This window comes from Brevibacterium sp. (assembly GCF_052105255.1).
Lineage (GTDB): Bacteria > Actinomycetota > Actinomycetes > Actinomycetales > Brevibacteriaceae > Brevibacterium > Brevibacterium linens_B.
Genome location: NZ_JBQDYQ010000011.1, coordinates 1 through 56,583, shown reverse-complemented (window position 1 = coordinate 56,583; position 56,583 = coordinate 1). Strand labels below are relative to the sequence as shown.

52 protein-coding genes and 2 pseudogenes (1 of these 54 only partly in view) are annotated in these 56,583 nt (G+C 66.1%); 15 read left to right on the top strand and 39 right to left on the bottom strand.

All coding sequences use genetic code 11. From position 1 onward, the window contains the following. The 11 genes and pseudogenes from ACTIIH_RS05430 to ACTIIH_RS05380 all read right to left on the bottom strand — a co-directional run. On the bottom strand, positions 1-297 hold the 5' portion of the coding sequence (locus ACTIIH_RS05430) for a chaperone modulator CbpM (protein WP_069600178.1). Its footprint begins 15 nt before the window's first position; only the first 297 of its 312 coding nucleotides appear in the window; the start codon lies at positions 295-297; the stop codon falls past the left edge of the window. After that, positions 294-1,181, bottom strand: coding sequence for a DnaJ C-terminal domain-containing protein (locus tag ACTIIH_RS05425; RefSeq protein ID WP_441092322.1), 888 nt, complete (start codon positions 1,179-1,181; stop codon positions 294-296). The genes ACTIIH_RS05430 and ACTIIH_RS05425 overlap by 4 nt, the downstream gene beginning before the upstream one ends. A 3-nt stretch (positions 1,182-1,184) precedes the next feature. Then, positions 1,185-1,724: a nucleotide exchange factor GrpE gene (locus tag ACTIIH_RS05420; protein WP_441450967.1), complete on the bottom strand. Its 540-nt coding sequence runs from the start codon at positions 1,722-1,724 to the stop codon at positions 1,185-1,187. A gap of 18 nt (positions 1,725-1,742) precedes the next feature. Continuing rightward, positions 1,743-3,608: a molecular chaperone DnaK gene (dnaK, locus tag ACTIIH_RS05415; protein ID WP_441092320.1), complete on the bottom strand. Its 1,866-nt coding sequence runs from the start codon at positions 3,606-3,608 to the stop codon at positions 1,743-1,745. A gap of 35 nt (positions 3,609-3,643) precedes the next feature. Further along, entirely contained in the window at positions 3,644-4,024 is a 381-nt protein-coding gene (locus ACTIIH_RS05410; protein ID WP_441450981.1) for an Hsp20 family protein, read from the bottom strand. A gap of 474 nt (positions 4,025-4,498) precedes the next feature. Continuing rightward, positions 4,499-4,783 (bottom strand): hypothetical protein, encoded by a 285-nt coding sequence (locus tag ACTIIH_RS05405; RefSeq protein WP_295689643.1) that lies wholly within the window; start codon positions 4,781-4,783, stop codon positions 4,499-4,501. 209 nt (positions 4,784-4,992) lie between these two features. Beyond that, positions 4,993-6,024, bottom strand: a pseudogene (locus tag ACTIIH_RS05400) (LssY C-terminal domain-containing protein); the annotation flags it as partial. A gap of 160 nt (positions 6,025-6,184) precedes the next feature. Further along, a complete protein-coding gene (locus tag ACTIIH_RS05395; protein ID WP_441450965.1) occupies positions 6,185-6,898 on the bottom strand; it encodes a HEAT repeat domain-containing protein in 714 nt (237 codons plus the stop codon). A gap of 36 nt (positions 6,899-6,934) precedes the next feature. Next, positions 6,935-7,078: a hypothetical protein gene (locus ACTIIH_RS05390; protein WP_441450963.1), complete on the bottom strand. Its 144-nt coding sequence runs from the start codon at positions 7,076-7,078 to the stop codon at positions 6,935-6,937. A gap of 207 nt (positions 7,079-7,285) precedes the next feature. Continuing rightward, positions 7,286-8,014 carry a HEAT repeat domain-containing protein gene (locus tag ACTIIH_RS05385; protein ID WP_441450961.1) on the bottom strand — a complete coding sequence of 243 codons (729 nt, stop codon included), beginning with the start codon at positions 8,012-8,014 and terminating at the stop codon, positions 7,286-7,288. A 94-nt stretch (positions 8,015-8,108) separates the two neighbouring features. Next, positions 8,109-8,375 carry a hypothetical protein gene (locus ACTIIH_RS05380; RefSeq protein WP_441450959.1) on the bottom strand — a complete coding sequence of 89 codons (267 nt, stop codon included), beginning with the start codon at positions 8,373-8,375 and terminating at the stop codon, positions 8,109-8,111. A gap of 151 nt (positions 8,376-8,526) precedes the next feature. Between ACTIIH_RS05380 and ACTIIH_RS05375 the strand changes: the two genes are divergently transcribed. Further along, complete coding sequence (locus tag ACTIIH_RS05375; protein ID WP_441450957.1) at positions 8,527-9,114, top strand: peptidoglycan-binding protein; 588 nt, start codon at positions 8,527-8,529, stop codon at positions 9,112-9,114. A gap of 101 nt (positions 9,115-9,215) precedes the next feature. Further along, a complete protein-coding gene (locus tag ACTIIH_RS05370) occupies positions 9,216-9,575 on the top strand; it encodes an ArsR/SmtB family transcription factor (RefSeq protein ID WP_139909298.1) in 360 nt (119 codons plus the stop codon). 54 nt (positions 9,576-9,629) lie between these two features. Here the strand turns inward: ACTIIH_RS05370 and ACTIIH_RS05365 are convergent, their stop codons facing one another. The 3 genes from ACTIIH_RS05365 to ACTIIH_RS05355 form a co-directional block, all read right to left on the bottom strand. Beyond that, the gene (locus ACTIIH_RS05365; RefSeq protein ID WP_441450955.1) at positions 9,630-10,565 is read right to left on the bottom strand and encodes a DMT family transporter; all 936 of its coding nucleotides are present in this window, start codon (positions 10,563-10,565) and stop codon (positions 9,630-9,632) included. A gap of 40 nt (positions 10,566-10,605) precedes the next feature. Then, positions 10,606-11,739, bottom strand: a complete 1,134-nt coding sequence (locus ACTIIH_RS05360) for a pyridoxal phosphate-dependent aminotransferase (RefSeq protein WP_441450979.1) — start codon at positions 11,737-11,739, stop codon at positions 10,606-10,608. A gap of 133 nt (positions 11,740-11,872) precedes the next feature. After that, positions 11,873-12,445 (bottom strand): peroxidase-related enzyme, encoded by a 573-nt coding sequence (locus ACTIIH_RS05355; protein WP_441450953.1) that lies wholly within the window; start codon positions 12,443-12,445, stop codon positions 11,873-11,875. Between the two features lie 173 nt (positions 12,446-12,618). On the opposite strand from ACTIIH_RS05355, the gene ACTIIH_RS05350 reads away from it, so the two are divergent. Then, complete coding sequence (locus ACTIIH_RS05350; protein WP_441450951.1) at positions 12,619-12,924, top strand: cupin; 306 nt, start codon at positions 12,619-12,621, stop codon at positions 12,922-12,924. Between the two features lie 36 nt (positions 12,925-12,960). Here ACTIIH_RS05350 and ACTIIH_RS05345 read toward each other — a convergent pair whose 3' ends face one another. Beyond that, positions 12,961-14,442, bottom strand: a complete 1,482-nt coding sequence (locus tag ACTIIH_RS05345; RefSeq protein ID WP_441450949.1) for a glutamate--cysteine ligase — start codon at positions 14,440-14,442, stop codon at positions 12,961-12,963. Positions 14,443-14,589: 147 nt separating this feature from the next. Here ACTIIH_RS05345 and ACTIIH_RS05340 point away from each other — a divergent pair, with 147 nt between their 5' ends. Further along, positions 14,590-15,762, top strand: a complete 1,173-nt coding sequence (locus tag ACTIIH_RS05340) for a M20 family metallopeptidase (protein WP_441450947.1) — start codon at positions 14,590-14,592, stop codon at positions 15,760-15,762. A 176-nt stretch (positions 15,763-15,938) separates the two neighbouring features. Here ACTIIH_RS05340 and ACTIIH_RS05335 read toward each other — a convergent pair whose 3' ends face one another. After that, positions 15,939-16,949, bottom strand: coding sequence for an FkbM family methyltransferase (locus ACTIIH_RS05335; RefSeq protein WP_441450945.1), 1,011 nt, complete (start codon positions 16,947-16,949; stop codon positions 15,939-15,941). Positions 16,950-17,158: 209 nt separating this feature from the next. On the opposite strand from ACTIIH_RS05335, the gene menC reads away from it, so the two are divergent. After that, a complete protein-coding gene (menC, locus tag ACTIIH_RS05330) occupies positions 17,159-18,283 on the top strand; it encodes an o-succinylbenzoate synthase (RefSeq protein ID WP_441450943.1) in 1,125 nt (374 codons plus the stop codon). Positions 18,284-18,344: 61 nt separating this feature from the next. Here the strand turns inward: menC and ACTIIH_RS05325 are convergent, their stop codons facing one another. From ACTIIH_RS05325 to ACTIIH_RS05310, 4 genes are all read right to left on the bottom strand, one after another. Continuing rightward, positions 18,345-19,253, bottom strand: coding sequence for a cation diffusion facilitator family transporter (locus tag ACTIIH_RS05325; RefSeq protein ID WP_441450941.1), 909 nt, complete (start codon positions 19,251-19,253; stop codon positions 18,345-18,347). A 214-nt stretch (positions 19,254-19,467) separates the two neighbouring features. Further along, the gene (locus ACTIIH_RS05320; protein WP_441450939.1) at positions 19,468-21,273 is read right to left on the bottom strand and encodes a flotillin family protein; all 1,806 of its coding nucleotides are present in this window, start codon (positions 21,271-21,273) and stop codon (positions 19,468-19,470) included. A 204-nt stretch (positions 21,274-21,477) separates the two neighbouring features. Continuing rightward, positions 21,478-21,939, bottom strand: a complete 462-nt coding sequence (locus ACTIIH_RS05315) for a DUF3817 domain-containing protein (protein WP_441450937.1) — start codon at positions 21,937-21,939, stop codon at positions 21,478-21,480. A gap of 243 nt (positions 21,940-22,182) precedes the next feature. Continuing rightward, positions 22,183-24,303: a M28 family peptidase gene (locus ACTIIH_RS05310; protein WP_441450935.1), complete on the bottom strand. Its 2,121-nt coding sequence runs from the start codon at positions 24,301-24,303 to the stop codon at positions 22,183-22,185. A gap of 520 nt (positions 24,304-24,823) precedes the next feature. Here ACTIIH_RS05310 and ACTIIH_RS05305 point away from each other — a divergent pair. Further along, the gene (locus tag ACTIIH_RS05305) at positions 24,824-25,927 is read left to right on the top strand and encodes a VIT1/CCC1 transporter family protein (protein ID WP_101595325.1); all 1,104 of its coding nucleotides are present in this window, start codon (positions 24,824-24,826) and stop codon (positions 25,925-25,927) included. After that, complete coding sequence (locus ACTIIH_RS05300; protein WP_101554388.1) at positions 25,924-26,811, top strand: aminotransferase class IV; 888 nt, start codon at positions 25,924-25,926, stop codon at positions 26,809-26,811. The genes ACTIIH_RS05305 and ACTIIH_RS05300 overlap by 4 nt, the downstream gene beginning before the upstream one ends. 110 nt (positions 26,812-26,921) lie before the next feature. Here ACTIIH_RS05300 and ACTIIH_RS05295 read toward each other — a convergent pair whose 3' ends face one another. Continuing rightward, positions 26,922-27,122 carry a hypothetical protein gene (locus ACTIIH_RS05295; protein WP_025777086.1) on the bottom strand — a complete coding sequence of 67 codons (201 nt, stop codon included), beginning with the start codon at positions 27,120-27,122 and terminating at the stop codon, positions 26,922-26,924. Between the two features lie 248 nt (positions 27,123-27,370). Here ACTIIH_RS05295 and ACTIIH_RS05290 point away from each other — a divergent pair, with 248 nt between their 5' ends. Continuing rightward, positions 27,371-27,670: a DUF4235 domain-containing protein gene (locus ACTIIH_RS05290; protein WP_025777085.1), complete on the top strand. Its 300-nt coding sequence runs from the start codon at positions 27,371-27,373 to the stop codon at positions 27,668-27,670. A 175-nt stretch (positions 27,671-27,845) separates the two neighbouring features. On the opposite strand, the gene ACTIIH_RS05285 is transcribed toward ACTIIH_RS05290, so the two are convergent. Further along, a complete protein-coding gene (locus ACTIIH_RS05285) occupies positions 27,846-28,763 on the bottom strand; it encodes a type I 3-dehydroquinate dehydratase (RefSeq protein WP_441450932.1) in 918 nt (305 codons plus the stop codon). Between the two features lie 57 nt (positions 28,764-28,820). Between ACTIIH_RS05285 and ACTIIH_RS05280 the strand changes: the two genes are divergently transcribed. The 5 genes from ACTIIH_RS05280 to ACTIIH_RS05260 all read left to right on the top strand — a co-directional run bounded on the left by ACTIIH_RS05280 (position 28,821) and on the right by ACTIIH_RS05260 (position 33,932). Next, the gene (locus tag ACTIIH_RS05280) at positions 28,821-29,621 is read left to right on the top strand and encodes an alpha/beta fold hydrolase (protein ID WP_441450977.1); all 801 of its coding nucleotides are present in this window, start codon (positions 28,821-28,823) and stop codon (positions 29,619-29,621) included. A 336-nt stretch (positions 29,622-29,957) separates the two neighbouring features. After that, complete coding sequence (locus ACTIIH_RS05275; protein ID WP_127365072.1) at positions 29,958-31,268, top strand: quaternary amine ABC transporter ATP-binding protein; 1,311 nt, start codon at positions 29,958-29,960, stop codon at positions 31,266-31,268. Further along, complete coding sequence (locus tag ACTIIH_RS05270) at positions 31,268-32,167, top strand: ABC transporter permease (protein WP_127365073.1); 900 nt, start codon at positions 31,268-31,270, stop codon at positions 32,165-32,167. Before ACTIIH_RS05275 ends, ACTIIH_RS05270 begins: the two co-directional genes overlap by 1 nt. Positions 32,168-32,220: 53 nt before the next feature. Beyond that, entirely contained in the window at positions 32,221-33,141 is a 921-nt protein-coding gene (locus tag ACTIIH_RS05265) for a glycine betaine ABC transporter substrate-binding protein (protein WP_127365074.1), read from the top strand. 203 nt (positions 33,142-33,344) lie between these two features. After that, complete coding sequence (locus ACTIIH_RS05260; protein ID WP_101595312.1) at positions 33,345-33,932, top strand: methylated-DNA--[protein]-cysteine S-methyltransferase; 588 nt, start codon at positions 33,345-33,347, stop codon at positions 33,930-33,932. Positions 33,933-33,990: 58 nt separating this feature from the next. On the opposite strand, the gene ACTIIH_RS05255 is transcribed toward ACTIIH_RS05260, so the two are convergent. From ACTIIH_RS05255 to ACTIIH_RS05240, 4 genes are all read right to left on the bottom strand, one after another. Beyond that, entirely contained in the window at positions 33,991-35,337 is a 1,347-nt protein-coding gene (locus tag ACTIIH_RS05255; protein ID WP_441450930.1) for a Dyp-type peroxidase, read from the bottom strand. Further along, complete coding sequence (locus ACTIIH_RS05250; protein WP_441450928.1) at positions 35,291-35,929, bottom strand: copper chaperone PCu(A)C; 639 nt, start codon at positions 35,927-35,929, stop codon at positions 35,291-35,293. Before ACTIIH_RS05250 ends, ACTIIH_RS05255 begins: the two co-directional genes overlap by 47 nt. Positions 35,930-36,155: 226 nt before the next feature. Further along, positions 36,156-36,851, bottom strand: coding sequence for a hypothetical protein (locus ACTIIH_RS05245; RefSeq protein WP_441450927.1), 696 nt, complete (start codon positions 36,849-36,851; stop codon positions 36,156-36,158). 67 nt (positions 36,852-36,918) lie between these two features. After that, positions 36,919-37,512, bottom strand: a complete 594-nt coding sequence (locus ACTIIH_RS05240) for a hypothetical protein (protein ID WP_441450925.1) — start codon at positions 37,510-37,512, stop codon at positions 36,919-36,921. Positions 37,513-37,774: 262 nt separating this feature from the next. Between ACTIIH_RS05240 and ACTIIH_RS05235 the strand changes: the two genes are divergently transcribed. Further along, on the top strand, positions 37,775-39,445 hold the full coding sequence (locus ACTIIH_RS05235; RefSeq protein ID WP_441450923.1) for a DUF222 domain-containing protein: 1,671 nt from the start codon (positions 37,775-37,777) through the stop codon (positions 39,443-39,445). 215 nt (positions 39,446-39,660) lie between these two features. On the opposite strand, the gene ACTIIH_RS05230 is transcribed toward ACTIIH_RS05235, so the two are convergent. The 13 genes from ACTIIH_RS05230 to dcd all read right to left on the bottom strand — a co-directional run bounded on the left by ACTIIH_RS05230 (position 39,661) and on the right by dcd (position 55,106). Next, positions 39,661-40,893, bottom strand: a complete 1,233-nt coding sequence (locus tag ACTIIH_RS05230) for an N-acetylglucosamine-6-phosphate deacetylase (RefSeq protein ID WP_441450922.1) — start codon at positions 40,891-40,893, stop codon at positions 39,661-39,663. A 268-nt stretch (positions 40,894-41,161) separates the two neighbouring features. Beyond that, positions 41,162-43,177, bottom strand: a complete 2,016-nt coding sequence (locus ACTIIH_RS05225) for a S9 family peptidase (protein WP_441450920.1) — start codon at positions 43,175-43,177, stop codon at positions 41,162-41,164. Positions 43,178-43,383: 206 nt separating this feature from the next. After that, on the bottom strand, positions 43,384-44,097 hold the full coding sequence (locus ACTIIH_RS05220) for a hypothetical protein (RefSeq protein ID WP_441450918.1): 714 nt from the start codon (positions 44,095-44,097) through the stop codon (positions 43,384-43,386). A gap of 83 nt (positions 44,098-44,180) precedes the next feature. Further along, a complete protein-coding gene (locus ACTIIH_RS05215; protein WP_441450916.1) occupies positions 44,181-45,608 on the bottom strand; it encodes a sensor histidine kinase in 1,428 nt (475 codons plus the stop codon). After that, positions 45,605-46,357 (bottom strand): response regulator transcription factor, encoded by a 753-nt coding sequence (locus ACTIIH_RS05210; RefSeq protein ID WP_441450914.1) that lies wholly within the window; start codon positions 46,355-46,357, stop codon positions 45,605-45,607. The genes ACTIIH_RS05215 and ACTIIH_RS05210 overlap by 4 nt, the downstream gene beginning before the upstream one ends. Then, positions 46,347-46,742 (bottom strand): monovalent cation/H(+) antiporter subunit G, encoded by a 396-nt coding sequence (mnhG, locus tag ACTIIH_RS05205; RefSeq protein WP_025780490.1) that lies wholly within the window; start codon positions 46,740-46,742, stop codon positions 46,347-46,349. Before mnhG ends, ACTIIH_RS05210 begins: the two co-directional genes overlap by 11 nt. After that, a complete protein-coding gene (locus ACTIIH_RS05200) occupies positions 46,732-47,289 on the bottom strand; it encodes a monovalent cation/H+ antiporter complex subunit F (RefSeq protein WP_101595299.1) in 558 nt (185 codons plus the stop codon). The genes mnhG and ACTIIH_RS05200 overlap by 11 nt, the downstream gene beginning before the upstream one ends. Next, complete coding sequence (locus ACTIIH_RS05195; RefSeq protein WP_025780487.1) at positions 47,289-48,020, bottom strand: Na+/H+ antiporter subunit E; 732 nt, start codon at positions 48,018-48,020, stop codon at positions 47,289-47,291. The genes ACTIIH_RS05200 and ACTIIH_RS05195 overlap by 1 nt, the downstream gene beginning before the upstream one ends. Next, complete coding sequence (locus ACTIIH_RS05190; RefSeq protein ID WP_441450911.1) at positions 48,020-49,600, bottom strand: Na+/H+ antiporter subunit D; 1,581 nt, start codon at positions 49,598-49,600, stop codon at positions 48,020-48,022. Before ACTIIH_RS05190 ends, ACTIIH_RS05195 begins: the two co-directional genes overlap by 1 nt. Beyond that, positions 49,597-50,229 carry a Na(+)/H(+) antiporter subunit C gene (locus ACTIIH_RS05185; RefSeq protein WP_025780485.1) on the bottom strand — a complete coding sequence of 211 codons (633 nt, stop codon included), beginning with the start codon at positions 50,227-50,229 and terminating at the stop codon, positions 49,597-49,599. Before ACTIIH_RS05185 ends, ACTIIH_RS05190 begins: the two co-directional genes overlap by 4 nt. Beyond that, complete coding sequence (locus ACTIIH_RS05180) at positions 50,226-53,279, bottom strand: Na+/H+ antiporter subunit A (protein WP_441450975.1); 3,054 nt, start codon at positions 53,277-53,279, stop codon at positions 50,226-50,228. Before ACTIIH_RS05180 ends, ACTIIH_RS05185 begins: the two co-directional genes overlap by 4 nt. Positions 53,280-53,409: 130 nt before the next feature. Further along, the gene (locus ACTIIH_RS05175) at positions 53,410-54,531 is read right to left on the bottom strand and encodes a hypothetical protein (RefSeq protein ID WP_441450909.1); all 1,122 of its coding nucleotides are present in this window, start codon (positions 54,529-54,531) and stop codon (positions 53,410-53,412) included. Then, positions 54,528-55,106, bottom strand: coding sequence for a dCTP deaminase (gene dcd / locus ACTIIH_RS05170; protein ID WP_101595386.1), 579 nt, complete (start codon positions 55,104-55,106; stop codon positions 54,528-54,530). Before dcd ends, ACTIIH_RS05175 begins: the two co-directional genes overlap by 4 nt. A 363-nt stretch (positions 55,107-55,469) precedes the next feature. Here dcd and ACTIIH_RS05165 point away from each other — a divergent pair. Further along, a pseudogene (locus ACTIIH_RS05165) lies at positions 55,470-56,583 on the top strand (hypothetical protein); the annotation flags it as partial.

Sequence of the window (56,583 nt, the reverse complement as noted above, 5' to 3'; positions counted from 1 at the left end):
GTCTCCTTCAAGTCGGATGGTCCGGTGCTGCTCGAGCTGCTCGATGCGGGCGAGCAGGTCGAGCACGAGTGCGATGCCGGCGTAGTTCACGGCAAGGTCGGAGTGCAGACGCACGATGGTGTGCACGCGGGCGGGGACGGTACGGGCGAACCACAGCCGGCCGCTGGTGTCGACGTGGGCGGTGACCAGCCCCAGCTCGACGAACTTCCGCAGCGTATCCGGGTGGATACCTGCGGCCACCGCGGTCGCCGCTAGGTCGGCCCGGGCGACACGGACGGGCAGGTGATGTGAGGTCATGATTCTCTCCTGGCATCAAACGACGATTCGTCGCGGAGCTGTTCGAACAGCTTCTTCTCCTTCTTGCTGAGAGTGCGGGGAACGACGACCTTCACCCGCGCATACAGGTCTCCCGGCTGTCCTCTGCGGGGCATCCCCTGCCCGCGCAGGCGGAGCCGCCTGCCAGTGGACGAGCCGGGCGGAACGTGCACGGTGACCGGGCCGCCGGGGGTGGGCATGCTGACATCCGCGCCCAGCGCCGCCTCCCACGGTGAGATGGGAAGGTCCGTTTCGATGTCCGCGCCGCTGAGCCGGTACCGCTTACTGTCTTTCACGCGCAGCGTGACCAGCAGGTCGCCGTCCTGTCCGTCGGCGCCCGCTCCGCCTGCGCCCGCGATCCGCAGCCGCTGCCCGTCGACAGCGCCCGCTGGGATGTCGATGGTGTATTCCTGCGCGCCGCCGTACGGGGACGCGACCTGCACGGTGCGTCGCCCGCCCCGGTAGGCCTCCTCGACGGTGATCTCCAGCTCCGCGGTGTGGTCGGCGCCGTGACCAAAACCACCGAAGCCGCCCCCGAAGAGGTCCTCCCAGTTCACGCTCTGCGCGCCGCCCCCGCTCCACGTGTATCGGGTGCCGCCGCTGCGGCGCGGCTGCTCGGAGGAGCGAGCCGCGTCCGCGGCGGCGTACTGCCGGAAGTTCTCACCGAACCGGTCGTACTGTGAGCGGGTTTCCGGGTCCGACAGCACATCGTGGGCTTCACTGATCCGTTTGAAGGTCTCCTCCGCCCCCGGGGTCTTGTTGACGTCCGGGTGGAATTTGCGGGCCTTCTCCCGGTAGGCGCGGCGGATCTCCTTCTGATCCGCCGACCGGGAGACCCCCAGCACGCTGTAAAGATCCTCCGCCATCGCCTACTCCTCCTCCGGCCTGCGGGTGACCACGACCGCAGCCGGTCGCAGCATCCGCTCAGGCGTTCCGAACCCGGGGCGAGTGACGGCGAGGATGCTGCGCGGCGGGACGCTGGCATCCTCGACGACCGAGACCGCCTCGTGCAGCTGCGGGTCGAACTGGGCACCGTCGATGACAATCTCGGGGTACCCGAGTGCGCGCAACGCATCAGCGGCCTGCGCCCGGATTGCCTGCATGCCACCCCGAACGCCCTCGTCAAGGTCCGCCCCGAAGCTGAGCGCCCGGTCCAGCCCGTCGACGACGGGCAAGAAGGCACTGGCGGTGTGCCGCCGCTCCTGCTCGCGGACGGTCTGGATCTCGCCCGCCGTCCGTTTGCGGAGGTTGTCGTAGTCCGCCGCCGCCCGGCGCCACCGGTCCTCGGCCGTCTCCAACTGGGCGGCGACCGCTGCTTGCGCGGCGCGGATCTCCTCCGGGGACACGTCGGTGAGGTCGTCGTTCAGCAGGTCCACGGCCAGCGTGTCCTCGTTCTGCTCCTCGACCATCGCGATCCTCCCTCCGTGCTACTTGTCGAATTCGGCGTCGACGACGTCGTCTTCGTCGTCCTGAGCGGGCTGCTCAGCGTGGCTGTCGTTCGCGCGGGCCGCAGCAAGGGACTGCGCAACCTGCAGCAGCTCGCCGGTGCGCTCCTTCGCTTCCTGCTCGCCGACGTTGTTCTGCACTGCCTCGCGGGCCTGCGTGATGAGCAGCTCCGCGCGGGCACGCTCGTGCTCCGGTGCAGCGTCGCCGAGCTCACGCAGTACCCGCTCGACCTGGTAGGCGGCGGAGTCCAGCTCGTTGCGGGCGTCCACGGCCTGGCGCAGCGCCTGGTCGTCAGCATGGTGCTGCTCGGCTTCCTTGATCATCCGGTCGATCTCGCCCTGGTCCAGATTCGAGGTGTCGCTGATGGTGATGCCCTGCTCGGTGCCGGTGTCCTTGTCCTTCGCCGTCACGTGCAGGATGCCGTTCGCGTCGATGTCGAAGGTGACCTCGACCTGCGGTTCACCGCGAGGAGCGGGGCGGATGCCGGTGAGCTGGAACCGGCCCAGCACCCGGTTGTCTGCGGCGTTCTCCCGCTCGCCCTGCAGGACGACGATCTCCACCGAGTCCTGGTTGTCTACGGCCGTGGAGAACACCTCGCTGCGTCGGGCGGGGATGGTGGTGTTGCGTTCGATGATCTTCGTCATCACGCCACCGCGGGTCTCCACACCCAGCGACAGCGGGGTGACATCCAGCAGCAGCACGTCGTCGACGTCGCCCTTGAGGACGACCGCCTGGATGGCGGCGCCCACAGCGACCACCTCATCGGGGTTCACCGTCATGTTCGGCTCCTTGCCGCCGGTGAGCCGCTTGACGAGCGCTTGAACAGCGGGGATGCGGGTGGAACCGCCCACGAGGATGACCTCGTCGATGTCGTTCTCGCTGACCTTCGCGTCGGTCATCGCCTGACGCACCGGACCGAGGCACCGCTCAACGAGGTCAGCGGTGAGGTCTTCGAACTTGGACCGCTTGACGGTCATGGTGAGGTGCTTGGGTCCGCTGGCGTCGGCGGTGATGAAGGGCAGGCTGACCTGGGTCTGGGACACCGAGCTGAGCTCGACCTTCGCCTTCTCGGCCGCCTCGAACAGTCGCTGCAGGGCCTGCGGGTCGTTGCGCAGGTCGATGCCGTTCTCGTTCTTGAACTCGTCGGCAAAGTAGTCCACCAGCCGGCGGTCGAAGTCGTCGCCGCCCAGGTGCGTGTCACCGGCGGTGGACCGCACTTCGACGACCCCGTCGCCCACGTCGAGGAGGCTGACATCGAACGTGCCGCCACCGAGGTCGAACACCAGGATGGTCTCCTGGTTCTTCTTGTCCATTCCGTACGCCAGTGCGGCGGCGGTGGGCTCGTTGATGATGCGCAGCACCTCGAGCCCGGCGATGCGTCCGGCGTCCTTGGTCGCGGTGCGTTGGGCGTCGTTGAAGTAGGCGGGAACGGTGATGACGGCCTCGGTCACCTTCTCACCGAGGAACTTGCTGGCGTCGTCGACGAGCTTGCGCAGCACCTGGGCGCTGATCTCCTCCGGGGCGTACTGCTTACCGCGGATGCTGAACCGTGCTTCGCCGTTGGGGCCTTCCACGACGTCGAAGCCGACGGCGTTGGCTTCCTCCTTGATCTCGTCGAAGGACCGGCCGATGAACCGCTTGGCGGACGAGATGGTGCCCTTCGGGTTGAGGATGCTCTGCCGGCGGGCAAGCTGCCCCACCAGCCGTTCACCGTCCTCGGTGAAAGCGACCACCGACGGGGTAGTGCGGGCTCCCTCCACGTTCGGGATGACCTTCTCCTCGCCGTTCTCCCAGACGGCGATAACGGAGTTCGTGGTTCCCAGATCGATTCCTACTGCCTTGGCCATGATGGTTGTTCCTTTCTTGTCACGTGAGACACGTTTCAGGGGTCGTCAGAGAGCGCGCCAGGATCGGCGCAGGCGCAGGGCTGAGTGCCCAGAGTCAGGAAGCAGGCTGCTTCAGGGGGATCTTTCCGGACGGCGGGCTGCTCGATGGGCATCGCCACCCGCAGCACGCCCAGGTCGCAGCTGGCGGTGATGCTGTCGCTGTCGATGCCGGGCGACACTCCCACCAGCCGCATGAATTGCCCGTGGGGGCCGTCCGGCGGTGAACCACTTCGCGCCGGCGGTCGCGGACTGGGCCGCTGACCGCGCGGACGGTGAGCGGCTGGCCGCCCACCCAGCTCGATGGACTCCGAGTCGATGCCTGGCAGGTTCGCCTCAGGAACGTACTCGTCGCCCTCTCGGGACGGATCGACCGACATCGAGCGCGGATCCATCTGCTGAGCGATGCGCAGGTCCGCACATGAGGTCACCATCTCACTCCCCCCATTTAAGCTGAGTCGCTATAACTCCACTGCCGATGTTTGTTCGACGCGCGAACGCGCGGTAGAGCTACGTCGTTCTGGTACCAGACTGGACCCCACGTAGGCATTTTGCAAGTGATTCGCCTGACGAACGGAGCCTGAACCGCTTTCCAGACCGGCGCGTCCACAGGGCTCAGCCCCACCACCGCGCCGTCGCGCTCAGCGAGCCAAAGCGTCTCGACTGCTCCGAGCCTGGACAAGATGCGTCCTGTCACCGGGTCATTGGGTTCGATGAGCATGGACAGCACCAACGTCGCGGTGCGCTCGTCATTCGCGACCTCACTAAAGCTGGTCATCATCGGTTCCTCTCGGCGCTCGTTACCGACGAGGTGCGCCGAGCGCTACCGACGGATCAGCAACTTGGAACCGCAGCTACGAGTCATCGCTCGCCTCGTCCACGATGAGTCCAGCCTCGACCAGTGCAGCCCGCACGGCCTTACGGTCCACGCCCATCCGGCGACCGATGGCCCGCATCGAGACGCCCGCTCGGGTGAGCCGCACGGCCTCGGCCTTCTCGTCGATCCCCAGCCTTGGTCGGCGGCTCGGCACGTTGCGGCGACGCAGATGGGAGAACACGGTGGCGCGGTGAATGCCGTACCTCTCAGCGAGCGCCTTGACTCTCATCCCGGCCAGGTAGTCGCCGACGAGGGCGTCCACCTCGGAGTCGGTCAGAAAAGTTTGAGCCGTCTCGATAGTGCTCGCAACAGGGCCACGACCATCCTTCGGAGCGGTATCCTGGGGACGTCGAGAGACCTCGTAGACCCCACGGTCTAGGCGGTTGACCAGGGTTTTTGTCTTGGGGGCGGAGTTGCCGAACGTACTACTCAGGCACTGATCACATCCCACGCTTGGAAGAGCAGCAGGACAAGCACGAGGGCAGCCCCGACGACGGTCTGCAGCGGGCGCTGTCGCCACAGCGTCTTCGTCACTTCGGACACGCTGCGTGAATCGGAGTAGATGCGGGTGGCGTCGAGCGCCAGCTCCAGGCGTTCGGGGTGATCGGCCTCGTCGGCGACCACCTCGGTGACGTCGACGATCGGCAGGTGCCCGTCGGTGATGATCGCATCGCCGCCGCCGTTGCGGGAATGGTATCCGGTGGAGAAGTCCTTGATCCGATCGACCGCGATCACTTCATTGGCACGGGTGACTGTGTCGACGATGTGGTCTCGTTCGACGTCGGTGTTCTCTTCGATCTTGTGGGTGAGCTGGAGGGTGAACAGGAAGATGCCGACGGCTTTGTCATAGGTACCGGCGGCCAGCCAATCGGCCTGATGTCCGCCGGGCAGCAGCCATCCGCGCGGGCATTTCCAGAACCGCACATGGTGGCGCTGGCCCGGATCTCCGTCGACTTCCTGCTGGTAGGCGAAGTCCTGACGGCGGCCGAACAGCAGCAGCGGGGACACCGGAGCCTGCGGGTAGCTGCGCTTCGTCACCGTCGACCGGATGATCTCCCACGTCGATGCGGGAGTGATGCTGTCGGCGAGGATCCATCCGGCTTCGCGCATCGCATGGTGGATCTGCGCTTCCTCACCGCGCCAGGCGAGATTGACCGGATCGCCGAGCAGACCGTCAGAGGTGCGAGTGCGGCCGATGAAGTAGTTCGGCACATAGATCTGGGACAGGATGCGGTGCAGCCGGGGCAGAGCCAGGTACGACACGACTCCCCAGAATACGAGCAGCGTGAGCACCTGCCACCAGCCGAGGCTGAATCCCTTGAGCAGGATGAGCAGCGCCAGCCAAGTCGAGGCAGCGCCGGCGAACAGGAAGAACAGGTAGTCGAGCACCCCGGTGGGCGTGAAGTGGTGTCGCCGATAGACGAACGGCTGCCTCAGCCGCCGCTTCTGCCCGACCGCCGCACGGGCCGCATCCGTTCCGTCCGTCGTCCCGCCCGTTGTCATGAGGGCCAGTTTAATGATCAGTGCTCAGCCACCGGAATGAGGAAGACCCGACATCCCTTCGCCGAGGCGGTCGGAACGCGGATTCCCACCGCCCCTCACAGAGGCGGCCGGAACGCGGATTCCCGTCTTCCCCTCACCGAGGCGGCCCGACCGAAATCGGTCAGGTTCGTCCCTTGCTCGATGTCTGCTCCCGTCGGCGGCGACCGAGTGCGGCGAGAGCGGTGGCTGCGAGCTCCGGGCTGTCGTCGTCGCTGAGCTCGGCAATGAGGTCACTGCTGCGGTCGCCGGACATTTCGAGGAGGACTTGGAGCACCCGGAACCGTATCTGGGGATCGTGTGAGTCCGCTTGTCGATGCAGTTCGGTGAGTACCCATTCGCCGATGTCGGCAGTCGGTCCGGTCGCGTCGACGATGAAGCCGAGTGTCTCGGCCGCCTCGATGTCCTTCGGTCCATTCATTGCCATGTCGAGCAGCACGGGCACGGCTTTCTCATCACCTGAGCGGCCGAGGGTGAGTGCGGCGATGCTGCGGGTATCAGGGTCGAGATCGTCGAGTCCCTTGTCCAGCGCCTGTTGGATCATCGAAATCGAGCGTGAGTCGAGTTTCTCATCAAGTGTGGTCCTGCGGATCTCGTCGAGGGCCAGCAGTGCATTGCGACGCACTTGGGCAGATGCGTCGTCCATTCCGACCACCACATGAGGCACGGCCTCGGCACTGGCCTGGGCGAGCGCCCACCGCATGGCCCCGGCCGCGTTGAGCACGGTCTCCTGCAGGACTGCCTGCGACAGGGCCTCGATCGGCATTCCGCCGTCGACTCCGCTGCCGAGTGCGGCCTTGCGCCGTTGGATGACACCGACGGATTCGAGGGAGCACATGAGATCGATGGTGTACAGGAGAGACTCGCCGTCGGCTCAACCGAGCCGAGCGACGGACTGGAGGTGGTCGAGCAGACGCCGCTCGGCCGCGATCCGCTCACGTGCCTGGGCGATGAGGTCCCCGAGCACTGTGCCGGGGTCGACGATGAGCATTGCCACCTCTTCTCTGCTGTCAGCCACTCTATGCCGCAATAGTGGCCCTCCGGGTGCATTGTTCCGAAGTTCTTCGATGCCTGGGACCTTTCGGACGTCGCTCAGCGGCCGCAGGCGGACTTCGCGCAGGTGCTGGAACACGCACTGAAGGAAGGGATCCGAGACCCCGGCCGTGTGCCGACGGGCTTGCCCCACCCGTCGGCACACGCACGATCAGACCTTCCCTGTGCCGATCTAGACCGTGGCCTCGGACCCCAGTGCGACCACCCGCTTGGCTGCGTCCAAGGCGTGGGCGAAGCCGGCATCCGGGTCATCGAACATGTCCCGGGTCGCCATGGCGTGAGCCCGCACTGTGTCGTCCTCTGCATGAAGCCTCTCATCGACCACTGACACGAGGTCCTCGCCGAGGGCCACAAGCGCTCGGCTGAGGCTCTTCTGCATCTCGAGATCCCCGCGCCCCAACTGTGTCACCAGGGCGGATGCCAGTTCTTCACGATTGTCACCGGGCACAAGGGCAACGGCGGCTCTCCACGCGCTGCGGGCCACCTCGGTGTCGGTATGGGCGATGAGGGCGGTGCCGATCCGGGCCGGGTCCATGGCCGGCCAGGCGCGGACGTCACCGATCTTCGACAGGGTGTGCAGGGATTGGCTGATCGCCTGCGGCAGCGGCGAGTCGAGTTCGGCGACGAGGCGGGCAACGGTGTCGTCGGCGGGCAGCCGAGTGAGCGCCCAGGTGAGCATGTCGCGGACGAAGAAGTCCGGTTCGATGCGGCACCGGGCGATGAGCACGTCGAGGTCACGGGGCTCGGCCCGGGTGCCGATGGCCATCGCCGCTTGCAGGCGCTGCTGCGGGGTCGACGCACTCAGCGCGTCGATCATGGGGTCGCCGGTGTCGTTCCGAGGGCCGATACCAGTCGAAATCTCCGGTTCGGAAACCTGGTGGTGTTTGAGTGGATGTGTCATGGTCTCCACCTCCTTGTCACCCAGTGAAGACCCTGACATCGTGTCAAGGTCAAGGAGGATGGACTCGCTTCCCTCTCGTCCTCAGCGCGGAGCCTCAGCCTCCGCTCGACCAGCCTCCGCTGACCGGAGCAGTGGTGCTCGGACCGGGGCCGCCGTCCGAGTCGGAATCGGAGGATGAGGATCCGATCGACGAGGAGTCCGAGGTCGGCGATGAACCTGTCGACGACGATTCCGAGGACAGAAAGAGGACGGCAACGAGGATGCCGGCAACGGTCAGGATGCCGACAGCGACGAAAGAGAAGACCACTATGAGGCAGGTCATCAGAGGTGGGCGGTTGCTGCGCCGAACGATTCTCACCATGGTTCAAGCCTAAGCTGTGCGGGGTCATCCGAAACCGGCCCGCACTCGGCTCCGCTCGACCCCTCACCGCCACTCGGCCGAGACCTTCCTGTGATAAAAACCTCGGCGTTGCCCCATGCGCTCTTAAGTTTGTTGCACTATCGTTATATTCATGCCTCGTCTGACATCATCTCGCAAGGGCCGCCGGTCCGTGCTCACTGGTGCCCTCATCGGGCTCGGGGCTGCAGTGATGGCACTGGTCGTGGGCGCCGTCATCATCCTCAATTCCCCCATTTCGTTCGGTTCCACGAAGATCAGGCAGATGCAGATGGCTTCGGTCAACCAGCTCAGTCAGCAGCAGATCGACAATGCTCGGCTCATCATCGGCGTCGGCCGCGGCGGTGACTTCGTTGACCACGCGATCCGCATCGCCCTCATGACTGCCTTGCAGGAGTCCTCGCTGCGCAATCTGGATTCCGGCGACCGCGATTCGGTCGGCCTGTTCCAGCAGCGCCCCTCCCAGGGATGGGGCGAACCCCATCAGCTCACCGATCCCATCTACGCGACGAAAGCCTTCTACGGGATCAACCCCGAGGTCGAGAACCCCGGTCTCAATCAGATCGACGGTTGGGATGCGATGCAACCGACCGAAGCGGCACAGTCCGTGCAGCGCTCAGCTCTCCCCGACGCCTACGGGCAGTGGGAATCCTTGGCCGATGACCTCCTCGGCACTCAGGCCGACGTCGAAGCCCTCGACTGAGACGCTGGCAGCCCCGACAGCCCGAACCCCGCGACAACCGCAACTACCCCACGATGCCTGATATCGCATGACCACGCCCGGTTGTCCGGTAATCTGCACTCATGGCCTCCATTCCCGATTCCGTTCCCGTCAATGACGACGTCGAGCAGCTCCTGCTCAATCCCGAGGACCATCTCGAAGCCATCACCGAGACCGCCGACCTCTTCAAGGCCCTCGCCACACCCTCCCGACTGAAGATGCTGCTCGTCCTCACCCACGGCGAGGCCACGGTCACGCACATCGTCGAGGCGACCGGACTGTCCCAGCCGCTGGTGTCCCAGCACCTGAAGTTCCTCCGCGGGCTCCACCTCGTCGGCGTCAACCGGATCGGCCGCGAAGCCTACTATTCGCTCAAGGACGACCACGTCGCCCACATCATCGTCGACGCCATCGCCCACACGATCGAGGCCCACGAACACTGAGTTCTGCCCGGGGCGCTGCTTCCGCAGCGATTCCTTCGCCGAGGCGGCCCACCCCTACCGACGTCGACGACGTGTCAGAGCCTCAGGTCCCCCGCCGACGATCCATACGATGAGGGCCACGAGCACGGCGCCGATCCACTGTCCCGCCTGCAGCCGTTCCCCGGCGATGAGGGATCCGAGCACCACCGCTGACAGCGGCTGCAGCAGCATGAGCGCAGCGGTCATCGACACCGGCACCAGCGGGCTGGAGATGCTCAGCAGCACCCACGACAGCGCCTGACCGCAGACGGCCAGGGCGATCATCCAACCCCAACCGGCCCAGCCGAGGTCGAAGTCGAGTCCGCCGAGGGTCAGCCCGGCCACGGCGGTCATCACACCGGCGGCGATCGTGCCCACCTGGACCGGGGCGACGACGAAGTCTCCGGCGACCTTCCGACTGTGGTGGATGCCGAAGATGTACACGCCGTAGAGCACACCGGACAGCACCCCGAAGATCGCTCCCCGCGTCGGATTCGCCGCCGTCTCATCAGCACCGAACACTCCTCCGGTCAGCAGCATGCCGACGATCATGATGGGCACGCAGCCGATGAACAGCCAGCCCGGCCGGGAACCGCCGAACGCCCACACCAGTGCCGGGAACACGATGACTTGGACGCTGATGAGGACCGTGGACACACCCAGACCGGCGTCGAGCACGCTCTGGGCCCACAGCACATAGTCGATGCCGAGCGCGGCACCGGAGACCGCGGCGATGAGGATCGCCTTCGGTGGAAACCGCCCGTGCCGACGCAGCTCGAGCACCGCCAACGGAGCGAGCACAACGACCGCGATCCAACACCGCAGGAAAGCGGCAGTGGGGGCGGTCGCCTCGGCGAGGATGACGAAGAGCCCGGCCGACCCGAGCAGAACGGCCGCGAGAATGACGCCGATCACCGGCAGGGCCTTCGGTGGCGGAGGCGGCCCGCCCGCTCGCACATCCTCGGCGCTCATCGAATCCCCTCGGAAGGGCTCATCTCACGACGTTCAGGGCTCATCCCTTGAAGTCGAGGATGCGGTCGATGGCTTCGGCCGTCCGGTCCGCTCCGACGGCCAGCGACAGGCGCACCGACCTGGATCCGTCGACGGAGTCGAAATCGTCACCGGGGGCGAGCGCAACGCCGGTGGCCTCGAGCACCTGCTCACACCATTGGCCGGAGGTCGCCAAGCCCGCGCGGTCGAGGATGTCATCGACGCGGGCGTACATGTAGAAGGCGCCGTCGGGTGGGGCCATCTCGCCGAAGCCGAGGTCGGCAGCGGCGTTCAGCACATGCTCGCGGGCCCCGGCGAATGAGGCCACGGCCGCTTCGCATTCGGCATAGGACTCATCGGCGAAGGCCGCGACCGCCGCGTACTGCGCCGGAACCGGGGCGCACAGGGAAAGATTTCCCGTGACGTTCTGGGCCGGGGCGACGAGCGCTTCGGGCAGGATCGCCCAGCCGAGGCGCCACCCGGTCATGCCCCAGTATTTGGAGAACGAGGAGATGACGATGGCAGTGTCGTCGTGGGCGAGTGCGCATTCTCCGCGGGTGCCGATATAGCTGATGCCGTGGTAGATCTCATCGGAGATCACCTGCACCCCGTTGTCTCGGCACCAGTCGACGATCTGCCCGAGTGCCTCGGGGCCGATCATCGTGCCCGTGGGGTTCGCGGGTGAGGCGAGCATGAGCCCCTTGAGCGGGGCCTTCGCATGGGCGGCGGCCAAGAGGTCGACGGTGGGCTGGAACCCTTCGTCGGCACCGCAGTCGAGTTCGACGACCTCGCAGCCGAGTGCCGCGAGGATGTTCTTGTACGCGCCGTATCCGGGCCGGGCCAGAGCCACCCGATCACCGACGTCGAAGCAGGTGAGAAACGTCGTCTGGAAGGCGCCGGAGGATCCGGTCGTCACGGCGATGCGGTCGGGTGCGATGTCGAGTCCGTACCAGTCGCGGTAGTGGGAGGCGATGACTTCGCGAAGTTCGGGGATGCCGAAGATCGGCGAGTATCCGAGTCCCGTACCGTCGTTCATGACTTCGGCGGCGCGGGTGAGCACTGGGCTGGGCGCGCCCTGGGTCGGTTCGCCCAGGCACATGGCGATGGTGTCGCGACCAGCGCGCTGCATCTGCCCGACGGTGGCGACGATGCCCATCGCTGCGAAGGGCTTGACCAGCCCGGAACGGGCGGAGGCGGCCGGACCGGAACCGGCGGAGGCTGCCGGACCGGAAACGGCGGAGCCCCGGGTGGTGGGGTCGGCCTCTGCGAGGGTGGATGAGGTCATCGGTTCACTTCTTCTCACGCGGGAGGCGGCCGAGGGTGTAGAACTCCGGGTTCGGGAGCATTCCGGAGATGTGGGCCATGCGGTTGGACAGCCCGAAGAAGCCGGTGATCGCGGCGATGTCCCAGGCGTCTTCGGCGTCGAATCCGTGGTCGGCAAGCCTCTGGTGGTCGGCGTCTCCTACGGCCCACGGTTCGTCGCAGACCTTCACGGCGAAGTCGAGCATAGCCATCTGACGTGGGCTGATATCAGCCTGGCGGTAGTTCGTGGCGACGACATCGGCGATGAGCGCGTCTTTCTGGAAGATCCGCAGCATCGCCCCGTGCGCGACGACGCAGTAGAGGCAGTGATTGATCGCCGAGGTGGCCACGACGATCATCTCCCGATCGGCTTTGGTCAGGTTCCCCGTCTCCTTCTCCATGAGCGCGTCATAGTAGGCGAAGAAGGCGCGGAATTCGTCCGGTCGGCGGGCCAGGGCGAGGAAGACGTTGGGCACGAAGCCCGACTTCTCGGCGACTTCGAGGATCTGGGCGCGGATGTCATCGTCGACGTCGTCGATGTCAGCAAGTGGGTATCGCATATCCCTTATGCTAGCCCGGGTGGATCGGTTTAAGTCGAGCCCGCTCGCTGTGAGGGCAGGTGGCGGTGTGCGCCCGTGAGATGCCCAGACGGAGCGGTGCGAGCGATACAGTGAAGGCGTCAGGTCCGTCCCGGCTTCCGCCGCAGGCCGTTCGCGCATCGAAGGAGATCACCATGACCGCAGACAATGCAGCAGACACCGGCTCGACCGGCGAGGTCCAGCTCGACAACGGCGTATTCCGGGTGACCAAGTGGACGATCCGGCCCGACGGCGTCATCCCGATGCACAAACATGAGTATGAGTACGTCGTGGTGCCGATGGTCACGGACACGATGCTCGTGCACAATTCGGATGGCACCGAGATCCGTGCCGAGCTCGAGGCCGGAGTCTCCTACACACGCCCGGCAGGGTCCGAGCACGAGGTCTCGAATCCCGGAGGCAGCGCCGACGTCGTCTTCGTCGAGGTCGAACGCCTCTGAGTCCGCGGGCGGGCACTCCGTAAGGAGAAGTCAGCCTCAGCGGGTGGGGATCTCCCAAGTGTGGACGGGCTTGCCGGTCGCCTGGTTCGCCAGGTAGGCGTCCATCATCGCCGTGATGCCCTCGACGCGTTCGGGTGAGTCCTGTCGGCTTCCGGGCGCGAGGCTCTCGAGGGCTTTCAGCTGCCAGGTCGCACCGTTGATGCGGCGGTCGGCGCGGCCCTCGATGATCGACATGTATTCGTCGATGACGTCCTTGTCGATGTTCAGTCGTGCCAGTCCGCGCCTGGCCTGGGGGGCGAGCACATCGGTGACGAGGTCGGCCACGCCGATGCGCCCGATCTTCGGCCACGTCACGCGCGCCTCGATCCCGTCCTTGGCACAGGCGTTGAAGTTCTCCTCCGCCTCGGCGAACGACATCCGCGACCACACGGGACGGTTCTCACCGACGAGAAACTCGGCCAGTCCGTAGTAGAAGGCCGCATCGGCGACCATGTCGACCGGGGTCGGGCCGGCCGGCAGCAGCCGGTTCTCGACACGGATATGGGCGCCGCCGTCATCGGAGTTGTAGATGGGACGGTTCCACCGCCACACGGTGCCGTTGTGCAGATTGAGTTCGAAGAGCTTCGGAGCGTCGGCGGCACGGAATTCGACGAAGTCCTTGATCTCCGGCAGCAGCGGCGGGAAGTAGCGGACGTTCTCCTCGAAGAGGTCGAAGACGCTGGTGATCCATCGTTCGCCGAACCACACTCGGGGACGCACACCCTGGTTGACCAATTCGGGCGTGCGGGTGTCGATGGACTGCGCGAAGATCGGGATCCGGGATTCGTGCCACAGCTTGCGGCCGACGAACAGCGGCGAGTTCGCTGCCATCGCGACCTGCGCCCCGGCGATCGCCTGCGAGGCGTTCCACGCATCGGCGAACCGGTTCGGCGCCACCTGCAGGTGCAGCTGCATCGACGTGCAGGAGGACTCCGGAGCGATATCGGAGAACTCCGCCTTGCACCGCTCTTCGCGGCCGAGCTCGATGCGGACGTACTCGCCGCGGGCGTCGATGACCGAGTTGCTCAGCGCCTCGTACCGGTTCTCCTCGGTCATCCACTTCTCGTCGGTGAGGAACTCGGTGGTCAGGGTCGGCAGGGTACCGATCGACACCGCCTTGAGTCCGTCCTCCTCGGCGGCCTTCTGCGCTTTCTCCAGGCGGTGGGCGACACCGGCTTCAAGTGTTTTGAGCCCACGGCCCGCGACCTGAAGCACCGGGTGGTTGAGTTCGAGGTTGAACGCGCCGATCTCGGATTGGTACTCGTCATCGAGTCGGGCGAGCACTTCCTTGTTCCGCAGGCTCGGCTGATTGCCGTCGCCGACGAGGTTGAGCTCGAGTTCGAGCCCGATCGTGCCCGCCGATTTGAAATCCGCATGGCGAAGGTAGGTATCGAAGAGCTCGAGATTCTCTGCGAGCTTCTCTCGATACAGTGTGCGTTCTTCCGGCGTGTACCGCTTCGAGCTGACTGCCTCACCCATAGGACAAGCAAACCACAGACGGCTGGGTTTGCGCGGTGATCTCCGTCCCGCATCCAGGCACACATCTGGTGCCGTCACTGGTCATGCATCGATCGCACCATCCGGACACCGCGGGAGACGGCAACCGGCCTTCCGTAGACTCGCACCATGACTTCCACCACATCGCCGTCGCCCCAGCCCGCTGACTTCGTCGAACAGGCGAAGCGACGCCTGCCCGACATGCTCGCCGACATCGAACGGGTCATCTCCCTCGAGACCCCCTCCCACGACAAGGCGGCCGTGGCCGCGGGTGCTCGGGACTTCGCCGCGCTCCTGGACGACCGCCTCGGCGCCGAGGCGGAGCTGCTCGACGTCGACGGCACCACCCACGTGCGCCTGCGCTTCGGCACCGGGCCTGCCCGCGTCGTCCTGCTCAACCACCAGGACACGGTGTGGCCACACGGCACGCTCGAACGTCTCCCGTTCTCCACCGAAGACGGGATCCTCCGCGGTCCCGGCAGCTTCGACATGCTCACCGGAGCGATCATGAGCGTGCACGCGACCGCGATGGTGGCCGACCACCTCGGCGCGGGCGGGTTGGACGGTCTGTCGATCCTCGTCACCGGTGATGAGGAGATCGGCTCCCTGTCCTCCTCGGATCTCATTCGCGCCGAGGCGGCCGAGGCGAAGGCCGTGTTCGTCATGGAGGCGAGCGCCGACGGCGCGCTCAAACTCGAGCGCAAGGGCACGAGCAACTACGTGCTGAAGTTCACCGGCAGGGCCTCGCACGCCGGCCTCGAACCGGAGAAGGGCATCAACGCGGGCATGGCCCTGGCCCTGACCCTGCCGTTGGTGGCAGGGCTCGCCGACGCTTCAGCGGGGACGACGGTGGTGCCGACCGTGATCAGCGCGGGGACGACGTCGAACACTGTGCCGGCCGAAGCCCGGGTGGACATCGATGTGCGCGCCCGGACGGCGGCCGAGCTCGAACGCGTGGATGCGCAGATCCGTGAGTTGGCTGAGAAACCTCAGGTGGAGGGCTCGACGACGGAGGTCCTCGGCGGGATCAACCGGCCTCCGTTCGAACGGGAGCAGTCGGCTGCGCTCTTCGACCGGGCGACGGCCCTTGCGGGTGAACTCGGGCTGCCCGCGCCGCAGGGAGTGTCGGTGGGCGGAGCCTCGGATGGGAACTTCACTGCCGGTGACGGCATCTCCACCCTCGACGGTCTGGGCGCCGTCGGTGATGGGGCGCATGCCGAACACGAACACGCCGTCGTCGACGAGATCGCCCCGCGCACCGCTCTGTTGGCCGCCCTCATCGCCGATCAGCTGCAGGGCTGAGGCGGATCGGACGGCTGCACGGCTGAGCGAACTCGGCGGGCTGCCGCCACCCAGTCCCGCTGCCAGCGCGCCAGGGACTCCCCTACGCAGTTAAGTGTGCGCAGATTGCCAGTTTCGAGCCGAGAATGTGCAATCTGCGCACAGTTACCTGTCGGTAACCGCGGTCAGCTCGGCGGCTAATCGACTGGGTAACCTGCCGCGCGCATCTGCTCCGGTGACTTCAGCGTGAACAGCCAGTCGCGAAGCCGCGGATCCGGCTGAATCGCCCTCCGCGCCTTTAGCCGATCCTCACCGACGAGGTAAAAGTGGTAGCCGTGCTCGCCGAGGTGGCCCATGAGCTCCCACGATTTCGCGCGGTCATCGAGGACCTCGCACAGAATGTCCGGGTGCACCGCGGCGAGGAAGTCCCGCCCGTGGGCGAGGACGTCGTTCTCCCCGCCTTCGACGTCGATCTTCACCGTCACACGCGGCGTCTCGCCCCGCCACGAACCGTCGGGAAGGCCCTCCCCCGGCTGCGACTGCGTGTCTCGGTCCGGCACTTCGGCCAGCACCTCGGGCAGGAGGGCGTCGAGGGAGGTGAAGCGCACCTCGGCGTCAGAGTCGAAGTGCATGTCCGAGGAGTAGAACGACGGCAGCGCCGATCCCCCGTCCCCGATGGGCACCTTCATCCAGGTGTCGGGACTGCCGACTCCGGTCGGGTGGACGGTCACGCGGGTGTTGAAGCCGTTGCGGTCGATGTTCTTCTCCGCGCCGGCGACGACAGCCGGGATGATCTCGAAGAGGTGGGCGCGCACATTCTCGTTCGCCGCGAGGACGGCCATGGTGAACACTCCGGTGTAGGCTCCGATGTCGAGGAAGACGTCCGCGTCCGCACTGAGCGCGACCATGAGATCGAGGGCGAACGCGTCTTCGGGTTCGGTGCGGCGGCCTTTGCCCCAGTAGAACTCCTTGGCGATTTCGCAGCGGAAGGGCTCGACGAGGACGAAGTCCGCTCCTCCCGCTCGTCCGCGCACCTCGGTGAGTTCGATGGGGGCGGGGAGGCGACCGATTTTCAGCCCTCTGATCCAGGGCGCGATCGTTCGCAGCAGCGGGTGGAACGCCGGTTGAGCGAGGGCGGTTTTGACCGGCAGCTTGAGGCCGAACCAGGACTGTCTGCGTGCGGTGAAAGTGCGCAGGTCGTCGTTCACGACGGTGGCCCCCTTGCTGACAGGAAGACTTCTGTTCACACTATCAATCCCCGGACCGCCGCTCCAGGGTTTCTTTTCCGGAGGTATTGCGATGAGGCTCCAGAGTCCTTCCCGACCTGAATCGCGATACTCGCCTCCTCATTGCGGACCGTTGGCATAAGGTGGAAGCGAAGACCCATCCGCCCCGTTGCGAAGCAGGAGCCCGGCATATGAAGCTCAAGTCAGTCACCCTCCACCAAGTCTCGATTCCTCTCGTCACCCCGTTCGAGACCTCGTTCATGCGGGAGACGGAGAAGGACTGCTACCTCGTCGAGGCGGTGTTCGACACTCCGAAGGGCGAGATCACCGGGTGGGGTGAGTCCGTCGCGATGATCTCCCCGCTCTACTCCTCCGAGTACGTGGCCGCCGGCATCGACGTCACTCGCCGCTGGCTGGCACCGCTGCTCTTCGACGTCGAGGACCTCACCGCGGAGACCGTCGGGTGGCATCTCCGCCACGTCATCGGCCACCCGATGGCGAAGTCCGCACTCGAGATGGCCGTCATCGAAGCTCAGCTGAAGCTCAACGACCAGTCGTTCAAGGACTACCTGGGCGGAGTCGTCGATACGGTTCCCTCGGGCGTATCGGTGGGCATCCAGGATTCCGTCGAGGAGACCGTCAAGGTCATCGGCGACTACCTTGACGAGGGGTACGCCCGGATCAAGCTGAAGATCAAACCCGGCAAGGACATCGCCCCCGTGGCCGCCGTGCGCAAGGCCTTCGGCGACGACTTCGGCTTCCAGGTCGATGCCAACGCCGCCTACACCCTCGTCGACGCTGCTCATCTGCGGCGCCTCGACGAATACGGATTGCTCCTCATCGAACAGCCCCTCGGCGAAGCCGATATCCGCCAACATGCGGAGCTCGCGAAGCTCATGGACACCCCGATGTGCCTTGATGAGTCGATCGTCTCCGCCGAGGCGGCCGCGGACGCGATCATGTTGGGAGCCACCTCCGTGATCAACATCAAACCCGGACGGGTCGGCGGGTTCATCGAGGCGAAGAAGATCCACGATCTCGCCGCCGCCCACGGCGTCGCCGTCTGGCACGGCGGAATGGTCGAAACCGGACTGGGGAGGGCTGCGAATGCGGCTCTGGCCTCGCTGCCGGGCTTCACCCTGCCCGGCGACATCTCCGGCTCGAACCGCTTCTTCCATGAGGACATCACCGAGGAGATCGTCATGTACGACGGCAAGGTCGACGTGCCCACCGGCATCGGCTTCGGCGTCTCCATCGACCTGGCCAAGCTCGAACGCTTCCGCACGGATTCGCTGGAGATCCTGCCCGGACAGTGAGCCGAACCCCCGCCGAGGCGGCCCACCCTCATCGGTCATCGGCCGGTGGAGGTGGGCCGCCTCAGTCGTGGGTATGAGTCTCCTCGGCGGCGTCCTTCGCCCGATCGAACTGGAACGTCGAGTGTTCGATCGCGATCTTGTGGTGCTCCGTCAGGCATTCCTGCAGAGCCTTGAGAATGCGCGGAGCATGCCCGTCATAGAAGCATTCGTCCGCGAGTACCACATGAGCGGTGAGCACCGGCAGATTCGAGTCGATTCGGGTGATGTGGAGGTCGTGGATTTCCCGCACATGCTCGACGGCTTCGAGGTGCTCGCGGACCTTGTCGAGGTCGAGTTCCTTCGGCGCCGCTTCGAGCAGGATCGATCCGGTCTCACGCAGGATGGCGAACGCTCTGGGGACGATGAGCGCCGCGATAACCAGAGCAGCGACCGCATCGGCGCGCTCCCACCCGAAGAGCCAGATCGCCAGAGCGGCGAAGATCACGGCCACCGAGCCGAGTGCATCGGCAATGACCTCGAGGAACGCGGCCTTGAGGTTGAGGGAGTCTTCCTTCGATGAGCTGAGGATGACGATGGAGACGAGATTGCCCACGAGGCCGATGGCACCGAAGAGCAGCAGGCCCGGGCCGGGCACCTCCGGCGGGACGAAGAATCTCCGGATGCCTTCGATGAGGCTGTAGACGCCGAGCCCCAGCAGCAGAGTCGCCTGGGCACCGGCGGCGAGCACTTCCGCCCGGCGGAACCCCCAGGTCTTCTGTCCGCCCGTCGGTTTGCTGACCAGACTCGCCGCGAAGAGTGCGATCCCGATGCCGATGAGATCGACGGCATTGTGGCCGGTGTCGATGAGCAGCGCCAGGCTGCCCGTGACGACGGACCCGATGAGCTGGAAGACGAAGATCGTCGCGACGATGCCGAAGACGATCCTCAGCTGCCGCCGTGAACCTGAACCATGCGCATGATCATGAGCCATAGATACCTCCTCGACTCAACACATTAACATATGCACATTTATTTATGCATCTGGTCGGCCTCGACGAAGAATCGGAGCCACCCGAGCCCGGCTGCAGGACACATCACCGCCCGGCCGGTCGGCACCTCGGCGCGCTCCGTGCACGAAACGGCCGCCCAAGAGGTCCTCAGCGGCCGCTGCCGACGCGATGCGCGCGCCCCGGCATCCGCTGCTGTCAGCTCTGAGTGTCCTGACCGTCGTCGTCCTGACCGCGGGTGCCCCTTCCGTCGGTGCCCTGATCGTCGCCGGGCTCATCGCCACCGGGCGCGGCTTCGCCCGAGCCGACCCCGGCCTGACCGGTCCCCGCCGCGCCTGCTCCGCTTTCGTCGAGGCGGCGCTTCGCCTCGTCGATATAGGCCTGGACATCGAAGCCGGTGGCCTTCTTCACCTCGTCGCCGATCCGGTCGAGATCGACCCCGCTGTCGTCGAGGAAGGCCTTCGGGTCGAAGCCGGAGCGGTTCGATCGTGGACCGGCGGCCGCGCCGTCTGCCACGACCCCGTCGACGACCTTGCCTGTACTCCCATCCGCGGCAGAGGCTCCGTCCGGTCCCCCGCTGTCGGATCCGCCGGACCCACCAGGCCCTCCCGGCTTTCCGGACCCGTCCGGCCCATCACCACTCGAACCAGCCTCGCCGGAGCCCTTCGCCTTGGCCACGAGGTCGGTGAGGTCGACTCCGGTCGTTCCGCGCACGACTTCGAGGACCTGCGAGAGGTTGTTCGATACGGAGTTCGCGAGCTTCGATTCGCCATCGGTGGACACGATCGAGAGATCCTTGATGTTCGCGTACGGTGCGACGAGCTCGCCTGCTACGCTCGGCAGCACTTCGAGCACCTTCGACAGCACGGCCGCATCGTTGAACTGCTTGTAGGCCTCGGCCTGGGCCCGCAGCGCCTCGGCTTCCGCCTCACCGCGCGCCCTGATCGCATCGGCTTCAGCTTCACCCTCGAGCCGGATCGCCTCGGCGTCCTTCGACCGACGGTGCAGTTCGGCGGCTGCCTCGGCCCGACCCTGCGCCTCGATCTCATACGCCCGCGCATCGGCGGAGGCCTGCTGCCGGTAGCGTTCGGCGTCGGCGGGTCGGCGCACCTCGGCATCGAGCTGTTCGGCACGCAGTTCCGCGGCTTCCTTCGCCACGATCCGGTCTTTTTCGAGCAGCTTCTGCTTCTCGGCTGCCGCCGCCAGCGGGCCCGCATTGTCGGCCGTCGCCTGACGCTGATCGGCCTCTTCCTTCAGCGCGGCCCGGCGCAGAGCCAGCTGCTGCTGCTGTTCGGCGATAGCCTGGTCGGTCAGCGCCTGCTGCTTCTGGGTCTCCTCGTTCTGCTGCGCCTGCTCGACGGCCGATGCGCGACCGGCGTTCGCCTCGGCGATGGCGGCGTTCTTCGCCACCTCGGCGGCCTGCGGACGGCCCCAGTCGCGCAGGTAGCTGCCTTCGTCCTCGACCGCCGAGATCTGGAACGTGTCGATGATGAGGCCCTGATTGTTCATCGAGTGCGCGGACTCCTCCTGCACCTGCGCGGCGAAGGAAGCGCGATCCTGGATGATCTGCTCGACGGTGAGCGTGCCGACCACGGCGCGCAGGGTGCCCGAGAGGATCTCCTTCGAGTAGTGGTCGATCTGGTCCTGCTGGTCGAGGAAGCGCTGCGCGGCCTTGCGCACATCATCCTCGGTGCCGCCGACCTTGACCTGGGCGACTCCGCGCAGACGCAGGGCGATGCCGTTGATGGAGATGCCGTCGATCTCGACGGAGATCTGCCGCGAGGACAGCGACAGGATGAACGCCTTCTGCACGATCGGATAGACGACAGAACGACCGCCGATGACGATGCGACCGGTGCCGGACGATCCCGAAGCGTTGCGTCCGGTGATGATGAGCGCTTCGGACGGTGAGGCGATCTTGTAGGACCTGAGGATCACGAGCAGGGCAATGAGAATGATGACGACGAGGATGCCGATTCCTCCGACGCCGAAGAGCAGGTCCATCAGTGGGCCTTTCATCGCGGTTGGGCGGCCGTTCTCCGGGCCGTCCCATTCATCCTATGCGAGGCCACGGACACAGGACAGGGAGGATGTCCGCCGAGGCGGCCCTTCACGCCCGCCGTCCGTCCATATCCGCACCTGCCGCCCCTCGCCGAGGCGGTCGGGCAGAGCCGTCCGCGCTGCGGGCTCGCGGTGTCGATCAGTCGATCATCTGCCCCAGTCGCCGGGAGGGCCCGCCAACAGCAGCCCGGAGAAGACGAGGACGACGAAGATGATCCCGAGGCCGACCGCCAGCCACGGCGACCGGATGCACCAGGAGGTGAGCTTCTCGAACCAGGTCTGCGGGGTGCGGCCGTTGCGGCCCAGCCCCCAGTCGCCTTCAAGAGATCCGGTCTTCTCCACCGAGCGCTCGAAGGGAATCGTGGCATAGGGGATGAACGCCGACCCGAGGCCGGTGGCGATCCGACGCTTGCTCCACTGCTGCGAGGTGCCGACGCCGATGACGGCGATGACGAAGCAGATGAAGACGAAGCCGTGGATGCCTCCGCCGATCCGCACGCCCACCTCGGTGGTGTGGGTGATGTACTTGAGGAACATGCCGATCAGCAGCAGAGTCCAGGTCACGGTCTCGGCGATGGCGAAGAAGTTGAAGAAGCGTTTGGGAGTCACGGAAGACCATTGTGCCCGGACAAGGTGAACGACCCCTGAGGAGCGCCGGCAGATGAGTCCATCGGTCTCAGATCCGAATCAGGGCAGGCTCAGCTGCGTCATCCTCGCTGCGGCGTCGGATTCTCACCATGGTCATGGCCGTCTTCACAGATGAGAACGGCCCGACGCGGGCGGCGACCGTCTCCAGTCACCGACCACGTCGGGCCGTCCGTGCCGATCAGGGCACGCCGTCTCGGCTGCCGCTCAGCTGCGGCGGCGACGCGAACCCAGCGTCATCACCAGACCGAGCGCGATGAGCGCTCCGGCCGAGAGAATCAGCGGCAGGGCTTCGTTACCGGTCCGCGGCAGGTCTCCTCCACCGCCGCCGTTGCCGCCGTCACCGGCTCCAGGTCCATCACCCTCGGCGACGACCTCGAAGGATCCGGTCAGCGGGTCTCCGCCTTCGCAGTCGACGGTGACGTCATAGGTGCCGATGTAGCTGTCGACCACCGAGTCGTCGAGTCCGCGGACTCCGAATCGGGCAGTGCCGTCGCCTCCGACCTCGGCGGGCTGTTCGAACGTCTCGATCTTCCCGTTGTTCGGGGTCACCGTCATCGTCGCCGTGGTGTCGGCGGCGCAGCCGGTGGCCGCGACCTGGACGCCCTTCTCACTGACGAAGTCCGGCGCTTCGATCGTCTTCGGATCGATGCTCAGTGTTCGTTCGTCAGGGGCCTCGGTCGGCGTCTCCGTGGGCGGATCGGTGGGATCCGTGGGTGGAGTCGTCGGATCGGTCGGCGGATCCGTCGGCGCGTCGGCCAGCTCATAGGCCAGCGTGTGGACGGCGAAGCCGATGGCGGGAGCGAAGATGTCGATGGACTCCTTGCTCACGTTCTCGATGGTGTCCGTGGGCTGGTGGTAGTTCGTGTCGTGCTTCTCGCCGACGGTGCCGCCGAACATCTCAGCCTCTTCAGCCGTCTTCGTGCCGTCTGCTCCGGAGAACAGGCCGCTGGCCGGGATACCGTTGTCGATGAACGCCTGGTAGTCCGAACGTCCGGAGAAGTCGGTGCCGACGTTGGGCTGGTCGATGTCGGCGAAGTAGTCGGTGAAGATCTTCTCGAGCTCGGCCGAACCTTCGGGGACGTTGACGCCGTCGGGGATCGGCACATCGGAGCCGTCGGAGTCGAGCGTGCCGACGATGTAGTTGTCAGAGCCGATCATGTCGAAGTTCATGTAGGACTTGATCTTGCCCAGCTCGGCATCGTCAAGGCTCGCGACGTACTTCGTCGAACCGACGAGTCCGACCTCTTCCGCGCCCCACCAGCCGAAGCGGATGGCGTTGTCGACTGCGGTCGGCTGCTCGGCAAGCGCTTCGGCCGAAGCGAGGAGCGCCGCGGTCCCCGAACCGTTGTCGTTGACGCCGGGGCCTTCTTCGACCCCGTCGAGGTGGGCGCCGAACATCTGGACGTTGTCATGGTCGCCGGCCTTGGTCTCGGCGATGACGTTCCAGGTCGTCTCGGTGACGAACTCGGTCTCGAGCGTGAAGTCGGCGGTCAGGGCCGCGGCTTCGGCCGCCGCATCGTCGGCGGCGGCTTCCTCCGTCTCGTCGGCACCCTGCCCGAGACCCGCCTCGGCGTCAGTCTGGCTGCCCGCTTCTGCGCCGGCCTCGGCACCTGCGGCTTCGACCTTCTCGAGGAGGTCGGTGCCGACGTTGTAGGTGACCGTCACCGTCGGGGCACTGCCTTCCATCCGCTCACCCAGGGTGGCGTTGAGCTCCTCGTCCGGGTTGTCCTTGTCGTTGTTGTAGATGATGACCGCTGCGGCACCGGCCTCGGTGGCGGCCTTGGTCTTCTCACCGAAGGCGCATTCGCCGCGGGACACGAGCACAAGCGCACCTTCGGCGCTGGAGTCGAAGTCACTGGCCTGACAGCCGAGCTGTCCGCCGGCCAGGTCGCTGTTGTCGTCATCGACCGGCAGCACCACCGGCAGATCGGTCAGCGGCTCAGTGGTTCCCTCTGTGTATGAGGCGGTCGCAACCTTGACCGCTTCCCCGTCGACCTTGACGTCGACGGTGCCGAAGTTCTGGCCCTCGACATCGAAGGCCTGACGTTTCACATCGAAGGCTCCGGTCGCCTCGAGGGTGGATTCGACGTATTCCACGGCTTCTTCGTAGCCGGGGGTTCCCAGCGCACGGTGACCTTCATCCGCGTGCGAGGTGGAGATGTCGGAGATCTTCTGCAGATGCTCCATCACGGCGTCGCCGTTGACGCCCATATCGGTGTGTTCGGTCGGTCCCGCGGTGCCCGCTGCCAGCGCCGGGCTCACCCCGCCGAGGACCAGTCCGGCTGTGGCGGTGACTGCCAGCCAGCTCTTCGTTCGCAACTTCATGGAGTTCCTTTCGCTCCTTTGTCTGTGTCCAGAGGAATCGCACATGACGGCGCACCGGAAATGACCGCCACGGCATGACTGCTCGTCCATACCGGTGTCGGCCTCTTTACAGCTGCGCTTGCGGGGAAGCTCGATTCTGACGCTTCGCTATGACTCGTCATTGGTAACGAATCACATGCTTCTATAACGAAACGGTGACACAACTCACATTGGTCATTAATCTAACGCACCACAGCCGGCTTTAAGGTTACGAATTGATAACAACCGGTCACTGATCGATTTCGCACACGCGGACGGCCTGCGGTCGCGATGCGGATTCTCTGCGGTCATTGCCTCCGCGCCGACGATCGCTCCCGCGGCACCCCAGCCGCACCGGAACCGCGCCCACACGCGCCAGACCGAGCAGCACCAGACCGAGCAGCGCCGGCCCAGCGTCACGGTCACTCGACCGAACCCGCCCGGCCGCTCAACGCCGCCCACCCAGTGCCGGGAATCAGAGCGCACGACTAGACTCGGACCAGTGACGACCGATGACTCCGCAGGAGCGACTCCGCCTGCGTCCCCCGACAGACGAACCGTTCGCCGCTGGCAGCGCTACCTCGCCAACGAACGGCTCGAGGAACGGGTTTACCGCAACCTCGCCGAACGCCGCAGCGGAGAGGATCGTGAGATCCTGCTCAGCCTGGCCGCCGCGGAATCCCGGCACCAGGAGCATTGGATCACGCTGCTCGGCGAGCATGCCGAGAAGCGCCGTTCCGCCGATCTCCTCACCCGCTGCCTGGCCTTCCTCGGCGGTCTGTTCGGCTCCGTGTTCGTCCTCGCTCTTGCTCAGCAGTCGGAGACGAGCTCGCCGTACGACGAAGACGAAGCCGCCTCGGCCGAGATGGCCGCCGACGAACGCATCCACGCCGAGGTGGTCCGCGCTCTGGCTGCCCGTTCCCGCGCCCGCCTGTCGGGAAACTTCCGTGCCGCCGTCTTCGGCGCCAACGACGGACTGGTCTCGAACCTCGCACTCGTCCTCGGCGTCGGCGCGGCGGGAGTCTCGAACACCGTCATCCTGCTCACCGGCGTCTCTGGGCTGCTGGCCGGCGCCTTGTCGATGGGAGCCGGCGAGTACATCTCGGTGCGCTCCCAGCGCGAACTCCTCGACGCCTCCACCCCGGACCCCGAGTCCCGGCACGCCCTGGCCGACCTCAACATCGACGCCAACGAGCTCGCCCTCGTCTTCCGCGCCCGCGGCATGGAGACCCACGAGGCCGAGGCTCGCGCCAACCGCACGATCGCGGCGGCGAAGAACAGACAGGCGCCGCGCCTGCCGAACCTCGACTCCGAGGTCGACCGTGACGAACTCGGCACCGGCATCGGCGCTGCCCTGTCAAGCTTCTGCTTCTTCTCCTCCGGCGCGCTCATCCCGATCCTGCCCTACATCTTCGGCCTGTCCGGACTGCCCGCCGTGTTCCTCTCCGCCGGCCTCGTCGGCATCGCGCTGCTGTTCACAGGCGGCATCGTCGGCCTGCTCTCGGGCAAATCACCCGGCCCCCGCGCCCTGCGCCAACTCGGCATCGGCTTCGGTGCCGCCGCCGTGACCTACGTCCTCGGCCTGCTCTTCGGAGGTACCGCATGACCGATCCGCTCATCCTCGTCGACCCCACCGCGGCTGAGTTCGAGCTCACCGATCTCGGTGCCGCTCAGCTGCCTGTCACGGATCTCTCCGCTCATCGCGGGGACGGCATCTTCGAAACCGTGCTGGTCAGCGTGGGGACGCACGGTGCCACCGTGGTGTCGCGGGAACGGCACTTCACCCGCTTCCGCGCATCCGCCTCGGCGCTGGATCTGTCCGATCCGGACCAAGGACTGTGGGATCGGGTCATCGATTCCCTCATCGCCGAGGTGGCCGCCGCCGATCCCCAGAACGTCGAGTTCGGGATCCGCTATGCCCTCTCGCGCGGGGAGCAGGACGCGAACGGTCGGTTCCGGGGCCGCGGATGGGCCTTCCCCGTGCCCGTGGACGACCATATCCTCACAGCCCGGGAGCAGGGTGTCACCGCCGTCAGCCTCGACCGCGGATTCGACGCCTATATCGGCAGCAAGGCCCCGTGGCTGCTCATCGGCGCGAAGACGCTGTCCTATGCGGTCAATCAGGCGGCCGGCCGCTATGCCGCGGCGAACGACGCCGACGAGGCGCTGTTCGTCTCCCACGACGGAATCGTGCTGGAAGGCCCGACCGCAAACCTCATCATCCGCCGAGGCAACCGCCTCCTCACACCGAATCCGGAGGCTGGTCTGCTGTCGGGAACGACGCAGCGCCTGATCTTCGATCATGCGCAGGGCCTGGGGCTGCGCGCCGAATACGCCGACCTCGGACTCGACGACGTCAAGGACGCGGACGGGGCCTGGTTCGTCTCGTCGATGCGCACGGCCGCCGCTCTGCGCGAACTCGACGGCAACGCGATCGCTGTAGATCAGAATCTCACGGACCGATTCCAGGCGATCGTCCGCGGCCGCTGACACCCCGGTGAGTCTGTGGGGATGACCTTCCCTCGGCCGTCCGGTCTCTGGGTGCTGTCGGGATGCGCTGTCGGGATGCGTGCTGTCGGGGATGCGCTGCCCCGAGCTCTTCAGGCTCGGGGCAGAGCGTCGGCGGGTTTCGCCGAGGGGAGAGTGAAGGCGAGAACGAGCCCGAGGATGCAGGCGGCGCAGCTGATCAGCCACACCGGCCAGAAGACGCCGGAGAGTCCCGGCAGCAGCGCAAGCAGGAATCCGAGGGCGCCACAGACGAACAGTCCGGTGACGACGCGCGTCTTCCACTTCCTCAGCATCGTGTGCCTTTCTCTTCACGTTTCGGTTCAGACCTTCCCTTTGCCCGACCGAAGCGTGCTCTCACGCTATCCCCGCCGATCTGCCCGGCACATCCCCCAAAAGTATGAAATGAGGGAACTTTCTCGACCTCGTTCGAACGGGGGTGGCCCCGGGCGCATCGTCCTGCGTTAGTGTTGTCTTCGACGGAATACGTTCCCGCGACTCCCCAGAGGCACGGGATCCAAGGTTCAAAGGAAAGGACACGAGCATGGGAAAGCTCGCTTGGCAGATCATCGGCGTGGGAGCGCCTATCGCAGCTGCATTCGTCGCTCGCAAGACCCTGACCTTCGCGTGGGAGAAGTCGACGAAGCGCCCGGCGCCGTCGAACCCTGTCGATGACGAGATCTCGATGTCCGAGGCTCTGGCCTGGACGATCGTCTCCGGCGTCGGCGTGGCTGTGGCTCAGCTCGTGGTTCAGCGCATCGCCGCGAACACCGTGCGCAACAACTTCGGCGATGAGGCCCTGCCGAAGAAGTTCCGCAAGCAGATCGAAGAGACCACCGACTGATCCTTCGCTGACCTCCACCAGCGAAACGGCCCGCGAAGCACATGCTTCGCGGGCCGTCTGCTTCCCCGACGGACTCTGCCGGTTGAGCCAGGCCCGTCAGCAAACCCCTCGGCAAACGCGGGTCAGAAATTCATACGCCCTGATCAAGATCACCGCGTATGAACTTTGAGGCCGCTCATACACACCTACCTCCGACGCGGTCGAGGATCTCGGCGAGGACCGATGCCTCGATCTGCCCCGGGGCCGAGGCCCGACCGATCTGCGCGAATGTGGCGCAGCTGCCGAAGTCGGCGCCCATGATCCGGCTCGTCCGGCCCAAGAGTCCCATCGCGATTCCGAGCACGGGAACCGGCAACGAGGCATCCGCCGCGGCCGTCGCCTCCAGGAGACGCAGAACATCGGCCGGCGCCTGCGGCATCATCGCCACCTTGGCCACATCTGCACCGGCCTCGCTCATCGCAGCGAACGTCTTCAGCAGGCGTTCGGCGGAGTCCGTGGACTCGAAATTGTGGTGTGAAGCGACGACGGGCACGCTCGCCTCCCGCGCCGAGGCGATGAGGGAGCCCGACTCGGCCCGATCGATCTCGACGTCGATGGCCACGGGAACGCCCCATGATGCGCTGCCGGGAACTCCCGAGGCGGCGGTGCCGGTTCCACCGGTGCCGCTGGGACCGGCGCCGGCAGCGGTTCCGGCGTTCGCCTCGACATCAGCGACCCCGGCGATGAGTTCCCGCACCACCTCGGCGTAGTCGTCCTCCGTGATCGCCACCTGCCCGCCTTCGAAACCGGTGCGCACGGTCAGGAGGATCGGCAGCCCGGCTGTGAGCGCATGCGGAAGCAGACGAAGGGCCGCCTCGGCGAGGCCGTGCACACCACTGTGCGCCCCACCTTGTGCGGAACCGGAAGCGGCGGCGAGCAGCGGATCGATGCGCCATTCGACGGCGTCGACGATCCCGGTCGCGGCGGCTGCAGCGCATTCGGCAGCAAGACCCTCGGCATCGAGCGCCAGCGTGGGCACGATGATGGCCGGTCGGTCGGGATTGCGCACTGCGGGCGATCCTACGGCAGGATTGAGGAACGGCAATGATTTCATCTCTCAAGCGTAGGCGGTGATCAGGCACGCGCAGGCGGGAGGACACGGGTGGAGACGATGCAGATGGACAGGATCAGCGCACGCGATGGCTTCCCGCTCGAAGCCCAGGTCAGCGGGCCGGAGGACGCCCCAGCGCTGCTCCTGCTGCAGGGACAGTCGAATTCGCACGAGTGGTGGGACGATCTGCGCGGGGACTTCGAAGCGGACTTCCGCACGATTACGTTCGACTATCGCGGGACGGGCGGCAGCCGGGGCGAGCTCGGCGAGCTGTCGACGGCGAGCTTCGCCGACGACGCCGCGGACGTGCTCGACCGCTTCGGCGTGGATCGGGCCGCGGTGTACGGCACGTCCATGGGCGGGCGCATCGCGCAGATGCTGGCGCTCAACCACCCGGGTCGAGTGAGCGCGCTCGTACTCGGATGCACCTCCCCCGGCGGTCCGCACGGGGTCAAGCGTCCGCGCGAGGTCGGCCAGGCATTGGCGCGGCTGCGCGGAGATGAGCACACTCAGTACCTCTTCGACCTCTTCTACACCCCCGAGTGGACGGTGTCGGCGAAGTCCAGCAAGATGCTCGGCGACGACACGATGACGGCCGCCGAGTCATCCGCCCATCTGCGCATCAGCGCCAATCACGACGCGTGGGATCGACTGCCGGAGATCACCGCTCCGACGCTGATCATGCACGGCGACGCCGACAGGATGAACCCGGTCGGAAATGCCCGCATCCTCCACGAACGCATCCCCGGTTCTCAGCTGCGCATTCTGCCGGAGGGCCGCCACGGATTCTTCGAAGAGTTCGCCGAGGTGGTCACTCCGGCCGTGATCCACTTCCTCTCGGAATCGCTGCGGACGCCCTGAAGACAAGGCCGCCTACTGCATCAAAACCTCATATCCGGTAACAAATCCATAAACGGTACATCTACATGCTCCAATCGATGATTATAACAATCAAGTAACGCACGAGCAGTTGTTTCCCCAGGTCAGAGCGCCAGTCAAGAAGGGCGCGCCGCATAATCCCGATGAGATCTCTGCCGAAGACCCTGAATAAAACTACAATGGTGGATCAGATATCCGTGTGCGGTGAGGCGCGTGCGCAATTGAGCTATTCGGATCTGTTCTGCGAGCACCGAACCGTGCAAACGGGGGTGAAGCCTCTCGTTCTTGCGGACTGCCAAGAATGCAAGGAGGAAGCACGTGAGCGTTGTCAAAGCGTCACACGTCTACAAAGTTTTCGGAAAGCGCCAAGGCGAAGTCGTCAAGCGACTCGAAGAAGGCGCGGACCGCGATGATCTGACCAAACTCGGAACGGCCGCCGTCATCGACGCGAGTTTCGACGTCCAGGAGGGCGAGATCTTCGTCGTCATGGGCCTGTCGGGCTCGGGCAAGTCGACCCTGATCCGCACGCTCAACGGGCTCTGGGCACCCACTGCCGGGTCCGTCGAGGTGCTGGGCACCGATATCGCAAAGGTCGACGCCGCGACACTGCGCAAGGTCCGCAGCGAACACATCTCGATGGTGTTCCAGCACTTCGCACTGCTCCCGCACCGCACTGTCCGGGACAACGCCGCCTATGCGCTCGAGATCCGCGGAGTCGCGAAGGCGGAACGGGACAAGGCCGCCGACCGCTGGCTCAAGGCCGTCGGCCTCGATGGCTGGGGCGACAAATTCCCCGAACAGCTCTCGGGCGGTATGCAGCAGCGCGTCGGTCTGGCCCGCGCGCTTGCGGCCGAGACCGACATCCTCCTCATGGACGAAGCCTTCTCCGCCCTCGACCCGCTGATCCGCCGCGAAATGCAGGAACAGCTCGTCGAACTGCAACGGGAGCTGAAGAAGACGATCATCTTCATCACCCACGACCTCAATGAGGCGATGTTCCTCGGTGACCGGATTGCGGTGATGCGCAATGGACGCATCGTCCAGGTCGGCACCCCGGAGGACATCCTCACCGACCCTGCCAACGACTATGTCGCGCAGTTCGTCCACGACGTCGATCGAGCACGGGTCCTCACCGCGAACAACGTCATGGAGAAGGCACGTCAGACCGTGACCAATCAGAACGGCCCCCGCGTCGCGCTGCGCACCATGCGTGAGAACAACGCCTCGGGCGTGTATGTCACGGACAAGGACCGGAAGTTCCTCGGACTCGTCAGCGACCGCGCCTGCGTCGAGCACATCCGGACAGGCGCCACGACTCTCGACGAGATCATCAAGCCGGTCGCCCACCCTGCGTCCCCGGACGACCTGCTCATCGACCTCTTCCTCCCGACCGCGGAGATGCCTCTGCCGGTGCCGGTCACCGACTCCGACGGCGAACTCGTCGGTGTCGTGCCGCGGGCAACCCTGCTCGCCGCGCTCGGCAACCAAAACGGCAACGACGAGCAGGCGACGGACGCCTCAGTCGAAGGCTGGCCCGAGCCAGTCGACACCGGGATCATCGACCAGGTACTGGCCGAAGGCGATGATGCCGCCGCACCGCAGGTCGCCGGCGAAAGGGGTGAGCGCTGATGGAGAACATCCGAATTCCGATCGGAGCCTGGGTCGACACAGCATTCGACTGGCTCAAAGAGAACGTCGCGTGGTTCTTCGACGCCGTCACCTGGCTGTTCAACCTCCTCATCGACGTCCTCACCGACGTGCTCGTCGACCTCCATCCGCTCGTCATCATCATCCTGCTGGCGCTCATCGGCTGGGTCTTCCGCTCGTGGCAGATGGCCGTGGGCACCCTCATCACCCTGTTCTTCATCATGACGATGGACCAATGGGTGGCCGCGATGCAGACCCTGGCGCTGATCATCATCGCCGCTGTCATCGCCGTCATCATCGCCATTCCGGTCGGCATTCTGGCCGCACGCAGCGACAAAGCCTCAGCGGTCATCAAACCGATCCTCGACTTCATGCAGACGATGCCGGCATTCGTCTACCTCATCCCTGCTGTCACCTTCTTCGGCATCGGCGTCGTCCCCGGCCTCGTGGCAACGGTGATCTTCGCTCTGCCTCCGGGCGTGCGGTTCACCGAGCTCGGCATCCGCGGCGTCGATTCGGAGACGGTCGAAGCCGGACAGTCCTTCGGTGCGACTCCAGGCCAGATCCTCCGCGGAGTCCAGCTGCCCTTGGCCACGCCCACGATCATGGCCGGCATCAACCAGGTCATCATGCTCGCACTGGCCATGGCCGTCATCGCCGGCATGGTCGGCGCCGACGGGCTCGGAAAGAACGTCGTCGAAGCGATCGCCACGCAGAACCTGCCGCTCGGTGTCGAAGCCGGACTCGGCGTGGTGATCATCGCGGTCTACCTCGATCGCGTCACCGCAGCCTTGGGCAATGCCAAGGACTACCCGCGCTCGCTCGTGGCAGGGATGCGCCGTCGCCGCACGAAGAACAAGGCAACTGCCGCAGCAGCCTGAATCGATGGACCACACAGTCTGAAATGTCGAACACTAGAGAAAAGGAACACATAATGAAGAGAAGATTTCTCACCCCGTTCGTCGCTGCAGTCGCAGCCCTCGGCCTCGCTCTGACCGGTTGCTCGCAGGAAGCGTCGAGCGACGATGGCAGCGGTGGCGGCGACAAGGGCGACATCAAGCTCGGCTACGTCACCGGCTGGACCGACGGAGAGAGCATCTCGCTCCTGCTCGAGAACCAGCTGGGGAAGATGGGCTACAACGTCGAGACCGAGACCTTCAGTGAGGCAGCCGTCCTCTACGCCGGTGTCGCCAACGGCGATATCGATATGTATCCGTCCTCGTGGCCCGAGGTCACGCACAAGCAGTACATCGATAAGTACGGTGATGATCTCGAAGACGTCGGCGCCTACTACGACAATGCCGTCCTCACGATCGCCGTCCCGAAGTACATGGACGACGTCAACTCGATCGAGGATCTCAAGGGCAAGGGCAAGGACTTCAACGGCGAGATCGTCGGAATCGAGCCCGGTGCCGGTCTGACGAAGGCCACCAAGGCGATGATTCCCGAATACGGTCTCGACGACGAATACGAACTCGTCACCTCGTCGACGGCTGCCATGCTCACCGAGCTCGGCAATGCGACCGATGCCGAGAAGGACATCGTCGTCACGCTGTGGCGTCCGTTCTGGGCGAACAACGAGTACCCGGTCAAGGACCTCGAGGACCCGAAGGGTGCGATGGGCGATCCCGAGAAGCTCCACTTCACCGCGACCAAGGGCTTCAGCGATGAGTTCTCCGATGCCGCCGACTACATCGGCAACATCAAGCTCGATGACAAGCAGTACGGGGAACTCGAGGACCTGGTCGTCAACAAGTACGGCAAGGACGGCAAGAATGATCCCCCAGCGGCCATCACCGAGTGGCTGAAGGCCAACCCGGACGCCTACGAAGGTGAGCTGCCTGACGAGGAGTGATCTCGTCGCCGCGGCAGCAGCTGCCCTGAGGTCGACGTCCTCTGCTCAGCTGCTGACTTCCCCGCCGCGCGGCGCGCAGTCATGAATATGCAGTGCCCTCCCGACTCGACAGAGTCGGGAGGGCACAGCTGTATGAGTAGACTCGATGGAGCAGCGCCGTTGGCACCGCGTTCGGTGCGCGGAACTCGAACGGAGGGCATCTCATGGCGATCCATTCGGCATCCGTCGACACCTTCGTCGGCCCCCTGACAGTCTCCAGCGATGGCCGGTCGATCGTCCGGCTCGAATGGCGCACATCCGCCGAGGCGGCCGTGTCCGCCGCATCGATCCCCGCCGAGGCAGCCAGACAGTCGGACCCGATCCCCGCCGAGGCGGTCGCCGACGTTTCGCTCCCCGCCGGGGCGACCGCCGCCTCGGATCCGATCCTCGCCGACGCGATCGTCCAGGTGCGCGCGTACTTCGACGGCCGCCTCGGTGACATCGATCTGCCCGTGGACTTCGGTCAGGTATCGGACATCGCGAGGACCGTGCTGACGACCCTGGCCGACGAGGTTCCCGCGGGGACCACGGTCACCTACGGGCAACTCGCCGAAGCCAGCGGCACCGGGATTCCGGCGCGGGCCGTCGGCGGGATCATGGGGCTCAATCCGATCCCGATCATCGTCCCCTGCCATCGCGTCGTCGCAGGCAGCGGGCTCGGCGGGTACTCGGGCGGACTGCCCGGGCACGAGCTCGAGACCAAGCGGCGCCTCCTCGAGTTCGAAGGCGCCCTGCCGCAGGCGCTGTTCTGAGCCCGTTCATACTCATCGGCCCGGCGCCCGTCATCGGCCCGGCGGCCGCGCCGCTTCCTCACCCGTCGAACAGCTCCTGCCCGACGTAGCCGTCCTGGGTCGCTCCGGGCGGAATCGCCCACACGGTCGACCCGATCGGCGTCGTCCATTCGTTGAGCAGGTCCACCTCGGCGAGGCGGCGTTGGATCGGCAGGAACTGCCGCTCGATATCGGCCTGGAACGACGCGAACAGCAGCCCCGAATCCCCACCGGCACCGGTCTCATAGTTGAACGTGCGCCGGTGGATCTGCGCCTCCGGACCCAGTCCGTCGCGGGCGCGAGCGATATGCGCGACCTGCGAGATCTTCGTCAGTCCGCGCTCATCGACGGCGGTGAAGTCCGGGACGTCGAACTCGTCCTTGCCCGACAGCGGTGCCCCGGTGTCCATGGTCCGCCCGACCGAGAACTCCCGTGCCGGTCGATCGGCCTGGTCCCAGGTGTCGAGGTTCATCGCGATATCACGCAGCACCAGCGTCGTTCCCCCACGCATCCACACAGGCAGATGCGCGCCGAGATCGGCCGGCGGCTCCCCGCGGGCGGAGAACACCGGGTCCGCAGTCTCGGTGCCCTGGCCCCAGATGATCCGCGCGAAGTCCTCGGATCCGGGCCCCGGATTCGCTGTGCCGTCGAGCTGACCGAAGAGGTTCCGCTGGGTCTTCCCCTCCCCCGAGCTGCCGTAGGCACGTCGGAATCCGTCGCGCTGCCAGGCCACCTCGGCGAATGAGCGTGAGTCCTTGAACAGCATGCGCCTGGCATGTGCCACGGTCAGCGGGTCGTCGCCGCAGATCTGCAGGAGCAGGTCACCCGTGCAGCGGTCCTCATCGAGGCGATCGATCGAGAACGCCTCCAGCGGCTTCAGCCAGTCCGGGACATGGTCCTTTCCTGCCAATGCCACCAGTGCGGCGCCGAATCCGAAGGTCACCGTCAGCCGGGCGGGGTCGACGGCGAGTTCGGATTCGGAGTCGGCCAACGGCGCCTGCCCCTGCGTCAGTGCGGCCGCATCCGCGGTGAGCAGCCGCAGCCAGCGCACCGCCTCGGCGGCCGTGATCCCGGGCCCCAGTGTGAACGCGATGAAGTGCGCATACGCCTGCGCCGGGGTTTCGACACCGGACTGATGAGTGCCGTAGAACGGCTCGGTCTGCGGCCCGTTCGCCCCGTCCAGATCTCGCCGAGACGGCCCGCCGTCACCGGCGCTCGCGCCCTGCGATTCGGAGCCGCGGCCGAGTGCGAATCCGCCCGTGGCACCGACGATTCCGACGCCGCCGGCTGCGGCCGCCGAGGTCAGGAGACCGCGGCGGCTGAAGCCGGGGCGACCGGGCTCAGTGGTCACCGTGGTCTCCGTGGTCGGAGCCCTCGTCGTCGCCATCGTCGGCGTGGTCGGCATTCTCGCCGTCGCTGGAGCCTTCGGCTTCACCGGGCGCGTAGTCTTCCTGGGCTCCGGAGTACTCCTTCGCCACGGCAGTGACCTCGACGGTCTCGCCGTCGGCGGTGACGAGGTCGAGGCTGATCTGCTCGCCCGGCTTGATGGCCTTCTTCAGGCCCATGATCATGATGTGATCGCCCCCGGGTTCGAGGTCGAGGCTCTCCCCGGCCGGGATGGTGAAGCCGCCCTTCTTCTCCTGCATGGACATTCCGCCGGAACCGTCGCCTTCGGTTTCGTGGAGTTGGACCATCTTCGCGTCCGCGTACTTCGCTTCGACGAGGGTGATGTCCTGGTCGGTGTTGTTCTTCAGTTCGCCGAAGACTGCGGTCATTCCGTCGTCGGCGGCCTTGACCCAGGCGCCGTCGAGGCTGAGCGCCTCGGCGTCGACTCGGCTGTCCACAGTGTCCGCTGAGGCGGAGCTGCTGCCTCCGGCCTGCGTCGACCCGGCTGCCGTGCTGTCGTCGTGACCGCAGCCTGCCAGGCCGATGGCGACGGCGATGGGCAGGGCAAGTGTCAGGGTGATGTTCTTTCGCATGATGTCTGCACTTTCGTCATTCAGGTGCAGTCGAGCACGGGTCGATCATGCAGGCTCGCCAATCGGCTCGAGCCTGGAGCCGCAGAGTCTCTGCCGCTGATGCGGCGGATTGGCTCGACTGTCACCAGGGGTCGGGTCGCCGCCGCTGAGGGGTCGGTCGCCCGATGATGGATGGGTTCACCCAGAGAACGGGTGCGAGACGACGATTGAATCGCCGTGGGAGGTGTCAGACGAGTGCGGGCGGGCCGCGCCGATAGTTCGGACCGACGACCGCCGAGGTGACCGGCTGCGGCAGTCGGAACGAAGCGCTGAGCTTGCGGAACGGTTCGTCGGCCAGGACCCCGGCCGCCTCGGAGAGGGCACGCAGTGCACCGATCACCGGCCCCAGGGCCAGCTGCAGAATGCTGAGGACGATGTCCTCACCGCGCTTGAGGAGCACGGCGGTGACGAGGACGGCGACGAGGTGGGCAATGATCATCCCCGCCGAGGCGGCACCGTGGTTCGCATGTCCGAGCGCGGATGCGGCCGGACCGAGATCAAGGGAGCCGGGGGCCGGGACGATGTGTCCGGCGTGGGCGTGGAGGGCCGCCTCGGCGGAGGTGGAACCGCCCATTCCGGTCCCGGTCTGACCGGTTCCGGAATGGGCGGTTCCCGTGTGCGCCCCCGCATGGGCGAGGGTGCGGGCGGACCAGCTCATCGTCAGGTGCATGAGCACCTGCCCGAGGCCGAGCAGTCCGGCCAGAGTGAGATAGCCCAGGCGCCTGCCGGCGACGATCATCGCCGCCCACAGGACGAGGACGAAGACGACCACAGTGCCGGGAACCGAGATTCCGCCTCCGGCGGCGAGGTGCATGAGCAGGGCGAGGAGGGTCGTGAAGAGAGCGGCGAAGAGCGCGCGCACGGACTTCGTCCATCCGGTCATGGGTCCTCCTCTCAGCTCGCTCCCACATTCTACTCAACGTAGAACACTTTCGGGAAGGCGGCTGAGCCTACATCCGCAGCCAGGTATCGGCGGTCTTCTTGACCATAGCGCCGGCGTCAGCGGCAGCATCGCCCCAGGTGACAAGCTTTCCGTCCGGATCTGTGGTGGAGTCGGAGAGGACGACGACGTCGAAGTTGCACACAAGACCCGCCATCGCCGAGGCGTAGACGGCTCCGGGGGTGCTCGCCGAGGAGGCGCTGGCGTCGGCATCGCCTCCCGCTTTGGCGGCAGGGTCAGTGGCATCGCTGCCAGCTCCAGCGCCTGGCTCGCCTGTGTTGGCGTCGGCGCCGGGCGTGGCCGAGGTGGCGTCGGCGCCGGCGATGATGATCCGGTCGACGGAGAGGTCATGCAGACCTGCGGCCAGATCGTCGATGCCTTCGAACACATCGGGGCTCTCGGAGCGGAGTACGAGATCCTCTTCGTCGGGAACGAAGATGCTCAGCTCCTCATCGGGAGTGTCGGCGAGGTCGGCCTTCGTCGACGCGAAGATGAGCACACCGCCCACAGCGCGGGTCCGGGTGACGATATCGCCGAGGGTCTCCATGGCGTCATCGCTGGGGTAGCTGGCGTCGTCGGTATCAATGAGGAGCAGGGCATCCATACTCCAATCGTGCCACGACCGCCTGACACTTTCGAAGCCGGAACACTGCCGCGAAGGCCTCCGTGAAGTGGGCCGGAGGCAGCACGAGTCATGGGCATGCGCTTCTGCAGACATCTGGCAAGAGTCTATGGTTCTATGATCGAACATCGACGAACACATTATATCTGTTCGAACTTTTTTTCGATTCTCTATGGCATTCTATTGCCTTGGAGAGTAAACTGGATTCCAACAACAACGATGTTGGTGAACGGAAATCATCCCCATGACCCTCACTCCCGAACGCAGCTCCGATCATTCCGCTCGGAACGCCGACAACTCCCCGCAGACCAGCGGTCACCCGCTGCTGGCCGACGAAGAGTGGACGGATCTCAGCCGTTTTGCGCCCGAGGTCACCTCTTCGATCACTCAGCTCATGAGCCTCAAAGATGAGCTGCGCACGTTCGATCGCCCCATGGGACCGGAACAGGCCATCATGCTCGCCGATGGGGTCGAGGCGATCACACGCATCAACGACGCGTTGTCGACGCTCGCACTCTCCGTCTGCGAACGCGTCGGAACACCCAGCGATTTCGGCGCCAAGTCGACGAAATCGCTCATCGAGAACCGATTCAACCTCACCGGCGCGGAGGCGAACCGCCGCACCGATATGGCCAAGAACCTCGGCGGACGCGTCGATATGGCCGGCCAGGCTCTGCCGCCTCTCTACCCGGTCGTCGCGGATGCGCTCCATGCCGGCACGATCTCCGCCGCCCAGGCGTCTGTCATCGAAGACTGCATGCGCAAGCTGCCCACGTGGGTCAGTCAGGCCGTCCGCAGTGACGTCGAGACACGATTGGTCGACAACGCACCCAAGGTCCGCCTCAAGGACCTGCGCGAGATCTTCGGCAAACTCATGGGCTACATCGACCCGGACGGAGAAGAACCGAAAGACTCAAGCGACCGCTCGGCTTACAACATGTCCATGCGTGCCAGGGCCAACGGCGACTGGGAGCTGCGTGGGCTGCTCGACCCCGTCACCGGGGGCACTCTCAACGGACTGCTGACCTCACGGATCCAAGCTGCGGGAGAAGACGACAAGACCAACGCTGACAAAGCCGGCACCGACACCGCCGGTGCTGACGAGAGCGGCGCCGGCATCAAGACCGCCGCTCCTGAGGCAACGAGCTCGCCGCTGCCCGATGAAGAGCTGCTCGAGATCGTCGATGCGGTGCTCTCCGGCGACCGGTATGACGCGAAGCGAGTTCCGGAACCCGATCTCGATGCAGCTCGCACGACCGGGAATCCGGCCGCCGCCCCCGGCGTCGGCATTCGTGAGGACGGCGGTTTCGTCGACGTCAGCGCCGAACAGCCCTCGGCACGTGAATGGATCTACGAACGATTCGCCGGCCTCGTCACCACGATCGACAAACAGCGGACGGCTGCAGGAGCGCCTTATGCTCTCGTCATCAACGCCACCGCCGAAGATCTGGCCAAAGGCACGGGACACGGCACCACGGGCGCCGACAATCCCATTCCCATCAAGGAACTGATGAGAAACGGCCTCAACGGCTCGCTGTTCTTCCACCTCATGAGCGACAAGGCCAAGACGATGCAGGTGGCCACAGAACAGCGCTTCGCCAATCGCAGACAGCTGGCAGTGATCACCGCCCGCGACCGAGGCTGCACCTTCCCCGGCTGTGACGCCCCTCCCGGTTGGTGCGATGCCAACCATGTGATTCCATGGGCGCTCGGCGGCAAGACGGAGATCAACAATCTCGCGCTGCTCTGCAGCTATCATCACCACCTGCTCGACCGCACCGATTGGGACACGGTGATGCTCTTCGACGGGCGACCGGCCTACGTTCCGCCCGCCGCAAAGGATCCTGCTCGAACTCCGATCCTCCACGCCCGCTTCATCGCGGATGACATCGTCGACTCCCTGTTCGACAAATAGCCGCCCCACTTTCAGGGGACAGCTGTGCCCACTTTCCAAGTTCAGCCGGGCTCAGCCGGATTCAACTCGGCTCGGTCCGGTTCAGCCCGGTTCGGTCCGGTTCAGCCCGGTTCGGTCCGGTTCGGCCCGGTTCAGCTGCGTGACGGGCGCAGTCGCATCGGTCAGCCCTTCGAACTCAACGAGGCTCAGACGGATTCAGCAATGTTCGACCGGAGTCAACCGCCGAACCGCGAGCCTCGGATGCTCATGTCCCCATCGAGGAGCAGGAGTTCAGCCGGCATTCCGGGAGCCAACAGGCTGCCGGCATCGGCGGCACCACCCACCGCACGCAGAGAATCACCCGACCCCGGCACACCACCCACTGCACGCAGTGGAACGAGCCCCGCGGACTGCACAGCGTCGAACGGGCTGACCCCGACCTCGGTGACGGCCCGCTTCACGGCTTCGTCCATCGTCAACGTGGACCCCGCGATGGCTCCCTGAGTGCCGTCGGCGGTGACCAGGCGCGCCACGGCATCCTTGACTTCGACCGGGAGCGAACCGAGGTGATAGCTCCCGTCGTGCAGGCCCGTCGCCGCCATGGCATCGGTGATGAGCGCGAGGCGTCCGGGCACGAGTTCATGGAGCATGCGCGCGACAGGGGCGACGACGTGGACGCCGTCATTGATGAGTTCGACGGTGACATGCTCAGCTTCGGCCGCAGCCAGGACCGGCCCCGGAGCACGATGATGGATGCCCGGCATCGCGTTGAATGCGTGGGTGAGGATGCTTGCTCCCGCCTCGAACGCCTGCGCGGTCAGTTCGAAGTCGGCGGCCGTATGACCGACGGCCACACGCACGCCCGCCGCAGAGAACCGCGCGATCGCATCGAGCGCACCGGGCAGTTCGGGGGCAATCGTGATCTGCGCGAGAGTTCCGTCTGCGGCTTCGAGGATCGCCTCGGCGGCCTCCGGGGTCGGCGACGTGAGCACCTCAGGGGCATGCGCACCCTTGAAATCCGGAGACAGGAACGGCCCTTCGGCATGCAGCCCCATGACCATGGCCCGATCGCGGACGAGACCGGCTCCGGCACGCAGGGACCGGCACAGACCGTCGATCGTGTCCGAGACGTAGGACAGCGCGAGCCTGCCGGTGCCGTGAGCCCGATGCACGTCGAGGATCGCATCGATCGCCTCGATCCCGTCCTCGGCGCTTGCGCCGCCCGCACCGTGGCAGTGGATGTCGACGAACGCGGGAGCCACGTATCCGCTGGCGGCGTCGATGACCTCTCCCCGCCCCGAGGCGGCTCCGTCCTTCCAGCCGTCCCCACGGCCCCGTGCCGTGACCGTACCTTCGGCGATCGCGATCCACGTATCCGCGGTCTCCTCGGTGAACGTCGCCCGATCACCGTCGAGGACGCACGCATTGTGGATGACCGCCTCGGCGGGGATCTGTGCGGTCTGTGTCATCGAGGTCCTTCCATCGCTCTGCGAACACAACATTCAGGGTACGGAATCGGATTGTGAACTGCCTACCGCAGGGTCCCGGCGAGCTCCCCCTCCGCAGGGTCCCGGCGAGCAGAGTGTCGACGGGCGGGGTGCCGGCGAATCGGCTATCGGCTCGTCCCGGGGGCGCGGACGAACCAGTAGCCGCCCCGAACCGGTAGCCGCCCCGCCCCGGGGCGCAGACGAACCGTTTGCCTCCCCACCTCAGGAAGCCGACGGATCGACTGCCGACTCAGCCCAGCGTGCGGACTCGGTCCGCGTCGATGCCGAGCACGTGCGAGTCGAGGAACGCGAGCACGGTTCGGTACCAGACCTCGGCGTTCCCACGGCCGAGGATCCAATGCCCCTCGTCGGGGAAATAGAGGAACCGGTGCTGAGTGTCGCCATCGGCGTCGAGCGGAGTCTTCGCCCGGGTGAGCAGGTCCAGCCACAGTTCCTGGCCCTGCCCGATCGGCACCCGGTAGTCCTTGTCACCGTGGATGACGAGCATCGGCACCTCGATGTCATCGGCGAACAGGTGCGGCGAATACTGCGCCGACTGTTCCCGCATCGCCTGATCCCAGGACGAATTGTCCGTCGTCCGCCCCATCGACGTGGTGTTCCACAGGGAGGCATGGGTGACGATGCACTTGAACGCGCTGCCGGTGTGCCCGGCCACCCAGTTGGCCATGTACCCGCCGTAGGATCCGCCAGCCAGGCCGATGCGTTCGGCATCGATGTCCGTCCTCTCCCCTGCGGCCTCGGTCAGCGCCATGACGTCGGTGAACGGAGTGCCGCCGAGCTGCTGCTGCCCGCGATCGATCATCGCCTGCCCATATCCGGTGGAGATCGCCGGATCCGGCAGCAGCACAGCATAACCGGCGGCCGCAAAAGGACCCGGATTCCACCGGTAGGTCCACGCATTCCACGACCCCCACGGTCCGCCGTGGGCGAAGACGACGAGCGGATGCGGCCCCTCCCCCTCCGGCAGGACCAGCCACGCACGGATCGGCGTGCCGTCCTCGGCACGGACCTCCACCTCGGTGAGGGTGCCTTCCTCGTCGAGGACCGTCGCCGGGTTCGCGAGTTCGCTGATGACCCCGGTGGCGAGGTCGACGGAGATCGGCAGAGGCGCGACATCGATCGCCGAGGCGGTCGCCACGACCGTGTCCTCACGCAGGGCCAGCCCCGAGAACGAATACTTCTGATCGGTTCCCCCGACGAGCCGCCTGGGCTGCGCATCTTTGACATCACCGATGAAGATGCTGCCGCGGCCGTGATCATCGGCGGTGGCCACGATGGTCGAATCGTCCGCCCAGATCGGAGAGAACCAGAAATCGGCATCCGGCCACACGGACTTCAGTTCCGCGGTCTCCAGGTCGAGGACTTTGAGTTCGGCCGCGAGGTTGGTCTGCGGAGTCCAGGCTTGTACGCGGGTGACCAGCGCTTTCGTTCCGTCCGGGCTGATGGCTTCGATGTCGAAGCTGTGATCGGCTGCCGGTTTCGTCAGACGGTGCAGTTCGGGTTCCCCGTCGAGGTCCACGCGCCAGATCTCACTGGCCTCGAGCTGGCCGGGGATCGGCTTCTCGAGCTGGACGAGGACGAAGCGTGCCTCATCGTCGACGGCCCAGTCGACCAGTCGACCGGACGGCAGAGACAGGTAGCGGAACCCCAAGCCCGACGGGGTACTCAGCTCGTCGCTGACTTCGGGAAAGTCGGCGGCCGCCTCGTTGAGGGTGGCCACGGCCAGGGTCTGTCGGCCCGGCCCCAGATCGTGATCCCAGCGGCGGACCGGAAACCCGGTGTGGAGGATCCCGCTGACCTTCGCGTCACTGCGTTCGGAGCTGAATTCCTGATGGTCGTTTTCGTCGGCGGCCCATGTATGGACGGGAAACTCGACGACGATGGTCTCGCCCTTGACCTCGATGCGGGAGAAACCGCCCGAGTGGTCGGCGAGTTTGCGGGCCTCTCCGTTGTCCGGCAGCGCCCACAGGCTCGGGGACTCAGCATCTTTGCCGTCCTCGCCTTTGCGCTTGGAGGCGAAGACGATCGTGCCGTTCTCACTCAGCGCGGCCGGACCCACGGACTGGTCGCCGCGAGTGATGCGTCGGGGCTCCTCCCCGCTGATATCGGCGAGGTGGCTGAGAGAGGAATTGCCCTCGGAGTTGAGGAACGAGTACTGGGCGATGACGCGGCCGTTCTGATTCGTCAAGAGGCCTTGCAGGCGGCGGGCGTCGAGGAGTCGGGTCACTGCATCGTGGGTCGTCATCTTCCCATCCTAGGTCCCAACGTCGACTCCCGGGTGAGATCCGAGAAAACTCCAGTTCACCGAGGCGGCCGGTCGGTCCGCGTTCGCGGTCGGGATCGCCGAGGCGGCCGGCCGGATTGCGTTCGCGGTCCGGGGCGCGTTCGCGGTCAGGGCAGTCGGGGGTCGCGGCCACGTGATCGCCGCGCCGTTCGACACTCCGCGGAAAGTCAGCGGAAGCTCGGTGCCGGAACCCTCTCACCATCGATCGTCACCGTCGGCAGCATCTTCTTGAAGTCCTCCGCCACTTCGGTGTTCGTCTTCGGTGTGCGCATCTCGATGGACAGATTCACCAGGCGTCCGTTGATCTTGTAACCCGTCTGCACGCCGAACGCATAAGTGGGTTTGCTGTTGAGAGCGAGGATCTCTGTGGGACCGAGTTCACCCTGATAGCTCCAGTACTCCCCCGCGGCCAGAGATCCCGTCTGCTCGGCCAACACCTGTGAGTCCTGTTCGGAGAAGTTGTAGCGTCGCTTACTGTCGATGACTTCCTGCGCGCTGTCACCGTATTCGTCAGTGCAGTTGACGAGGATGATATCGGCGCGAGAACTGTCATTGCCGTGAGTGAAGACGTGGAACTGATCGGTGCTGCCGCTGCTGTCCCTCCAGTCATCGCCGAGCGCGAAGCTGAGTTCGACCGGGCAGCTGCCGCCGAATGTCACCGACGTCTTCGTCATCCCCTCGGGGATTCCGGCCTCGGTGGGTGTGCCCGTGGGCTCGGGGCCGGCGGTCTCCTGCACACCGATCCGCATGGGCCCGGAAGATTTGTCTTCGGTGCGGATCTGGAAGACCGAACACCCGCTGAGCAGGACGGTCAGTGCGAGTGTGCCGGCGGCTGCGGCTCGCCGCACCGAGGCTGGTCTGCCCGAGACGGCTCTGCCCATTGCGGACCTCCCCGCTGGGAGGCCCTTCGACGCGACGCTCCCCGCGGAGGAGGTCGACGATGCCGCTCGTCCGGTCACCGGTCTCACCGCTGGTCACCGTGCCGACGCTGGTCCGGGTACCCCGCTTCCGGGCCGTTCTGGTTCGGCTGAGCCTGTCCGTACTGCTGCTGAGGCGGCTGCTGACCTGAATTGGGCTGGCTGCCCACGTGCGGCTGGCCGGTGGGTCTGGGGCCGCCGGCGGGCTGGCTGCCGACCGGTTGCTGTCCGAAACTCTGCGGCCCGGAATCGGACTGACCGCCCACGCGCGGCTGTCCATAGCCCGGGTTCTGTCCGCCGACGTTCGGTGCCTGCCGGGGCGGTTTGAACTGCGAATGCTGGCCGGAATCGGGTGGGAATCCACCAAAGACCGACTCCCCCGTCCGACGGTTGACCAGGTTTCCGTCGACTCTCTCGAGGCGACGCTTCGACGTCCGCCGGGGAGTGCCGAGGATCCGCCCCTGCAGTTCGGCCTCATTCGGCTGCCGGGGAGGCAGGAATCCGGGTGCCCGCCGCGAATCCGCCTGCTGTACCGGCTGCACCGCATGCGAACCGGCGGCGACCCGATCCATATGATCCGACATCTGCGGAACGGTCACGGGTGCGGCATCGGCGAGGACCGGCAGAACCATACGCACCGAGGTGCCCACGCCCTCCTGGCTGAACAGCTGCACGGATCCGCCGTGCCTGGTGACGATGGCACGCACGAGCGAGAGCCCCATCCCCGAACCGGCCACCGCCCGCACACGAGAACCGCGAGAGAGCTCGTCCCAGACGTTCTCCTGTTCGGCCAGCGGGATGCCGCTGCCCGTGTCGGCGACCTCGACGACGACCCAGCGATGACCGTCGATGATCTGCTCATTGGCGCGCAGCTCAACGACCTCGGCCTGAGACGAGTATTTGAGGGCGTTGCCCAGCAGGTTGAGGATCGCGGTGAGCAGCAGATCCTCTTCACCGGCGACATCGGGCAGTCGCCAGGGAGCGCGGGCGACGGTGGCCACGATCATCCGATCCTCGGCGCCCGGCGCAGTCGAGGCGTCCTCGACGGCCTGATGGATGAGCGCATCGAGATCGACGCGGGCGTATTCGATGATGCGCGTCTCGACATCGGCGAGTTTGCGCAGATCGGCCAGCAGTCGGGCGACCCGGCGTGAGGACACGTCGACCTGCTTCGCTGCCGGCTCCACCTCGCTCAGCGTGCCGCCGTCACGGACGACCTCGCGGATGCTCGCCGCCGAGGTGCGCAGCGCCGTCAGCGGATTCTTCAACTCGTGATCGAGTCGGATGAGCATCCGATTGCGCTTCGTCATCGAATCCTCGGCCGCGGCTGTCTCGATGGATTCCCGCAGCGCGGCCTCGCGCTTCTTCAGATGCCGCCAGCCGAACCAGGCACCGACGGCCAGACCGCCGAGCACGATGACGACCAGCAGCAGGAACAGCCAGACCTGGATCTCGAAGACAAGGAAGTTCGTCATAGACTGCTCTGACCGTCCTCGCCGCGGACCTCACCGACGAACCGATAGCCGCGCCCCTGCACGGTGGCGATCCACCGGGGCTCTGCGGCATCTTCGCCGAGCACACGACGCAGCTCGGCGACACGGGAGTCCACGGCACGCGTGCCCACGGCCTCTTCGAATCCCCACAGCACTTCGAGCAGGCGGGACCGTTCGATGAGTTCGTCCTTGTGCACCATGAGGTACTCGAGCAGGGTGAAGCCCTTCGGCGTGATGACGAGTTCACGCTGCCCCAACCAGGCCCGGCGTCCGACTCGGTCGACGCGCAGGCCGAAGCTGGACACGAGCACCGGGGCCGTGGCCAGAGGCGGGCCGTCATTGCGGGTGCGACGCAGGACGGCACGGATGCGGGCGACGAGCTCGTGCGGATCGAAGGGCTTGTTGAGGTAGTCGTCGGCGCCCTCTTCGAGTGCCATGGCCCGCTCGACTCCTTCGCCGACCTGGGTCAGCAGCAGCACCGGAACCCAGTTCTCCTCCTGGCGCAGTCGACGCAGCACCTGCCGCCCGTCGGCTCCGGGCATGAGCACGTCGAGGACGCACACATCGGGTCTGTGGCGGTGGATCTCGTCGAGGGCGAGCAGTCCGTCGCTGGCGGGCAGCACCCGGAATCCGGAGCGTTCGAGGAACGGCACGACCGCTCTGAGGATGTCCGGCTCATCATCGGCGACCAAGACGAGTGGTTGGGGCTGGGTGTGATTGTCAGCCGTCATGGTGGTCAGTTCCGGTTCCTCTCTGGCGTTCCCAGGCGATCTCTCTCGCCTCGGCGCGGTCGACCGCCTCGGCGAGTTCATCTCGGTACAGCATAGATCGACGCAGGTGCTTGGTGCGATATCCGGCGCGGCCGACCATATGCGTGGCGACGGGGATCGTCACCAGCTGGAAGGAGATGATGATCGCCAGCGTCGTCACCGTCGCCCAGGTCGGGAACTGGATCGCGATCGCCACAGCGACGAGCACCAGGCCCAACACCTGGGGTTTCGCACTCGCATGCATCCGCGAGAGAAGATCGGCGAAGCGGACGAGACCGACCGCTGCGGCCAGTGACAGAACCGCACCGAGGAAGATGAGCACGGCTGAGATGATGTCAAGAACCACGACTGTTCCCCTCTCCGTCTCGATCCGATCCGTCTCGATCCGATCCGTCGCCGTGCGACATGTGCTCGGCGTCATCGGGTCCCGGGTCGGGCCCGGTGCCCTCGCCCTCTCCGTCGCTGTCGGCGTGGGCGTCGTAGGTGGGATCCGCGATCACGGTGACCTCCGGCTCCCCGATCTCCGTCGCTGCGGCGCTCTGCTCCCCCGCATCACGCGGCATATGCCAATCCGTGCTGGTGAAGTCCGACAGTGCCCCCGCCTCGGCGCCGGGGGTCATCGAATCGGACTTCGACACGTACCTCGACACGCTCACCGAACCGACGAAGCCGAGCATCGCGAGCACGACGAGCACGGGCAGCAGATCCGTGCGGTCGGACAGCGCCATATACCCGCCGAGCCCGCACATGATCGAAGCGAGCACGACGTCGGTGCCGATCATGCGATCGAGGATCGACGGACCGCGGACGATCCGGAAGAGCGCGATGACCACCGAGGCGGCCAACAGCACCGAACCGGCGATGACGAGCGTGTGGAGGACGATCTCACTCATCAGCGACCTCCCTCGGTCTCGCCCAGCGGATCCGGCCTGGCCCGCAGGGAGGCGAGGTCACGGTGCGAACCGAGAGTGCGGATGAGCAGCTCTTCGATGAAGTAGACCTGCGCCTTGGCCTTACGCAGCTTCTCCTCGGAATCGCAGTCGAGGAAGTGCAGATAGAGGATGCCCATGGCCCGGTCGCTGTCGATGATGATCGACCCGGGGATGAGGCTGGCGGTATCGGCGATGAGGGTGAGCACGAGATCCGAGCTCGTGCGCAGATCGCAGGCGATGACGGACCCGGCTCCGACCGCCTTGCGGCGGAACGCGTACCAGGCGACTTCGACGGAGGCGTGGAGGACCGAGTAGAGGAACCACAGGCCGAACACCGTGGCATGCCAGACGTTGAACCGTCCGGACAGCACGACGGGCGGCAGATAGAACACGCGGGTGACGATGAAGGCCAGCACGATTCCGGTGACCACGGTGACCACCGTGATCGCGTCCCAGAGCATCAGCCACAGCAGGACCAGCGAGATCAGCAGCACGAGCTGCTGGATGATTCCGCGGCCCCGGCTCATCCGCGCCCGGTTGGGAGCCGGCGCACGGTTCTGGCCCTGGCCGCTGGCCGGACCCAGGTCGCGGGTCCGGCCCTGGTCGCGGACCTGTCGCTGAGCTCGGGCCCGGCCCTGCGCACCGTCCTGGTCCTGATTTCGGGGCCCTCCGTGCTCGCGATCGGGACTCATCAGTCATCACCTCCGAGTACGTTCGTGACGTAGTCGAGCGGTGTCGAGAGGTTCTCAGCCGCCCGGTTCGACATGTCCCACAGGGGTTCGGCGGCGATCGTGAGCACGATGGAGGCGATCACCACCACCGAGGTGGCCGCCACCATGGCAGGGGGAACTCCGATCTGAGATTTCCACGTCTTCCCCGCCAACAGCGTCTTCTTCCGCTCCGTGAACTCGTCGACGAGGTCCTCGTTCGGCTCTTCCACATCGGCCGGATCACGCCAGAATGCGAGGTTGAAGGTACGGCCGATGACATAGAGGGTGAGCAGGCTCGTCACGGTGCCCGCGACGATGAGGACCGTGGGCAGCCACGCCTGATCGTCGAATCCGGCGAGGAAGAGCGCGACCTTGCCGATGAACCCGGAGAACGGCGGAATGCCGGAGAGATTGAGCGCCGGGATGAAGAAGATGATCGTGATCACCGGAGACAGCACCATGAGACCGCCCAGCGACCTCGTCGAGGTGGACCCGCCGCGCATTTCGACGAGTCCGATGGCCAGGAACAGCGCGGTCTGGACGATGATGTGGTGAACCGTGTAGTAGATCGCCGCGGACAGGCCCACACTCGTCCCCAGGGCCACGCCGAAGAGCATATAGCCGATATGGGAGACCAGGGTGAAGGACACGATCCGCTTGATCTCCGACTGCGCGATGGCGCCGAAGATGCCCACGAGCATCGTCAGGCCCGCCGCGATGAGCAGCGGCACCCGCAGGGACGATTCGGAGAACAGCAGAGTCTCGGTGCGGATGATCGCATAGATGCCGACCTTCGTCAGCAGTCCCGCGAAGACCGCAGTCACCGGGGCCGGTGCCGTCGGGTACGAGTCGGGAAGCCAGAAGGACAGCGGGAAGATCGCGGCCTTGATGCCGAAGCCCAACAGCAGGAGGACGTGGAGGATCATCTGCACATCGGCCGGCAGATCCGAGATCCTCTCCGCCAGCTGCGCCATGTTCACGGTGCCGCACGCGGCGTAGATGATGCCGATGGCGGCGAGGAAGATCACCGAGGACACCAGCGAGATGATCACATACGTGACTCCCGCCCGAATCCGCTCCGCCGTGGCACCGAGCGTGAGCAGCACATACGAGGCGACGAGGAACATCTCGAAGCCGACGTAGAGGTTGAACAGGTCTCCGGCGAGGAACGAGTTCGCAATGCCCGCGCACAGCACCAGGTAGCTGGGGTTGAACACGGAGATCGGGGTCTCGTTCGAGTCGTCGTTGGCGTCCTGACTCAGTGCGTAGACGAGCACGCACAGGGTGACCATCGAGGACACGATGAGCATAAGCGAGGACAGCCTGTCGGCGACGAGCACGATGCCGGCCGGTGGCTGCCACCCGCCGATCGCCACGACCTGCGGTCCGTGCACATCGACCCCGAGAAGGATCAGCGTGGCGATGGCCATGACCGCGACCAGGATCGCGATCGACACGAGATTCTGCGCCCGCGTGTGCTTGGACAGGATCAGCGCGATGCCGGCGCCGATGAGCGGCAGCAGAACCGGCAGGGGAACGAGTACGGGCAGAAGATCGATCATGAGTCGTCTCCCTGTTTGGCGTCCTTGGCCTCGTCGGCGACTTCGGCCTCCTCGGCACTGTGGGCCTCCGTCTGCGAGTCCACGGCCGCCTCGGCGATGGCATCGGCCTCGGCCGGAGTCGACGCATCCTCGATATCGTCGACGAGTTCCTCCCGCTCCGCAGGAGTGCCGTCGTCGTCGAGGTCGATGGCGCCGGTGATCGGGGACTCCGCCTCGTCGCCGAACTCGGTGTCGTCGTAGTCGGTGCTCGCCTCCGCCTCGGAGTCGATGAGCTTCGTGATCGCCACCTGGAGGTCGGTGTCGTCGTCCTGCAGCGAATCGGCGCGCATGAGCCTCCAGGACCGGTAGATCATCGCCAGCAGGAATGCCGTCACGGAGAAGGTGATGACGATGGCCGTGAGGACGAGGGCATGCGGCAGCGGATCGGACATGCCCGCGGTCGACAGGTTCTCACCGTCGGTCAGTGGCGGGGAACCGCGCCCGGCGGTGAGGATGATGAGCAGGTTCACTCCGTTGCCGAGCAGGATGAAGCCGAGCAGAACGCGCGTCAGGGAGCGTTCGAGCATGAGATAGATGCCGGCCGCGAAGAGGACGCCCATGGCCAGGACCATGACGAAGGAGACGCTCACAGTCGGCCCCCTTCCGCACCGTTGTCGACGTCGAGTTCATTGACCCGGTCGATGATCTCGGACACGGCTCGGTGCTCGGCAGTCGCCCCCAGGTTCTCGGAGAAGTTCACATTGTCGTGGATGCGGTCGGTCAGCATCGCCTCGTCGCGTTCCTGGTGCAGGTCGACCTCGGCCCCCAGCGAGCGGAGGATGTCGAGCATGAGGCCGACGACGATGAGGTAGACGCCGATGTCGAAGAACGTCGAGGTGCCGAAGGACACGTGGCCCAGCAGCGGCAGATCGCCCTCGAGGTAGACGGAGTCGAAGACCGTCTCACCCCAGATCCACCCTCCGATGACGGTGAGGATCGCGGTGACCAGGCCGGTGCCCAGCATTCCCGAGGGGGTGAAGGGGGCCGCCTCGGCGAGTTCGTACTTGCCTCCGGCGAGGTAGCGCACGACGAGGGCGAGGCCGGCGACGAGGCCGCCGGCGAATCCGCCGCCCGGGTCGTTGTGGCCGGCGAAGAGCAGATAGACGGAGAAGATGATGACGGCGTGGAAGATGAGGCGTGCGGTGACCTCGAGGATGATCGACCGGTTGCGCGGGGCCAGGGTGCGTCCGGCGATGAGCCAGGACGCTCGCTTCTGCGACAGCCCCTCGCCGCGGCCGGCGTGGTGGAGATCGACGACGTCCTCGGCCACGGGTTGGAAGCGGATGCGGCCGGCCGCCTCGGTGCCGTCCTTCTTCCTCTCGAACCGGTGCAGGTGACCTTCGCGACCACGGACGAAGATGAGACCGGCGATACCGGTTCCGGCGGCCACGAGCACCGAGATCTCGCCCATCGTGTCCCACGCGCGGATGTCGACGAGGGTGACGTTGACGATGTTCCTGCCGTGGCCGAGCTCGTAGGCGAGCTGTCCGAAGTCGGTGGAGATCGGATCGGCCACGCGCACTCCGGTGGCGATGAGGACCACGAGCATGACGGTGATGCCGACGGCGCCGCCGATGATCGCCCGCCACGCGGGGGTGAGGCGACCGGTGGACTCACCGATGCGCGCCGGCAGCCGGCGGAGAACGAGGACGAAGACGACGATCGTGATGGTCTCGACGAGCACCTGGGTCAGGGCCAGGTCGGGAGCGCCGACGAAGGCGAAGTAGGCGACCATCGCATAGCCGGAGATGCCGGTGACGACGACGGCGGTGAAGCGCTTCTTCGCGCGGGTGGCCCCGATCGCGACGATGACGAGCACGGCCGCGACGATGAGATCCAGCGGAGTGTCCCAGAGCCGGAAGGTGATGTTCCACGTGTCGTTGGCGATGATCGCCAGACCCAATCCGGCGACGAGGACGAAGTAGACCACGCCCTGGTAGAACGGCAGCGAGCCGCGCTGGGTGCGGGCGGTGACCCACAGCGCCAGGGCTTCCATCCGGCCGATGAGCATTCGGTAGAGCTCGTGGAAGTCCAGTCCCGACGGCAGTGTCGCCTGGACCTTCGCGAAGGGACGGCGGACGATGAACAGGGCCAGGCCCGCGGCGACGGTCACAGCGGTGAAGGCGAGCGCCGGTTCGAATCCGTGCCACAGCGCGAGGTGGTAGTGCCCGTCGCCCTCGGCCACAGCCGGCAGTCCGGTGGTCCAGGCGGAGAAGTAGCCGTCGAGCAGTCCGACTCCCGGGCCGAGCGCCAGGGTCAGCGCGGTGAGGATGAGCGGGGAGACGACGAGGGTGAGCTTTTCGTCGCGGCGGGCGATGTCATCGACGCCCGGCTTCGACGAGAACGCGCCCCAGACGAAGCGGGCCGAGTAGGCGACGGTGAGGATCGAGCCGATCATGATCCCGATGAAGGCAATGACCGAGGTCTTGTCCGGCGAGGACAGCAGCGTCGAGTATGCGGCTTCCTTCGCGGCGAAGCCGAGCAGCGGCGGCAGCCCCGCCATCGAGGCGGCTGCGATCGTCGCGCACACGGCGACGACGGGGAAGGCCCTCCAACCGCCGGAGAGCTTCGTCAGGTCACGAGTGCCGGCACGGTGGTCGATGATGCCGACGCACAGGAACAGACACGACTTGAACAGGGCGTGGGCGATGAGCAGGCCCAGGGCCGCCTTCGTGATGTCCGGAGTCCCGAACGCGGCCATGGTGGTGAGAAAGCCGAGCTGCGAGACCGTGCCGAAGGCCAGAAGCAGCTTGAGGTCGGTCTGCTTCAGCGCCTGCCACCCGCCGATGAACATCGTCAGCAGACCCAGGGTGAGCAGCACCTCGGACCAGCCTGGGATGTTGTGGTAGCCCGGTGCCAGGCGCAGGACGAGGTAGATTCCCGCCTTGACCATCGCCGCGGCGTGCAGATAGGCGCTGACCGGGGTGGGTGCGGCCATGGCGCCGGGCAGCCAGAAGTGGAAGGGCATGAGCGCGGACTTCGAGACCGCGCCGACGAGGATGAGGATGACGGCGGAGACGATGACCCCGCCCGTGTCCATTCCGGACTGGGCACGGTCGATCAGGGTCGAGATCTGCCCGGTGCCGGTGGCGGTGATGAGCAGGATCATGCCCACGAGCATGGCCAGGCCGCCGGCCGTGGTGACGATGAGCGCCTGCAGGGCAGCCTGCCGCGAGCGACGGCGCGACTGGCTGTGCCCGATGAGCAGGTACGAGAAGACTGTGGTGCCTTCCCAGAACAGGTAGAGCATGAGCAGTTCGTCGGCGACGACGAGCCCGTACATCATTCCGGCGAAGGCCATGAAGATTCCCGCGAACCGAGCCAGGCCCGGCTCGTCGGGCGGGAAGTAGCGTGCACAGTAGACGAAGACGAGAGCACCGACCCCGGTGACCAGCAGCGTCATGATCCAGGAGAGCACGTCGAGGCGGAAGACTCCGGAGAGGCCGAGCTCGGGCAGCCAGTCGAGATTCTCGACGAGCGGCTGGGCCGCGGGGCCGAACAGATCGGAGATCGCCGACAGGCTCCACAGCAGTCCCGCGAAGGGAACGAGGGCGAGGAGGAAGAAGGCGTTGCGGCCGAGCAGGCGAACCAGGGGGTAGGCGATGACAGATGCCCCGAAGAAGGCTCCTGTCATGATCATCACCGGCGGCCACCTCCGTCATATGCCTGTTTGTGAGAAAGGTTCGTCAGGTCATTTTCGCACGGACAGGTGCCGTTTCCCGAATCGCAGGACGTCAGTTGAGACCGGTCCTGCCCCGGCATGGCACCGATCATGCACGCAGCTGTCGGCTGGTCACGAGGAAGCCGTTCTCGTCGAGTCCGATGCCCGCCGAACCGATGAGCAGCTCGGCCCCGATCGCGTCGGTGAGCTCAGCAACCCGGCTGCGCATCCGCCGGAATCGGCGCCCCTGGTTCGGCTGATAGCGCTTCGACTCGGCATCCATCCAATGCACGTGGTATTCGATCTGCGGGGCGTCGGTGTGGGCGGCGATGATCGGCGGAACCCACTCGGCCTCCATCACCCGGATCTCGAGGCTGCCGGCGGATTCGTCGATCTCGCCGAGCGGGACGAGCAGGGCATAGCCGTCGAGGATGACCGGGGCGGACGGGTCGAAGAGCGGATCGTCGATGCTCGCTTGGGCCAGCACATCCTCGTCGGGAGTGGGCAGGGCCTGCTGGAAGGCCTGTGGGGCATGGCGGCGCACGAAGTCGAGGACGACGGGCGGTTCCATCCAATACGAGGAGTAGATGTAGAGGTCGATCTTCGCCTCGGGGTCGGGGATGATCACCCGCGTCGGCAGTCCGGGCTCGTCGGCCAGACGCACGCCCGTGTGGAGGCGGGAGGCGACGGAGAGCATGAGGCTGAGCATCCGCTCCTCCTCCCGGTCCGGCATCCCAGCGGGAAAGGCCTCGTGGAGTCCGTCGGCGTCCGCGAACCAGTCCGGCGGCGGGCTCGGCTGCCGGTCGCGGGGGCAGTCGATCACGATCGCATGGCTGGCCCAGTCGGGGACCTCCAGCGCGGCGGCATCGGCAGGGTCGAGCGGGGCACCGGAGCTGAGCTGAGAATGCCGGCTCAGCCGCATCCGACCGTATTCGTCGAGCTGCGGGTGCAGGTCGGGCAGTTTGTTGTGGATGAGCGCGAGAACGTCGGATACCTCGACCGCGTCATCGAGGAGGATGAGGTGGAATCCCCGCAGATCCGCCGAGGTGGCCGTGTCCTCGGGCGCGGACGTGTCACCGCCGTAGCCGGGCCGCCCCGTCGACGGCATTCCGCTCCGTCGCCGACTCGCGGCCCGGGCGTCCGGCTTCTGATAGCGCGCGGCGTCGGCCTGTTCGCGGGCGGCGCGTTCAGCGGCTTCGCGTTGCAGCCGCAGTTCGCGGCGGGTGATCACATGTCCCTCCGGTAGAAGTTGAGATGCGAACGGGAGGCAGTCGGGCCACGCTGCCCCTGATAGCGGTTGCCCGTGGCCTGGGAACCGTAGGGATTCTCCGCCTCCGAGCTGAGCCGGAAGAAGCAGAGCTGGCCGATCTTCATTCCCGGCCACAGGGTGATCGGCAGGGTCGCGACGTTCGACAGCTCCAGCGTGACATGGCCGCTGAAGCCGGGGTCGATGAATCCGGCCGTCGAGTGGGTCAGCAGGCCCAGACGTCCGAGCGAGGACTTGCCCTCGAGCCGAGCGGCGACGTCGACGGGCAGAGTCACGAGCTCATGGGTGGAGGCGAGGACGAATTCGCCCGGGTGGAGGACGAACGGCTCCCCCGGAGCGGCCTCGACGAAGCGGGTGAGTTCGGGCTGCTCGAGGCTCGGATCGATGACCGCGTATTTGTGGTTGTCGAAGAGCCGGAAGTACCGGTCGAGGCAGACATCGACGCTGGCCGGCTGGATCAGCGTGGGGTCATAGGGATCGAGGGCGATGCGACCGGAGTCGAGCTCGGCGCGGATGTCGCGGTCGGAAAGGAGAGTCACGTATCCGATGGTAGTCGTTCCGACCTCATCACGCTCACAAATCACATCGTTGTGATTCGCGGAATTCTCTTCAATGGGTGAGCGACACGCCGAGTCTATGTCACGAACTGATAACGATCTCTGCGATAAATGCTGGTTTTTCCCCGTGTGTCTCCCCATCGCAACCGGTGAATGCTTTAGAGTTATGAGCTGTACGGACCCGCGCACGATGGTGCCTTCCCCTTCTTAAGCCAAGGAATGCCGGGAGTCCCATCGCCTTTCGTGGGTAGACAACAATCGAAAGGCATTACTGTGAAGACCTCGCGTCTTGTGCTTGCCCCCGCAGTAGCCGTTGCATTGACAGGTCTTGCTGGCGCCCCGGCGTTGGCACAGACATCGTCCCCCGCCACGGTCCCTCCCACGGAGGTCTGCGCCCAGGAGGATGGCCAGCAGTCATCGAACGACTCCGAAGCGGATTCCTCGGTTCCCGATGAGTCGGATCCTCAGGCGACCCTTGCGCACGCGCAGGTCTCCCGAGCCGACATCGCGAACAATAAGAAGGGAATCGGCTTCTCCGGCACTGGGTTCACTCCGGACCAGAAGGCTACCGTGGCCGTCGTCGGCACCGACGGCACCGAATACTCGCCCGAGAAGAAGCTCACGGTCGATGAGAAGGGTGAGGTGTCAGGCACCTACTTCTTCACCGTGACCGAAGGTGCGAAGGTTCCCCTCGGCGAATACTCGCTCTACCTCACCGACCTCAAGTCCGAGAAGAAGTCCTCGAAGGTGACCTTCGAGGTCGTCTCCAAGGCCTCCGAGGTCGACGAACCGGGCACGGGCGACGACGACAAGTGCGAGTCGGCCACCGGTCCGATCAAGACTCCCTCGGAGACTCCGAGCGAGACGCAGTCGCCGGAGCCGACGGAGACGAAGACCGAGGAGCCGACGACGAAGGCCCCGACCACAAAGGCCCCGACGACCGAGGCACCCAAGCCGTCGGAGACGAAGACCGAGAACCCCACCACGAAGGCCCCGGAACCGACGGAGACGAAGACCGAGGAGCCCACCACCGAGGCACCCAAGCCGAGCCCATCGGAGACCGAAGAGCCGGACGACCGGGCCAAGCGCGCCGTCCCGGGACCGGCCGAGGAGCCGACCGAGACTTCGGAGCCCACCGAGACTTCGGATCCCACCACCGAGGCACCGAAGTCCGAAGAGCCCACCGCCGAGGCACCGAAGTCCGAGGAGCCCACCACCGAGGCTCCGAGCACTGAGGACGAGGACTCGAACGACGAGGCTGCCGAGTCCACCGGTCCGGCCAGCCCCGGCACCGAGGACAAGAAGCCTGCCGCTGATGCGCAGGCATCCATGTTCATCAACCCGACCGAGGTCAGCTCCGAGGACTTCCTGAACGACGGCATCAAGATCGGCGTCAGCGGCGCTCAGCCCGGCGAGAAGGTCACCATCACGGTCGAGCATGCCCAGGGCAAGGTCGACC

Coding starts and splice junctions, on each gene's coding strand:
- ACTIIH_RS05410 (WP_441450981.1), bottom strand. CDS start 4,024: ATGTCGGTCGATCCGTCCCGAGAGGGCGACGAGTACGTTCCTGAGGCG.
- ACTIIH_RS05230 (WP_441450922.1), bottom strand. CDS start 40,893: ATGACACAGACCGCACAGATCCCCGCCGAGGCGGTCATCCACAATGCG.
- ACTIIH_RS05290 (WP_025777085.1), top strand. CDS start 27,371: ATGGGAAAGCTCGCTTGGCAGATCATCGGCGTGGGAGCGCCTATCGCA.
- ACTIIH_RS05370 (WP_139909298.1), top strand. CDS start 9,216: ATGGCCTCCATTCCCGATTCCGTTCCCGTCAATGACGACGTCGAGCAG.
- ACTIIH_RS05240 (WP_441450925.1), bottom strand. CDS start 37,512: ATGGATGCCCTGCTCCTCATTGATACCGACGACGCCAGCTACCCCAGC.
- ACTIIH_RS05200 (WP_101595299.1), bottom strand. CDS start 47,289: ATGAGTGAGATCGTCCTCCACACGCTCGTCATCGCCGGTTCGGTGCTG.
- ACTIIH_RS05295 (WP_025777086.1), bottom strand. CDS start 27,122: ATGCTGAGGAAGTGGAAGACGCGCGTCGTCACCGGACTGTTCGTCTGT.
- ACTIIH_RS05360 (WP_441450979.1), bottom strand. CDS start 11,739: ATGGGCATCGTCGCCACCGTCGGGCAGATGCAGCGCGCTGGTCGCGAC.
- ACTIIH_RS05365 (WP_441450955.1), bottom strand. CDS start 10,565: ATGAGCGCCGAGGATGTGCGAGCGGGCGGGCCGCCTCCGCCACCGAAG.
- ACTIIH_RS05180 (WP_441450975.1), bottom strand. CDS start 53,279: ATGATCATGACAGGAGCCTTCTTCGGGGCATCTGTCATCGCCTACCCC.
- ACTIIH_RS05420 (WP_441450967.1), bottom strand. CDS start 1,724: ATGGTCGAGGAGCAGAACGAGGACACGCTGGCCGTGGACCTGCTGAAC.
- ACTIIH_RS05375 (WP_441450957.1), top strand. CDS start 8,527: ATGCCTCGTCTGACATCATCTCGCAAGGGCCGCCGGTCCGTGCTCACT.
- ACTIIH_RS05245 (WP_441450927.1), bottom strand. CDS start 36,851: ATGACCGGATGGACGAAGTCCGTGCGCGCGCTCTTCGCCGCTCTCTTC.
- ACTIIH_RS05265 (WP_127365074.1), top strand. CDS start 32,221: ATGAAGAGAAGATTTCTCACCCCGTTCGTCGCTGCAGTCGCAGCCCTC.
- menC (WP_441450943.1), top strand. CDS start 17,159: ATGAAGCTCAAGTCAGTCACCCTCCACCAAGTCTCGATTCCTCTCGTC.
- ACTIIH_RS05285 (WP_441450932.1), bottom strand. CDS start 28,763: ATGAAATCATTGCCGTTCCTCAATCCTGCCGTAGGATCGCCCGCAGTG.
- ACTIIH_RS05310 (WP_441450935.1), bottom strand. CDS start 24,303: ATGAAGTTGCGAACGAAGAGCTGGCTGGCAGTCACCGCCACAGCCGGA.
- ACTIIH_RS05300 (WP_101554388.1), top strand. CDS start 25,924: ATGACCGATCCGCTCATCCTCGTCGACCCCACCGCGGCTGAGTTCGAG.
- ACTIIH_RS05215 (WP_441450916.1), bottom strand. CDS start 45,608: ATGACGAACTTCCTTGTCTTCGAGATCCAGGTCTGGCTGTTCCTGCTG.
- ACTIIH_RS05425 (WP_441092322.1), bottom strand. CDS start 1,181: ATGGCGGAGGATCTTTACAGCGTGCTGGGGGTCTCCCGGTCGGCGGAT.
- ACTIIH_RS05395 (WP_441450965.1), bottom strand. CDS start 6,898: ATGTGCTCCCTCGAATCCGTCGGTGTCATCCAACGGCGCAAGGCCGCA.
- ACTIIH_RS05190 (WP_441450911.1), bottom strand. CDS start 49,600: ATGATCGATCTTCTGCCCGTACTCGTTCCCCTGCCGGTTCTGCTGCCG.
- ACTIIH_RS05355 (WP_441450953.1), bottom strand. CDS start 12,445: ATGCGATACCCACTTGCTGACATCGACGACGTCGACGATGACATCCGC.
- ACTIIH_RS05220 (WP_441450918.1), bottom strand. CDS start 44,097: ATGGGCAGAGCCGTCTCGGGCAGACCAGCCTCGGTGCGGCGAGCCGCA.
- ACTIIH_RS05195 (WP_025780487.1), bottom strand. CDS start 48,020: ATGAGTCCCGATCGCGAGCACGGAGGGCCCCGAAATCAGGACCAGGAC.
- ACTIIH_RS05325 (WP_441450941.1), bottom strand. CDS start 19,253: ATGGCTCATGATCATGCGCATGGTTCAGGTTCACGGCGGCAGCTGAGG.
- ACTIIH_RS05210 (WP_441450914.1), bottom strand. CDS start 46,357: ATGACGGCTGACAATCACACCCAGCCCCAACCACTCGTCTTGGTCGCC.
- ACTIIH_RS05280 (WP_441450977.1), top strand. CDS start 28,821: ATGCAGATGGACAGGATCAGCGCACGCGATGGCTTCCCGCTCGAAGCC.
- ACTIIH_RS05250 (WP_441450928.1), bottom strand. CDS start 35,929: ATGCGAAAGAACATCACCCTGACACTTGCCCTGCCCATCGCCGTCGCC.
- ACTIIH_RS05270 (WP_127365073.1), top strand. CDS start 31,268: ATGGAGAACATCCGAATTCCGATCGGAGCCTGGGTCGACACAGCATTC.
- ACTIIH_RS05255 (WP_441450930.1), bottom strand. CDS start 35,337: ATGGCGACGACGAGGGCTCCGACCACGGAGACCACGGTGACCACTGAG.
- ACTIIH_RS05350 (WP_441450951.1), top strand. CDS start 12,619: ATGACCGCAGACAATGCAGCAGACACCGGCTCGACCGGCGAGGTCCAG.
- ACTIIH_RS05260 (WP_101595312.1), top strand. CDS start 33,345: ATGGCGATCCATTCGGCATCCGTCGACACCTTCGTCGGCCCCCTGACA.
- ACTIIH_RS05235 (WP_441450923.1), top strand. CDS start 37,775: ATGACCCTCACTCCCGAACGCAGCTCCGATCATTCCGCTCGGAACGCC.
- ACTIIH_RS05385 (WP_441450961.1), bottom strand. CDS start 8,014: ATGACACATCCACTCAAACACCACCAGGTTTCCGAACCGGAGATTTCG.
- ACTIIH_RS05340 (WP_441450947.1), top strand. CDS start 14,590: ATGACTTCCACCACATCGCCGTCGCCCCAGCCCGCTGACTTCGTCGAA.
- ACTIIH_RS05345 (WP_441450949.1), bottom strand. CDS start 14,442: ATGGGTGAGGCAGTCAGCTCGAAGCGGTACACGCCGGAAGAACGCACA.
- dnaK (WP_441092320.1), bottom strand. CDS start 3,608: ATGGCCAAGGCAGTAGGAATCGATCTGGGAACCACGAACTCCGTTATC.
- ACTIIH_RS05320 (WP_441450939.1), bottom strand. CDS start 21,273: ATGGACCTGCTCTTCGGCGTCGGAGGAATCGGCATCCTCGTCGTCATC.
- ACTIIH_RS05380 (WP_441450959.1), bottom strand. CDS start 8,375: ATGGTGAGAATCGTTCGGCGCAGCAACCGCCCACCTCTGATGACCTGC.
- ACTIIH_RS05225 (WP_441450920.1), bottom strand. CDS start 43,177: ATGACGACCCACGATGCAGTGACCCGACTCCTCGACGCCCGCCGCCTG.